The organism is SAR324 cluster bacterium (assembly GCA_015232315.1).
Classification (GTDB): domain Bacteria; phylum SAR324; class SAR324; order SAR324; family NAC60-12; genus JADFZZ01.
Map to the genome: position 1 here is coordinate 1 of JADFZZ010000008.1, position 57,671 is coordinate 57,671.

Below are 57,671 nucleotides of genomic sequence, written 5' to 3' on the forward strand. Positions count from 1 at the left end.
CGTGAAACATCCACTCCTGCCAGAATGCCATAGACTTTCTTGTCCTGGTGTTCAGGAAAAAAACGATGGAACTGTCGCATGTTTTCCAATAACTGATCAATTCCATCATCCCGCAGATGACTTTTGACTTCCACCAGATAAACCGCGTTCACGTCCGTGTTGGCATAGGCCATCACATCAATTTCAAACTCTTCCCCACCTTTGCGAACCTTGACATTCGGAGCGATCACATTGGATTTCGAACAGGCGTGGATGTATTTTTTTAATTCCGCTAAAAATTGGGATGAATTGCCTGCTGAATTACAAACCATTGACGCACTGAGGTCTGCCATGGAAGTATTACAACGATTTTCCGAACAGGAACGCGATTATCTGCTTTATGAAGCGCGACTCGACGCAGTGAGGGATGAACGTGCCCGTAACAAACTCTATGAAACCACTGCCAGACAATTGGCAGAGGCACTCCAGAGAGAGTCTGTGGCTCTTCAACGGGAAGCTCTGGCGCAACAACAAAAAGAACAGCTACTGGAACTCCTCAAAAAAGCGGGCATTGATCCCAATCTATGATCCTCAAAAGCGTCTCTTTGAGCAAGGAGGCACACGTTCGCAAAGGACAGACTTTCTTCATCACAAGCACGCACTTCCCCCTTTTTTTCCTTCAAAGTGGGCGAACCTTGACATTCGGGTGTTACCGGTCATGTAAACTGACCCAGTAGCGGACAATAAAATTGACCCACCTTTACCGTTAACTGTCATCTCGATCTTTTGGTAATTTATTTCGAGCTGTGCAGGTACTTTTTTCAACCACCCGCTATAACGGTGGATAGGTGTTACAGATTAAAATTACTGACGATTTTCCATCCATTTCAATAATTTTTGATACCGTTCTCTTAGAGAGCCAAATAAAGTGTCTCTTTTTTTTTAGAACTCGCTTTTTTCATGATTCGGTTGCGTTCTACCGATTTACGTTGTGAGTCGGGTATTTCAACCTCGACATAGGGAAGTAATTCTAAAGAAGTGAAGGGCTTTTCCTGGTATAAATGAGCATCTAAAGCCAGCAAAAGTGTTGGACCTTCATAGACCAACCGTAGTCCCGTATGTTTGCGACCGTGAATCCTTCTTTCGTGTCCTTTTGGTTTCTTAAACCATCGCTCTAAATCAAGATTATCTCCTGGAATTTCTAAGTCATCACTTCCAACAAACACACCGCTTCCAAAACTTTGCATAATCTGCATCATTTGTTTTGCCAGTGGATCTTTTGCAGATAATTTTTGAAGTTGATGCTGTATGTCAGTAAATTGTTCCACTCGTTGAGTAACCGTTCCGATAGAGGGATTGAGTGTCGTCATCACCTCGTCTACCATTTTTGTATATTTCACGATTTCTGCTTTATCCTGTTCGTAAATGATCAACCCCTGTTGGATGCGTTTTTTGAGACAATCTAATTTAGAAGAGATGGGTGTTTTCCCCAGTTTTAAGTTGGCTTCAAGAGATTGAACCACTTCCTCCAAAGCATGATACATGCGTAAACCCGGTGGATTTAAAGGTCCACCACGACTATCGTTGAGGATCCCACGGACAGAGGCGCAATAGTCAAAAACGATCTCTGCCGCATATTGTTGCTGTTCCTCCGTAAGAACCCCGTCGTTCTGATCTAACTCCGATAAAGTCTCTTTTTCAATCTCACGAAGTCCTCTGACTTTTCTACGCATCTGGACTTTGGAATGGCTATCTTTTTCAAGAACCCCTTTGGCTAAATCACGCATAAAATGATTACTGCAATAACGATGAGCGGTATAAGGGAATTCAATCGCAATTGCTGTCACAAAAGCCTCTTGTTTATCTGAAATCCACGCTTTCACAGGTTTTTGTAGAAAGTGTGCCCATTCTTTTGCACGCTGTATCAATTTTTGAATTTCAGATGTTGAACTGGACAGTAACGGTTCCGCAAACCAAATTCGCTGTTTACGAAGTTCTCTGACCACATAAACTGTTTCATGACCTTTCTCAGGTTGTAATGCATCGATGCTCAGGATCACATCGGAGCACTCTTGATATTCTTCTTTTAAACGGTCCATGTCCTGATGCCTTGCGGCAACCATGAGTTGATATTTCCCAAGATATTTGGAAATGGTATCCATTGAAATATCAATTTGGTGAGTATCCAATAGTTCACATTGAATTTGTGGAACAGACCAATGGCGTTTAAACCTGCCAAATCCCATCCATAACAATAAATCCCATCCAATTCTCCATCTGGGGATGGCGATAGAAATCTCTGATTTAGGACTGATCAGTGTTCTCCGATGGATACATTGCTTATTGGAGCAGCACGATAGCTTACAGATCAGCTTGAGAGCCCCTGTTAACGTCTGAACATGATGAACTCTCTCCTTCCGGATGATTAAAGGACTATTGCAAATGGGGCAGCAATTAACCTCAACTTCCAAAATAACGGGGATGAACTCAATATTGGTTGACCATTTTGCAGGCATTGTTTGACTCCAGTAAAAACTTTCATGGTTTTTCTGGTTAATAATGCCTTCTACTTAAAAAGTCAGATTAATTCATCCCTTCATATTCTTGGTTTAACTGTCATCCACCATTATAGCGGGTAGTTGAATATATTGCCCTTCCTTGTTGAGTTGCTCCGCATATTGCATCATCATCGTCGTTTTTCCAGTCTGTCGGGGAGCGTGCAGGATGAAATATTTCTGATCGTCAATCAATTTCCGGACGTCATCAAACCGGGGCTGAAAATTGACCATATAATGAATATCAGATTTACAAGGGCCAGAGGTGTTGAAGAATTTTCGGGTAGCCATAATCGTTCCTCGCGATGAAGTTTCACAAACAAACAGGACTCTTTCCTTACTTCTAACACAAGACTTCTGCGAGCAACAGTTCCAAATGAGACGGAAGTGTGAACTTTCAAATTGCCAAAAAATTTCAGATGATTCAAAAGATATTCAATAAACCTTTTGCAATTTCTGATGCTGAATCAAAGATTTTTCACGAAAATTCTAAATGAGTCTTTTTCACGCCTTCACACAAAGGAACCCATGAACTTCAAACTCCTCAGGTTTGGTCTCCTGACTATTTTCTGCATGACCACCTGGACTGTCTCTCCCTTGTATGCCCTGACACATCTAGTTCTGGATGGCACCCAAACGCAGATTCCATTGGGACGCCACATGGAATTTGCAGAAGATAAGGCAGGCTCCTGGACGATTGACATGGTGGCCAGTCCTTCCTTTTCCCACCCCTTTATTCCGGGAACCAGCGACTTTCCCAATTTCGGCTTCAGCAACTCCGTTTATTGGGGACGTCTGCAACTCCAGAATCCACTGAGACAGAACATCCCCTGGTACCTGGAACTGGCTCAACCACGGATTGATCATGTCCAGATTTTCATACGTCAACCGGATGGACGATTTTTGATAAAAGCCTCAGGAGATCACATTCCCTTTGCACACAGGGACATCCCTCTTCGAAATTTTGTGTTTGTGCTCTCCCTACCTCCACAAACCCTTCAGGACATCTATATTCGAGTGGAATCAGAAGCCTCCATGCAAATGTTCTTTACCCTCTGGACTCCGGAAACCTTTGTGGCAAAATCCACTGAGGAGCATTTAGTTATCGGACTGTATTTTGGCACCCTGCTGATCATGATCCTCTACAATCTATTTCTGTTTGTCTCCATTCGAAATCGGAGTTATCTGTTTTATGTACTCTTTATTACGGCTATCATATTCTGGCAGTCGAACCATTATGGAGTGGCCTATCAATATCTGTGGCCTCATTTTCCAGCGTGGGCCAACCTCTGTGTCCCTTTGTCAGGACTACTTGTTATATTATGTTTTTTTCTGTTCACTCGTAGCTTTTTGGAAACCTCAACCTTATTGCCTGTCTGGGATAAAATCCTAAGAGTTTTCATAGGAATCTTATTCCTTTTTTTACCTCTCTCCCTGATCCTGCGGTATAGAAATAGTATCCAGTTGGCACACCTTACGGGCTTTTTTGCAGTTTTCATCATTCTGATAGTGGCTGTGGTCGCCTTTTTCAAAGGCAGTCGTTCTGCCCGGTTTTTCCTTCTGGCTTATTTTCTGTTACTGACTACAGCAATTATAAACATTTTAAAACAATTCGGAATAATCCCCATTATGTTCATCACCGAATATGGGGTACAAATCGGTTCAACGCTGGAAGTCCTCCTTCTCTCCCTTGGATTGGCGGATCGGATCAATACGCTGAAAAAAGAAAACTTTCTGGCGCAGGCGAAGGTTGTGGAAACTCAGGCTAAATTGTTGAAAGCCCAGGAGGAAACAGTCTTGGCTCAGAAGCAATCCATTGAGAACCTGCATCAGGTGGATCAGCTCAAGGATGAGTTTCTGGCAAACACCTCGCATGAACTGCGTACCCCCCTCAATGGCATCATTGGAATTGCCGAGTCCCTGATGGATGGGGCCACCGGGAAACTGTCTCGGGATATCCACAGGAATCTCAACCTGATTGTCCAGAGTGGAAAGCGTTTGGCAAACCTGGTCAATGATGTGTTGGATTTTTCCAAAATGAAGCACAATGACCTCCACTTGAACCTGCTCCCGATGGATATTCATAACCTGACCCAGTGGGTGCTGACGCTCTCCAGACCGTTACTAAAGCAAAATGGGGTTGTTCTGCATTCTGAAATTCCAGAAAATCTTCCGTTGGTGGAGGCTGATGAAAACCGCCTGCAGCAAATCCTCCTGAATCTGGTGGGCAATGCCATCAAATTCACGGATCAAGGGGAAATCTGTGTTCGTGCTGAGTCCCGTGAAAATCAGGTCTGGGTGTCAGTATCAGATACAGGAATTGGTATTCCACAGGACAAGCAGGAACGGATCTTTGAAGCATTTGAGCAGGGGGATGGCTCCCAAAACCGTATCCATGAAGGAACCGGATTGGGATTAAGCATTACTAAAAAATTGGTGGAACTCCATGGAGGAAAGATCTTTCTAGAAAGTACGGAGGGAAAGGGGTCCACTTTTTCATTCAATTTAGCGATTTCTGAGAAGCAAACACTTCCGGAAACATCTTTACGACAAGGGCTTCAAGCTCATCAGAAAGAAGCGGTACAAGATATTCAGGAGGCCCTAGAATTCACTGTATCTCCAGAGAATCCGGATCAACAACCCTCCCCAAGCAAAACCATCCTGGTGGTGGATGATGAACCGGTGAATATTCAGGTGGTGCAGAATCATCTTCAAATGAGGAATTACAGGGTGTTGACCGCCTTTGACGGCGCTGAAGCACTGGACGTCCTGGAAAAAAACAAACCTGATTTGATTGTGCTGGATCTGATGATGCCCCGTATGAATGGCTATGAAGTCACTCAACACATCAGAAAGCAATACACTCAGGAGGAGTTGCCGATTGTGATGCTAACCGCGAAAAATCAGGTTCGGGATCTGGTGGAAAGCTATGCGAGCGGAGTCAATGATTACCTCACCAAGCCCTTTCATAAAGAAGAACTGCTGAGTCGCGTAGGCCTCCATATTCAACTCCAGGATGCAATTCATCATTTGGAGGATAAGGTAAAGGAAAGGACCCTGCAATTTCAGAAAGTATCTCAGGAACTGTCCCTGCAGAATCAGGTGATGATGGAGGATTTGAAAACAGCAGCGATTTTACAATCCCGGTTATTTACCATCTACGATCCCCCTGAATTTCTGAAAGTAGCCGTGTGTTATCAACCGCATCACTATGTTTCAGGCGATATGTATAAAATGTATGAGGATGAATTAGGGGGCTTCAACCTGTTTTTGGGCGATAGCACCGGACATGGCGTTGCCGCGGCCCTGACGACCATGATGGCAAATATTCTGCTCAGTCAAAAAGCCAATGTGATTCCGCATTATGTGATGGAGTATCTCAATGATCATCTGACGGAACAGTTACCTGATGACCGCTTTATGACCGGGGTACTGCTACAAATCCGGAAAGAGGGGAAACTCACCTGCCTGAACGCAGGACATCTTCCGGTTATTCTGGTTCCCGCCAGTGGAGACGCCCCCCTGTTGTTATCCCCTAAAAGTTTTATGCTGGGTGTTTTTCATACACCTGAATTCCAGTGTAAGGCATCCAACTATACTCTTCAGCCTGGAGATCTTGGCATTTTCTTCACTGATGGCCTCACGGAACGTAAAAATTCACATAATGATTTGTTTGGCGAGGAACGGTTGATTCAGTTCATGCGGGAAAACCGGGAAATGGAGGTCGAACCCCTGCTGAATAAACTGCTGCAAGAGTTGGATAATTTTGCTGAAGGAGAAGCCCCCAATGATGATGTTTCAGCCATTGTGTTCCGGTATGTAGGGTGAGACATCTCACAACCATTCCCAGTATATTCTTTTACGGTTTTCGATTCAGGCCGTAGCAAGATTTTGCAGGCACAGGTTTTTGAGTGTCTGTCGTGACAGCCCACCTGAATACAACTGGAAGTAAAGTTCCTGGTCCCTGTCCAGATAATTCAGGGCATTCTGATAGGACCTCCGGGCTTCCCGTTCCAGTTTTTGTCTGGAATAAATGCCTGCGAGATGGAAGTGGGCAAGGGAAAAACCCTGATTTAAAAAAATCACGGTTTGATAGGCTTTGATGGCGGTTTCCCATTCCTGTTTCTGTTCGTGGACAAGTCCTTTTAAATAAAGGGCTTCCACTGAAAATTCATCGTTTTCCAATACTTTATTACAGGCCTCCAACGCCCGATTGAACTGGCCGTTACCAGCAAAAATCAATGCCAGGGCCGTCAAGGCTCCGGTATGAACAGGATTCCGGTGCAGAAGCTGTTCAAAAATCATTGAAGCTTCAAGCGTATTCTCCTGTTTTAACCACTCCATGCCTCGTTGATAATCAGCGTCAGGAGTGGTTTGTGACGCTAAAGGAGCCGACTTTCTGTTGGAATCTGTTTGGGGTTCCTCCTGAAACACAGGGAATGGCCTTGAATCATTTGGTGTTGAGGCACGAACCATCTCCGGAAACATGACTCGGGATTGCTCAAAACGGTTTGGTGTGTTTAACGTGTTCAACGTCAGACTGGGCTTATTGTCTGGAACAATGACTGCTTTGCGATAAAAAAAGGTGTCGCTATGTTCCATATTCTCAAAGTCCGTTGAAATATCGCGTAAGCTTTCAGCATGACCCAGAATGAGATACCCTCCGGGATTGAGGATGGAATGGAATTTATTTATGATAAACCGGATCGATTCGAGAGAAAAATAAATCAGCACATTCCGGCAGAAAATCACATCAAAACCACCGATTTTCGAATATAACGTTTCATCCCTCAGGTTTCCTTCCAGCCATGAAATCCGATACTGCAAAGGGTGTTTGATTTCAAAACGTGTATGGCCGATCTGATTGAAATATTTGAGATATTCAATGGGCATTTGTTTGATGGCCCTGGTTTCATATTCCGCTTTTCTGGCACGGTTCAGCGACCCCGGATTGATATCCACTCCTGTGATCTGGCACTTGATGTGCGGAAAATGTTCGGTCATCAATAACGCGATGGAATAGGGTTCTTCTCCGGTGGAGCAGGCGGCAGATAAAAATCGCACCGTTGAACCACTCACCACCAAAGGCGGGAGTATGTGGTTTTTCAAAGCGTTAAAATGCGGCAGTGTCCGGAAAAAATAGGTTTCTCCGATGGTCAATAATTGAACGAGACGATCAAGTTCTTCACCCTTGTCCCGGTATTTTAGAAATTGATAGTATTCGTCCGGATTTCTGAATTTCAACCGATCAATGCTTTGTTTCAACGCATCTTCCAGCAGGTAAGCCCGGGAACGGTCATAATGCATTCCGCAGTGCTGTTCCAACAGTTCGTTGAAATGATTAAAATCAACATCAGTTAAAATCAATTTCATGGAAGATCGCATGAACAGAATGAATGTATAAACAAAACTGGATGGAACACAGGAACTAATCCAAAACTTCAAGAATGACCAGACTCACATCATCCGTGAACTTGCCTGACGGGAAGTGCTTAAGAATTTCCTGACAAATCTTGTCGCCCAGAGCATTTGCCGAATATTCCAGATATTGTTCCAGCAACTGGATCAGCAGAGGTTCAAGATCCAGAAAAGGTGGTTCTTTCATTTCGATGATGCCATCGGTGTAGATAAAAACCTTGTCACCGGGCAATAACTGGATTTCGGTAGTTTGCCAATCTACTGCCGTTTCGGATGGGAAAATACCCAACAACGACCCATTGGCCTTGAGAGTAATCACCTTGCTGGTGGACTGTCTCAAAATAAAAGTATTGGAATGACCTGCGGAGGTGTAACGGAACATCCGCGATTGAACATCATAATGCGCGTAAAAAGCCGTGACAAACTTGTCGGTAGGAAGTTTGCCATGAATGTTGCCATTCACCAGACGAACCACTTCATGGGGTTGTTCAAAGCGTTTGGAGGTGAATTGAAAAGAATCGACCACCATGAAGGAAATCAAGGCGGCAGGAATCCCGTGTCCTGAAACATCTGCCAGCAGAATCGCCAGTTGTTGCGTATATTTCTGCCAGTAAATGTCATAAATATCCCCACCCAGTTCATCATAAGGAATATATCGGGTAAACAACCTGGCCCCCTCAACACCTGGCAAAATCGCGGGCATTCGTGCCTGTTGAACAAGACGTGCCTGGTTGCGTTCCAGTTGCTGTTGTTCATAACGTTCCTGAAGTAGCATGTTTTTCAACGCGATTTCTTCAGTCCGTTCTTTCACTCTCAATTCCAGTTCCTGGTTCATTTGCTTCAGATCCTTGTTCAGTCTGGAATTCTGGCTGAAAAGTTCATAATGCTGTCTGGCCTTCAACAGCATGAGCTTGAGTGCTTCCGGGGCCCAGGGTTTGGCGACATAACCATAAATATGGCCATCATTGACCGCATCAATCAGACTTTTCATGTCAGAATAGCCTGTGAGCAGGATCCCCTGTGCTTCTGGTGCGTATTCATGAATGATCTTTAGCAGTTCATGACCATAGAGGCCCGGCATCCGCTGATCGGAAATGACCAATTGAAATTCATAATTATTGTTGATCAGGACCAGCGCGTCTTCTGCGTTGTGGCAGGTGGTGATGTGATATTCTTTATGCAACAGAAAATCCAGGGAGTTCAGGATTCCGTCTTCATCATCCACAATCAGCAAGTTCAGTTTGTTCTGTTTCATAACCATCTCATTGGTAGCCTGATTGTGCATATGGTTCCTTTTCCCGGTTCACTGGAATAATGGATGTCACCCTGATGTTTTTTAATGATGCCATAAGAAATGGACAAGCCCAGTCCTGTTCCCTCACCCACTTTTTTGGTAGTAAAAAACGGCTCAAACAAATGAGCCAACACTTCCGGTGTCATGCCGATGCCTTCATCTTCAACCTGGATGACAGCCATGTTCTCCTGAGAAAATATTCTGACGATTATTTTGTCGCCCTCTTCCGAAGCCTGGGCCGCATTGCTCAGGATATTCATGAACACCTGATTCAACTGTCCGGGAAAACACAGAATATTTTCAACTTCCTGATATTCTCTGACAATCTGTACCTTGTGTTTGATCTGGGGGTGGATCAGGGTCAGGGTGCTGTCGAGACATTCCTGAAGACTCGCGCTTTTTTCCTCGGCTTCATCCAGTCGGGAAAAATTTCTTAAATCAATCACAATCTGTCTGATGCGTTCCAGGCCATCATGCATATCGGTCTGTAGTTTGGGAATATGACGCTCAATAAAAGCCAGATCCATTTCCTCTTCCAGTTCAAGCACAGGCTTCAGGAGTTCCTCAGGCAAAAAGGCTTTGGACGGCTGATACAGTTTACCAAGCTTCACATATTGCTCCATCGTCTCCCGACTGATTTCCATGTTGTTGATGATGAACGCCAGCGGATTGTTGATTTCATGTGCCACGCCTGCGACAAGTTGTCCGAGTGCAACCATTTTTTCATTCTGTACCAGTTGTGCCTGGGTTTTTTTCAGCTTTTCATTCACTTCCTGCAATTCCATGTTCACTTTGGCCAGGATGTTTCTTTCCGCTTCCATCTGCATTTTCTTCATCCGGAAGATGGCATTGACTTTGGCCGTGAATTCCTTGGGATTATAGGGTTTGAATAGATAATCATCCGCTCCGGCATTCAAACCTTTGATCTTTTCATCAAGGTTGCTTTTGGAGGTGATGATGATCACCGGAATCTGTTGTGTGGCAGGATTGGCCTTGATCCGGCGGCAAACCTCAATGCCGTCCATTTCCGGCATGATCACATCCAGAATCACCAGATCCGGTAAATAACGGTTTACGGATTCAATGGCCTCTCTGCCATTCTCGGCCAGAATGGATTTGTAGCCGACATCATCCAGCAGTTCTGAAAGTTGCATCCGGATGGTAAGACTGTCATCCGCGACCAGCACAATGGATTTCTGGGAAAAATAGGACCGGCCCAGTTTCCCCTGCAAACTGCGTATTCTCAACAGGGTATTGATCTTGGCCAGAAGTTCTTCTTCGTTGAAGGGCTTGGTCAGATAGTCATCCGCTCCGGCATCCAGACCCGTGATTTTGTCTGCCGATTCATTTTTGGCGGTCAACATGATCACCGGAATAAACCGCGACTTTTCATCATCTTTCAGTCTTCGGCAGACCTCGATGCCATCCATACCCGGCATGATGATATCCAGAATGATAAGATCAGGTTGTTCTCTCCTGATCTGTTGCAACGCCTGATGTCCGTCTTCTGCCAGAAGCAACTCAAAGTCATTGTCTTCCAGCAATTCCTTGATCATCATCCGATAGGTCAGACTGTCATCGGCTACCAGTATTTTTAAGCGATCATTCATGGTTTCCTGAATTATTTTTTGTAACCGGACAGTAACAGCAACTCCGATGGAATATCAGCATCGGACAGGATCTGTTTTGCCGCGCCAAGTTTTATCGCTTCCGCGGGCATTCCGAAAATCACACAACTTTCCTCATTTTGCGCCATGGTAAAACCATGGGCGTCATACAGGCTTTTCATGCCGGCGGCTCCATCCCGCCCCATCCCGGTCAGTAGCACAGCAATGGCTTGATCTTTATAAGATTTTGCTACCGATTGAAACAAAACATCCACGGAAGGCCGACAAAAATGAACAGGTTCCGACCTGGTCAGGTTCAAGCGACCGGACTCAATTTCAAGATGATAATCCGCGGGGGCCATATAAACTTTGCCCCGTTCGCCATTGTTGATCGCTTCTCCACCTTTGGCAAATTTTACATCCAGTTCACAGTTCATGCTGAACCATTCCGCAATGGTATGGGCAAAATTCGGACTGATATGCAACACACACAAAATTGGCAAAGGAAAATCCGCAGGAATTTTTTTGAAAATTCCCAGCAATGTCTGAGGACCTCCCGTAGATGCCCCTAGGGCCACAACCTTATAATGGTTGGCTGGTTGCGGAGCGGGAGCCTGCTTTAATATCCGGGTTCCCTTGATATGTCGAATCACAGGGACTCTGCTGATGAGCAGGATTTCCTCAATGAGTTGCCGACTCCATTCTTCGCCGGCAAGGGTGATGTTTCCCGGTTTTTCAAAGACACTGATCGCCCCTGCCGCCAGGGCATCGTAGGTTTTCATCACTTCACCACGGTTGGTGGAGGCCGAGACAATCAGGATGCGGGTGGGGCAGTGAGCCATGATGTATTCCGTGGCGGACAATCCTGTCATTTCAGGCATCATCATGTCCATGGTGATGACATCCGGCCTGAGTTTTTCCGCCAGATGGATGGCTTCTTTTCCATTGACAGCCTCCCCCACGACTTTGAAACGTGGATCGTCTTCCAGTGTTTCTACAATCCATTTTCTAATGGTCAGTGAATCATCCACTACCAGAACATTCAGCATGATTTTGTCTCATTTGCGGTAAAGGGCGACCGGCGGGTCGCCCCTACATTGGGTTTCGTATTAAAATGGTAGGGGCGACCGGCGGGTCGCCCGTACATTGGGTTTCGTATTAAAATGGTAGGGGCGACCGGTGGGTCAATATCGTAAACTTAAGGAATTACCTGTGAGAAAATCCCCCTTTTCAAAGGGGGTTGGGGGATTTAACCCTCAGAATTACATCCCCCTAACCCCCTTAAACCAAGGGGGAATTGGTTCACAGTACCATTCTGGATGCTTAAGTTGATGACATTGCCCGGTGGGTTGCCCTCGATATGCCCCCAAAAAACAATCAACCATCCACTAATTTTTCCAGATCTCTGGAAATATCCACCAGCACCCTGACAGTCTCCAATGTTTGATTGGCACTCATTTCGGTTTGTTTTGCGGCCATTCCCACTTCATTCAACGCGGTTGAAACCTGTTCAATGGAAGAAGTCTGCTGGCGGGTGGTCATTTCAATTTCACGGGCCACCATGGCTGTGGAATTTGCCTGCTGGACAATTCCGTCAATATTTTGTGACACTTCGTTGAACATTTTCAGGCCTTCATCCACCACTTTGGTACCGTCTTCTGTGACCATGATGGTGGTATTGGCGGTTTTTTGAATATCCTGTACGAGTTCCTTGATTTCTCCGGTGGATTCCATCGCGCGTTCGGCCAGTTTACGGACTTCATCGGCCACCACGGCAAACCGTCTTCCGGCATCGCCTGCGCCTGCGGCTTCAATAGCGGCATTGAGAGACAGCAGATTGGTTTGCTCCGACAATTCATCAATGATTTCCAGCACCACGCCGATTCGTTGGGATTTGTTGCCCAGATCAAGCATGTGTTGGGCGATCATCTGTACCTGCTTTTTGATATTCTGCATACCCGCCTGAGAATTATCCACAGCCACCTTTCCTTTTTGTCCACCTTCCAGCGTTTTTTTGGCTTCCGAGGAAACTCTCTGGGTGTTTTCTCCAATCTGTTTGGCGCTGGCTACCAGTTCATGGGATGTGGCGGAAACTTCAGCAATGGATGAATTCTGCTGGGTTGCGGCAGACGCCTGCTGGCGTGCGACATTTTCAAGTTCAGTACCCACTGATTTCATATGTGTGATGGCTTCGCTAATCGGGCGTGTGGTTCCCCGTGTGGTGAAAAGAGCAATGAGAAGGCCCAACACCACAGAACTTCCCACCAGGATACTCATCCAGAGCATGGTTGAATCTCTGGTGTCATTGGCATTGGCTAAAAAGCTCTCCGCCTTGTTAACCGCAAAATCATCAATATATTCGATTTCTTTGTAAACCTCTAAAACTTTTTCTTTGCCTAGTCCATGGATCAAAGCGATGGCTTCAATTCGTTTTCCTTTTTTTCCAAGGTCAAGTGCTTGATGGTAGACCACAACCATATGTTCAAATGATTTTTCCATGCTGTCAATCGACTTCATGTCCCCCAGAAATCGGTCACGAATCATCACCAGATTTTCTTCCACTGATTTTTCTTCAGTTGCCAGATCCCTGATTGCATGATCTATCATTTGGGTGCTGTCTTCCAGAATAAAATCCCGCATGATTCGGCGCATTTCCAGCAGATTGACCTTGAGCCTCAGAATGGTAGTAGAAACTGTGAATGGATGTCGATAAAGTTTTTCGGTAAAATCAGCCAGATACTGGATGCGTGTCAGCATAAACACACTGCTCAGCACAAAAATTATAATCAATACGCCAAACCCCATGGTCAGCCGTTTTCCGATATTCCAATCTTTCATCATGTTTACCTCATTCAATGGTTGTTAATAAATTGCCGCTTCACGGGTCTGTAGAGACGCACTATAGCAGGTCTGTAGAGACGCGCTATAGCACGTCTCTACGATTCTCAGGCAGAAGATTTTTTTGGAAATTTTGCATAATTATTTAATCATACCCCTCTCACGTAATCAGGCTCTGGATCGTATCCAGCAACACGGCCTGATCAAATTCCCCTTTGACGATGTAGGCGTTCGCGCCGGAATCAATCCCTTTGCGTTTCATTTCGGGCGATGCCAGCGATGAAACAATAATCACAGGAACACCACTGTAAGTTTGAGACGCTTTCAATTTTTTTGTGAGTTCAAACCCATTGATACCGGGCATTTCAACATCAACGACCAACAGTTGATAACTGGTTTGTTCCACTTTTTCCAGTGCGTCTTCTCCACTGACAGCCAGATCCACCTTATAGCCCGCAGATTCAAGGATGGTTTTTTCCATCATCCGGGTGGTGAGCGAATCATCCACGATCAGAATCTGGTGGATGACTTTTGCTTCAATCTGTTCGGTGGGTTCTGTGCTTTGAGGACTGACACCATGAGAATTGCGGATCATTTCTGAGGGATCCAGAATCAACACAGGAAAACCATTGCCTAAAATAGTCGCGCCGCTGACATTCGGAATTTTTTTAATATGATTGCCCAGATTTTTTACAATCACTTCCTTGATGCCCAGCAATTTTTCAATGGCAAACGCAACCCGCTCTCCTCTCGAATGAACAACCACCACAGGCCTCTTGCGGTTGGCCGTTTTTCGACCGGGCAAATTCATCAAATGGTTCAGTGGAATCAGTGGAATGACTTGTCCGTCGTAGTTGATGACTTCCTGATTGCCTTCTGTTTCAATATCGTCCAGAGTGATTCTCAAAATTTTTGCTATGGCTGACAGCGGGACCAGCATGTTTTCGCCACCGCTTTCAAGGAACAGACAGGGTAAATTCATGAGACTCCGGGGAAACTGAATGATGAAACGGGCATAGCTTCCGATTTTTGTTTCAATGATCAGATTCCCTTTCAATTGAGCCACCGAACTGGCCACAACATCCATCCCGATTCCACGGCCTGAAACACTGGTCAGAATTTCCGCAGTGGAAAAACCCGGTGCCAGAATCAGATACAGCAAATCTCTGGGCGACATTTCTTCCAGTTGTTTTTTATCCTTCAATTTTCTATGGAGGGCTGTTTGCCGGATTTTTTCATGATCAATTCCGCGTCCATCATCTTCGCATGCAATAGAAAAGCCGCTTCCCTGCCGTTCCAGAGTTAACCGGATTTTGCCTGCGGGTGGTTTTCCCAGGGCAAGACGCTCTTCAGGGGACTCAATGCCATGGTCTATCGCATTGCGGATGATATGGATGAGTGGTGCTTTCATGTCATCGAGAATTTGTTTGTCAACCTCGATTTCTCCACCAAGGACTTCCAGAACAGCTTCTTTTCCCAACTCCCGTCCCAGGGAACGAACCATCAGGCCAAAACCTGAAAACAGACTTTCCGCGGGAAGCATCCGGGCCTTGAAGGCATGATCCTGCAAGCCCTGACTGATGGAGTGTGTCAATTTCAGATCTTGTTTGAACACTTCCGCAAATTCAGATATTTTATCCTGAATCTGTTTTTGAATATTCAGACCTTTGTTCACCTGTGAAACCGCCTCTTTGACGCGTCCGCTTTTACCTATCAGTTGTTGCAACTCCGGTGCTTCCACAAAATTCTGCCATTGTTGTAGCATGGGTGAAGCCTGTCGGGCAAGTTTGTGAATTTCATGAAGCGTGTGGGTTTTGTTTTCCAACCGGATTTTATTGATGATCAGTTCACCGCTCAGATTCATGATGGTGTTCAGTCGTGTCAGATCCACTCGAATCGTCTGTTCTTCCACCGGTGTTTCCGGGGTTTGGGAATGGCTGTTGTCCGTTTGAACAGCAGGTTCTGTCATAGCCGGGGTTTTCAGTTCCTGATTCACTGGTGCCGGGATTATTTCCGCAGGTTGTGGTTCTTGCTGTTTTGCAGGTTCGGGAATCTGATTTTTAAGGGAAAGGTCCCGGTTGAGGCCACTCGAATTGCCCACAACAGCAGATTGTGCTGGTTCTGCGGTCTTGTTTGCCGGCAATGCCGGTTCCAATGCGGCAGGATGTCCGGGATCAAATTTTCTGAGAATGTCACTCACATCCGTTTCCGGATTCTCACCCTTTTCAAGTTTTGTCACAATGAGGTCAATGCCCCGTAGGCCTTCAAAACAAAGCTCAATCTGCGCTGTGGATAAGGGGGTGGTTCTGGCATGATCCAGCAGGGATTCCAGGTGATGTGATATCTCCCCAATCGTGTTCAGTTGAACCAGTCTGGAGGCGCCTTTCAGCGTGTGTGCCGCACGGAAAACCTTGTTCAATACATTGCTGTCTTCCGGGGTGGTTTCCAGTGAAATCAATCCCTGATTCAATGTTCCCAGCAATTCCCGGGCTTCAATCTTGAAGAATCGGTAGATGTCTTTTTGTGCCAATTTCCCTCCGGAAAATCATTCAAAAATTGTTTCAAAAAATTTCCTGCTGTAAATAAGTTGGTGATGAAATCCTGTGATCCGCCACGATGTCATCCCCGTGAAAACGGGGATCCAGGAGTGCGCCGATGGATTCCGTGTCAAGCACGGAATGACACCGCGCGATGGCTTGAATCGGTTGCCGTCACCAGAAAATTTACAGCAACAAAAATTTCCTGACGTCTCGTCTGGAACCGTTCCCTGTAGAGACGGGTTTGAAACCCGTCTCTACCGATGGTGCCCTTCCACGGCTCCTTGGCAAACCACCGGAGGTGGGATAAGGCTGGTTCCCCACCAGAGGTAGGGAACCAGAAAAAATGGTTAAAAATTTATGGTCGAGTACGTACCTGTTCTGTTTATGGATCATCCGGTCTGCGCTTCCTGAGATTCTAATAAATTGGGCAAATTCAACAGAATAACGAGTTCATTATTCCAGAACAGTGTTCCGTCAACCCAATCATTTTTCAGCGTGTGACTGGCCTGGCTTGTTCTCCGGATCGAGTCAACCTCAATATCCAGAATTCCATGGACCATGTCGATGATCAACCCGGTCTGAAAGCGCAGGTTTTTGGTAATGACGATCCGTTTTGAATCCTCATCGTTCAAGGGGGAAACCCTTAAAATGGAATGAATTTTTGAAACCGACACGATTTCACCACTGAGATTGATGATGCCCTCAATGATCACAGGGGCCGTTGGAATTCGGGTCACATGCGGAACCTTGATGATTTCCTGAATGTAATGGAGGTCGATGGCATATTTTTCTCTGCCAAACTGTCCCACCATCATTTTCCGTGTTTCAGAAATGGTCTGTTGAAGGGGTCTGGTCAAATTTTCATCAAAACTGGTTCTCAGTTCATGGAGCGTTTGTTCCAGATCAGCAATATGTTTCATGGCTTGTATCCTTGTTCAATCATGTCTCAGCCGGGAGTTGTTCTGAAGAAACGAGCAACCGCGGAAGTTCGCCGGATTGTATGATCTGCTGGATTTCTTCGGTGTTTATCAATTTTCGCGTATTGAGAATGAGTGTCAATTGTGCTCCGTTTTTGAATACACTTTGTATGTAGGGATTGGACATCACTTCAGGCGGTTTTTCCAAATTCAGTGTTTCCACATTCATGAAGCCTTCAATCCAGTCCACAGTCAAACAGATAACCCCCTTTTCAGCTTTCAGTGCCAGCAACCTTGATGCTCTGGTGCTTGCCTGAACTGGAAACCGAAACAAGCGGCGAGCATTGATCACAGGCGACAAGGTTCCTCTCAAATTGACCAGGCCTTCAAAAAAATCAGCCGAACGTGCTACGGGTGTCACCCGGATGCAACGTGAAATCATCATTAAATCAAGGATGTTGACCCCAAAGCGAAGTTCGCCAATACCGAAAATCAGAATACGCTCAATTGCTGATTCCCTGTTCACATCATTCTCCTGCATATCGCCTCATACTGATCAATCCAAGGGTGACGGGATGTGCCACCGCATGTGTTTCGAAAGAAACGGTGCCTGCGAGTTGTTGGCAAAAATCAAGCCATGTAAAATTTGTGATGAAATCTTTTTCATGATTTTTGAAACAAAAAAATGTTTCTGAAGAGGACCAAAATCGGGACTGCCTCTATTGGAATTACCCAAACCGGGCATTGTTGTCCAGAACAGTTTTTATAATTTCCCTTTACCTCTTATATCCTGAAATGTTATGGACGAATCATGGCCTGTTGACTAAACAAATCAGCAGCAGAAATTCTTTAAATCAGTTTCCAATCCAATGCTCGAAAGGGGGTTATATGCAAACGCCATTGTATTCAGTCACTTCCAAAATAAATAAAGCGGTTTCCCGTTGTCTTGTGTGGGGACTTCTGCTGAGTGGATTGTTGATGCCTTTTCAACTTTTCGCCTTTCCAACTCCCTGTGATTCCTGCAATTTCAAGGTCAACTCCCTGGAAACACCGTTCAAACTCAGTGGCACCTGGTTGTTCACGAGGGATGATCAGCCTGAAAACAAAAATTCCGAACTGGCTATTGAAAACTGGAAAACAGTCAAAACCCCCGGACCCTGGAAGAAGGTTTATAACGATGGCAAAAACTTCACTGTAGGTTGGTATCGCGGGTATTTCGAGTTTGCTCCCGGGCTGATCGGCAAGGAAGTCGTGATGCTGGTTGATACTTACATGGGACGCATGACAGTGTGGCTTGACGAGAATGAAATCTTTCATCGGGGAGAATCCAACGCAACCCAACGCTATTATTCCATTCAGCCTGTACCGCTTCGGTTCAAGGTGACACAAACGCACCATGTGGTGGCCTTGAGGGTTGAAACGATCCTGATGACAGGGGTTTATCAGCTTCCGTTTCAACTCAGGGAATATCGCCAGAATGATCCATTTCTGGCCCTTGCCGCATTATGGGGCGGAGAAGTCAGATTGATCGCGGCCCACGTGATTTTCTTTTTCGGTCTGTTCTTCCTGCTGGTCTATGCCAAAACCCGCTATTTGCTGTATCTGGTAGCCGCCTGTGCCAGTCTCCTGATTTACACTTTTTTCGCGTTTCCCGGCGAAGCGTTTCTCAAGTTTTTCTCTCCGGAAACATTGTTGATCATGCATTACACCGGAATCGGACTGATGGCGTTATCCCATTATTATTTTGCCCAGTTCTTTTTCCGTGCCACACCTCGAATGAACATCGTTCACGCCGTTGTGATCGGAGTGCTGTGTTTGCTGTTTATCTCTCAAACCATGCTGTTTAATCTTAAACTGTTCCAGATCATCCGCAGTATCATGTTGCTTTATTCACTAGCGTTGGCCTTTGGTTTTGCATACATGTACATCATCGCTGTGATCAGAAAGAAAAAATACGCAACCATTTTAATGTTCGGCGAACTTTTTTTTGTGTTCACCTGTGTGCATGATGTGCTGATCGCCCTGGGACTGATTGATTCCATTGCCATGATTTTTACCGGATGTCTGGTCGCGACCATTTCGATGTTGTGGGTTGCGAGTAATCTGTTTGCCGATACCTTTGTGGAAAACAAGGAAATGAACGCGCACCTCGAAGAAATGAATCTTCATCTGGAAGATCTCGTGGATGAGCGCACCAAACAATTGCGACAGAAAACCAATGACATTGTCAACATCATGGAAAACCTGCCTGAAGGGGTGCTGACCGTGACGCCCCAAAGAACCATTCATCATGAGTATTCCGCTTATCTGGAAACAATTCTGGAAAGCAATGAGATCGCGGATAAGGATGTCATGGATGTCGTATTCAAAGGTTCCAATCTGGATTCCAATCAGTGGAGCACCGTGGAAACCCTGTTCAGTTCCTGCATTGGCGAAGACCGGATGAACTTTGAATTCAACCAGCATCTGATGGTGACTGAAATCGAGAAGGAATTTAACGGAACCAGAAAAGTTCTCGAACTCTCCTGGGCGCCCATGTGTGATGAGGTTGGCTCCATTGAAAAAATCATGATCACCATCCGCGATGTCACCACGTTGCGTGAATTACAGAAAGAGGCTTCCAGTCAGAAACGGGAACTGGAGATCATCGGCCAGATTCTTGGAGTGACCCAGGAGAAATTTTTCGAATTCATCCAGAGTTCCAGACAGTTTATTGATGAAAATAAATCTCTGATTGAAAAAACAGCTTCCAAAGATACAGAGGTGATTCAGAAACTCTTCAGAAACATGCATACCATCAAGGGCAATGCCCGAACCTATGGCTTGATTCAGTTGACCAATACGGTTCATGAAACAGAGAATGAATATGACCAGTTGCGGAAAGATCCGGAAAAAGAATGGAATCCGGTTTCAATGTTGGCTCAACTTCAAGACACACAGAACATCATTGAGGAATATGCCCGCGTCAATGAACAGAAACTTGGACGAAAAGGCGCTGGCCGACGAGGAAATGTGGACCGGTTTCTCATGGTCAAACGAGAGCAGATTGCCAAAGCGGTTGAATTGCTGGAACAGGCAGACCCTGCGAATCAGGATCAACTTAAAAATGCTCTGCACCGAATCCACATGACGTTGAAAGTGTTTGGTACCGATAAAATTCAGAATGTGCTTTCCGGAGTCATCGAATCCATACCGTCGCTGGCCAAAGAATTGAACAAGCATGTGCCGGAAATCATCATCAATGATAAAAATATTTTTCTGCACAATCAGGTTTTCGGCGTGTTGCGAAACACATTCATGCACATTTTCAGAAATTCACTGGATCACGGCATTGAAACACCGGAAGACCGCATTGGAAAAGGCAAATCACCTGAAGGCCATATCCGCATCAATGTGAACATGGAAGATAACCGATTGGTCATCCGGTACAAAGATGACGGGCGTGGGCTGGCTCTGCATAAAATCCGTCAAAAAGCACTGGAACGTGAGTTAATCCGGCAGGATAATCTTCCCCAACCCCAGGAAATCGCGAATCTCATTTTTCATTCCGGATTTTCCACCGCTGAAAAAGTGACAGAGGTTTCCGGACGGGGAGTGGGCATGGACGCTGTGAAAAACTTTGTGGAAGAAATTGGCGGAAAACTGGAAATACAATTGACGGATATCAAAGCAGATTCAGACTTTGTCGCTTTCCAGATGATGATCTCCTTGCCGGAAAAATTTGGTGTCAAAGTCAAGGAAAGTTCTATCATTCAACCGGATGTTATTTGAAATAAGGAGTACCATGGATATTAAAAATCAACTCACCAATCAGGTTAAAGCACTGTTAAAGCACACCATCTCCAATTCCAATGATAATGCCTCCTCAGGGATTTCAGCTTTTCTGCGTAAAGGCGGCCTGGGCCTTCTCAACCAGACCATAGGCACCGTCATGCCGTTTGCCTCTCGTAACGGCTTCAAAGTGCTCAAAGTGGAACCGGGTTATGTTCAATGCCAGATTCCCTTAAAGATCAACAAAAACCATTTTGGAACCATGTATGCCGGCGCCCTGTTCACCCTGGCCGAAATGCCGGTGGGGGTGATGGCTCTGCTGGAATTTGACTCAAAATTCTATCCCCTCCTGAAAGAAATGACTGTCCAGTTTGTCAATGTCGCCAAGTCCGCGGCCACCATTGAATACCGATTGAGTGCTGAAGAACGTGCCCGAATTGAAGCGGAAGCCCTGAAAAATGGAAAATGTGAATTCACCATGGACGGCGAATTGAAAGATGCTGAGGGCATCACTGTCGCCATTTCCCGCGGCGTGTATCAGATCCGGACCAGAGGTGAAACGCTGAAAAAAGCTTAATCTTTTGTCATTCCTTTCCTGCATTCAAAATAATTAATGAACTGCAAAAGAATATGTTGTAAAAGCTTAAACATTAACCAACCTCCATTCTCAGGTCTGTAGAGACGTGCGAATCGCGCGTCTCTACGATTGTCATTCAGAAGAGATTTTTTGGAAGGTTTTCTGTTTCAAATGTTCCTAAGGATCCAGACTATGCCGTCACATCAATGGGATGATTCAGAAACAAAAGCTGTGCTGGATGTCGTCAAGTCTTTTGGTGAAAAATACCTCAGGCCGAAAACACTCCATCCTGAAATGGTCATCACTCCAGAGGACCTGAAAAAGATCATTCATCAAGCGTATGAAATTGGAATTCTCGGAGATCCGGATGATCAGGAAAGTCCTGGACTTTGGCGTTATACGAGTGAACCGGGTGGTGTTGCTCTGAGTGTGAGAAGTCTTGAGGTTTTGGGCTGTTTCAATCCCGGGATCGCCTTCACCCTGCATCAGTTGGCACTGGGGGATTATCTTTGCCATCAGGCTGGAATCACCTGTTCTGAACGAGTGATTCCCTTGCTTCATGGAAGTCACGGACTCGGCAGAACGGCCCTTGCCCGATATCTGGCTGAAGTTCCCTTGACTGCTGAAGAAGAACTCCTTCTGAAAGATTTGTCAGGAGATCTGTCAATGCATCCGGTTCTGATCCAGTCCGGCGCAACCTGGAATTATCTGTTATGCCCCCAACTCAATTCAGCCGTTGAATCCATCACATGGTCGCTTGAAGCGTTGGACACACTCACTGTAGATCCCCAACCCCGGCAACATGGTCTGGATGAAACCGCGGTCTGGAAAATCAGTAAAAAAACTCCGGGAAATTCCCCCGACACTGAAAGCAATACCGCCTCTACACGGAGTTTGCTGACAGAAGGTCTGGCATTCAATGCCCTGGCGATGATGTCCATTGCGCTGGGGAGTGTACGGTATGCTTATGAAAAGGCTCTGGATTACAGTATGCAAAGAATTCAGGGTGGCCATCCTGTTTATCAGCATCCGGCAGTCAATCTAATGCTGGGCAATATTCAGGCTACGATTGTCAGTGTTGAAGCCATGTTGCGCTTCAATGATTCACAGCCCGCTTCCATCAAGGATCTTGCCCGGATTTTCGGGATCCGGGCCGTGGCTCATCCTCTGCTTTGTCAGGCCGCTACGGATGCGTTGCAGGTATTTGGCGGTAACGGCTACATGCAGGATTACGGAATGGAGAAAATTCTGAGAGACAACCAGCACCTGAAACTTTTGTTCGGCACCCCGGGTGATCTTAAACTTTTTATTGCGGCAGTTCAGGGGGTACCATGCGTTTGAATGGCTTTGTTGATACGACTCATCCACTATCCTTACGATCCGCCTTCAAAAAACTGGATCCCAAAGTACGTCCCCTCATTGATTATGCACCTGAATCCTTGTGGGAACAGGATACCGCCATGTTGCCACTGCCGCTCAGACAACACCGCAAACAATGCAGAAAATTTGCTGAAACCTGGCTGAAACCCCACGTTCTGGAATTTGATTCCTGTCATGACAAACCGGATGTATGGCCGATTATGAAAACCGCGGCCCGGCATGGATTGTTCACAGATATGCCCGCGCCCATTGGGACGCTCAATATTCTGAAATCGGTTTATCCCCTGCAATGGGTACAGAGCATCAAACTCGAAGAACTGTGTACCGTGTGCGGCGGCCTTGGTCTTTTATTGGGCGCTCATGTTCTGGGAAGCGCGCCGTTGGTTTTGTCAGGCAGTATTTCCGCAATTCGTCAGTTCCTCTGGCCGATGTATCAGCAGAATAAACAGGGAGAACCCGCACTCATGGCATTTGCCATCACAGAACCTGGTGCCGGTTCTGATGCCGAAGATGGTGATGGAGCCTTTCATTACAGACCCGGAACCGTTGCCGGAAAGGTTCAAGGTGGATGGATGATCAATGGCCGGAAAATATTTATTTCCGGTGGAGATAGGGCTTCAGCGGTGTGTGTGTTTGCCGCGCTTGAACATGAAGGCATGGAATCCTGGACCTGTTTTCTGGTGAAAAAAGATACGCCGGGATTTTCCGTGGGTCGGAATGAACTGAAAATGGGACAGCGCGCGTCAACTGCCTCGGAACTGATTTTTGAGGATGTTTTTGTGCCGGATTCGCATGTGATTGGAAAATTGAGAAGCGGCTGGGCCTTGAATCGGGCCGTCCTTAATTTTTCCAGAATTCCGGTGGGAGCGATCGCCCTGGGCATTGCCCGGGGGGCCATGGAAAGCGCGATTCAGTTTGTCTGCACACAAACTCTGGGTGGAAAGCCCTTGATGGAATATCAGGAAGTTCAGTTGAATGTCGCGCAAATGCTGATCGACACCTCAGCCATGCGAGCCATGATCTGGCAGTCCGCTTCAACGTTTACCCCAACTCAGGCTCGTGCCTCGATGACCAAGGTGTTTTGCGGAGACATGGCGGTGAAAGTGTGCGAAGCCGCCATGGAAATCATGGGCAATCACGGGATGCTCCACACCAAACTGGCAGAAAAAGCCTATCGGGATTCACGCTTGACCCAGATTTATGAAGGAACCAACCAGATCAACAGGTTGGCTGTTATCGAAGACCAGATGGAAGAGTTTTGCCGCTATTATCAATCCTGACTTTTGGAGTGCTATGTTCCCTCAATCCAGTTTTTTTGATGTTCCTGTTCAGATGAGACAAACCTCGGCAGGCGAGGTTCCGTTGCCGATTCTGTATTATGACACCTCAGCGGTGTTGCTTTTTTTTGAGACAGACCTGAATCATGTATTGCCCAAAATGGAAGGCACCGGATTGAATGTCTTCAGCACCCGACCGAATAAAACGCTGGTGGGACTGGCATTGTTTGAATACCGGCAAACCGGTGTCGGCGTTTATAATGAAGTGGGACTTGGAGCCCTGGTTTCTCCTGATCAATCGCACAACCTCCTGTCGTTGGCACCGCAACTGCTCAAGGATTCCACCAAACGGGATTTCGGATTTTTCATCATGAATCTGCCAGTCACCACGCCGGAAGCGAATGCCGCTGGAAGAGAAATCTGGGGCTATCCCAAATTTGTAACCGACATTACTTTTTTGCTGGAAAGAAATACTGTGGAATGCCGTGTGGCTGATCCAGTACATGGGGAAATCTGTTATCTGGGAGGAAAATTCTGGCCCGGTGTTTCATTGCCCGGAATGGACATGATCACCTATTCCCATCATGACGGTTCCATCGTGAAAACCATCGTGAATGTCAATGCGTCCTTCACCCATCATCTCAACCGGAATGTGACGTTGAGAGTCGGACACAGCCACCACATTATGGCTCAAAATTTACGGGATCTCGGTTTGGATCAGGCAAAACCGGTTTTGATCCAGGCCACCCACACCTTTCAATCACGGTTGAATGAAGGAATTCCCTTGCGAAAATGGTCCCATAAACCGGTGATTTTTGAGTAATGCGTCCTTACCACAAAGGCTGGAATCCTGATGTTTACCAACAGGCACACAGGGTTCCACGCACATTGTCACATCCCATTTCCGAATTGCTAAACCACACTGTAAACGTAGATGTCCCAGCGCCAAACCTTCCCTGGTCAAGTGCATTGCTACTGGTCCAGCCAATACAATTATTTCCAACGTTTTGGCTGAAATCCGTTCCACTATACCAATCTGCATTGGGTTCGGCTCCTGCCGAATTAAGTGAGACATCAAGTCCCAGCCATAATTGAGGCCAATTCGATCTGATTTGGGTTCCTGTGGGACCTAAAATTGGACTGGCTGTCGGGATGCCATAATTAGCTGGCATATCCCGGATTTCATCATTGGCGTCTACAGAAAGAAAGGCGCGGATATTGGAACAAGCCAGATTGGGGTAGTTTGTGTTTTTGTACGATGTACACCGTGCGTCCGCACCACTTCGTCCCCCCAGATTTCCATTGGATGTCCCACCTGTAAACAAATACACATTACCCGATAGTGTGCCTTTATCTTTTGAAGTATAAACCGCTGAATTATTCAGGGCATCTGTGACCAGGACGTTGAAGTAATACAGTGTTCCCGAAGTTAAACCAGTTATGGCAAGTGTAACCGTATCACCGGTTGTTGTTCCCCTGAGTGTCCCCTTGGTGCTGATTGTACTGACCGTGCTGATGTTATCACTGGTTGAAGAATATACTTTATAAACCAGCGCCGATTGCGCCGTGATGTTGTCTGTGGCTTTGGTCCAACTCAATGTCAGTGAACTGGTGGTAACGTTGGAAATAGTCAGTGTACCGGAATCGCCCGGGACTGGTGCTGTTGTATCTTTGACATCTGTGATGGCAACACTGGTTCCAGTGCTCATTTCCCCTGTTGAGTTTTTGGTAAATACAATCCAGTGCGTTGCCCCCGAGGGAATGGAGGTGTCTGACGCGATCGTATAACTTAAATTACTGCCGGTTGTGGAAAGTGACGCGACTGCACTTTGGCCACTGAGTTTCGCTGAGGAACTGCTTCCCCAATAAAGCACATAATGCGTAATGTTTGTCTCATCACTGGCCTTTGTGATTGCGACAGTTCCCGCGATCTGCCCGGTATCCTGATCGGTATCAGTAAAAGTTATGCTGGAAGCCGCCACAGAAGGCACGGTCGTAGTTGTGGTTGAAGCAGGTGTGGTCGTTGTGGCGGACGTCATCGCGTACAGGTTTTTGTTTCCTGTTTCATCTTTCACAAGGACATTGAGATAGTAAGTCGTCGAAGAAGAAAGACCGGATATTGTTACAGATGTTATGTTTGTGGCGTAATCTCCGGTTGCTGTGCCGGCCTCGATCTGCGACAGCGAATCCAACGTATTGCTGGTGCTGTAAAAAACCTTGTATTGTAAACTTGCGGTAGCCGTCAGGTTATCCGTGGCTTGAATCCATGACAGGGTTATTTCCGTATTCCCGACATTGGAAGTTGTCAAGGTGCTGTCACTGATCGTTGGGGCGGTGACTTCAGGGGTGATTGTCAGATCCAGTGACGTGGAATCCTCAAGGGGTTCTTTTTTTGCTCCGGATAATCCATCAAAAATGCCTGAAAGAGGATTGGAATCGGTAACTTCCTCCATGGATGCGTCAATCCTGATGACATAAGAACCAACCGTAACCGGAAGAAAACTACAGGTTTGCTGATCAGCACAATCTGTGATTGCCACATCATCCACATACCAGGTGAGAAAATCAAACGTGGAATCGGAAGCATCCAGACTGATGGTGGTCCCCAGCACATAAGACGTCTGTTCATCGGAGGTTTTCAGGACAGCTTCCACTGGATCTGCTTTGGGACCGCATCCCGACAGGAACGCAAGGGAACTAAAAAACAGGATCAATGTTTGAAGCAATCGACTGTAGCGAACTGAATTTTTCATATATCCCCATTCATTGTGAATTATTAATTTAGATACAAAAACTCATGGTCTGGGCACTTGGATTAGTCAGATACCAAAAAAAAATTTCGGTTCAAACTGATGACGTTTGATTTTGTGCCGTTAATACTAATTTACTCAACTGTGAGTCAACACAATTTAATCCGCGCAACAAGGTTTCAGTATTGTCACGGGAGGACTGAAGATTCTGGATGATTGTTCCGAAATCTGTCCGGGATAATTGTGCTTTCAGACGAAAATCTTCCAGCAGTGTTTCTGCAAGCTGTTTCACACCTTCATACAAAACCATGTATTTGATGTTTTCCCGATAATTATCCACATCAAAATCCAGACTTTTGAGTGCGTCTTTTTTAAGTTGGATGAGTGCCTCTTTCCAGAAACGCGATTTGACTCCTTCAGCATCGGATTCATCGACTTTTTTTTCTTTGAGATGTAATTTCTGTTGAATCAACGCTTTGCCTAAAAATAGAAAACTCTTCATCTTCTCCTTCGTATGGTAATTGAGCGTTGAGGAAAACATGCTGAGAGAGACATCAGGGAAATGGAGAGGTGGAAGGTCATGCACTTCCTGATTGAGAATGAGTTGTTCATCATTGACATTCAATGCTTTGAAAAACGGTGATGAAATCCTGGAGAGGTGCTCTACATAAGATTGTTGATACTGTTTGAGCTTCACAATCAATGGTGCATTGAAATCCTCCATAATGAACGTCATCAAATGGCGCTGGAGGGTTTTGTACATGATCACCATCTGGGCAATCAGAGTATCGCCTGAATGAGTCAATGATTCAGGCAGTTGGTAATTTTTCACATAATCATAAATCATTCCGGTCAATGACGTATCTTTTGAAAAAAGTTGATCCACATCTTGTGAAATCTGTTGTTTTAATTGTTTGAGCGCACCATCCAGCGATGCTTCAAACGCTTTCAGTACCGTGGCAACATCTTCAGTATGAAGGTCAAGACGGGTTTGTCGTTCACGAGATAGCTGATGATCCCGGTTCAATTCACGGATCAGGGTTTGAACAAAATTCTGAATCCGGGCTGTCATATATTGCCAATGAGCCTGTTCACTCTGGATCAATGCCTGTGATGCTGAATGATGGGCAATATCATTGAAGCATTCCTTGATGTTGTTCCATTGCTCCTGATGAAAGGCCAGCAGTTCAGGAGTGTCACGCCAAATTTTCAAATGGTGCTCCATACGTACAGGTCGTGGTTCCGGAAGCGAAATGATCAGTTGATACAAGGCGGAAATTCCAAACAATCGGGGTATCTCCGTCCATTGTGATAGATCTTTTCTGATCTGAAGCAGAACTCGCTGTGCGTCATTTATGGTTTCATGCTCATTGAAATCCAGATTGGCGACAAACAATGTCTGTTCCAGGAGATTCAACTGCTTCAAGGTTCTCAACAAAATCAGATCCGCCTGCCTGATTCCTGTGCGGGTGCTGATCGCATACACCACAACAGTACTTTGTGCGAGATACTGCTGCACCATGGCAAAATGATTGGGATTGGGAGAATCGCTGCCCTGGCAGTCAGCAATTTCAAAATTCCGGGGGAGGTCAAACGGAATTTGAAGCAACACATCTTTCATGTACACAGCGTTTTCTTCCATGCTGACAAAGGCTTGATGTTCACTCAGACGGGCATTTTCCAAAACGAGTATGTTGGATTCTTTGGGACGGATATGCGTTTTGATGCGGTCATAACCTTTGAGAAATGATTTGAGCAGAATCCATTCCTGACTGAACGATTCGTGATTTTCCGCAAAATCCAGTTGCTGATGATCAAGAAAGGCTTCCAGGATCTCATGATCCGCCTGCTTCTGGAGGTCAAATGAAGTGGGTGGGGGCACTCCGGCGGCCTCGCCGAGAATCATCATGGCATTTTCGAGTTCATCACGAATCACTTCATGCGATTTGAACCAGATGGAAACACGGGATTCAGGAGCAAAACGGACCCGTGTGATGATGGCTGTCAAAATACCGGCCCCTCTCCGCAGAATATCCTGGCCCAGCAACGCATTGACCAGTGTGGATTTTCCGGCCTTGATGGTACCAACCACCGCCATTCTTAATATCTGCTCATTCAAACGGCGCTCAATGGCCAGCAAATTCTTTTCCCAGGCGTCTATTTGTGACGTTTCCTGTCCCAGAAGAACACGGAGTTGCTGAAGGATTTCACGGGTTTCATTGACAGGAATGTTACTCATGGTTTGTTCCTGATTTATTAGTGTCTTACACACAAAGAAGTGTCTTCTCGACCAACGGGTGAGATCTTGAATGTTAGGAAATCAGTCGCTTAAAAAGGTTAAGATCCTTCACAGATGTTCGTGATGACACAACAACACAGTTTCGCGACAACGACTAATTGAGCTTAAAGATGTTTCAGATTCAGTGCCAGCACAGACGGACAAATGGGCGGTGCGATTTTCTGGATGTCGTCTGTTGAAACAGTTCCCTGAGATGAAATCATGGCTTCAACCTGATTGATTGCTTGTTGAATGGTCTCAGCACTGGTGACAGGTCCAGCACAGGACCAACCCCACAAATGTTCAGTACCCAAGGTCGCATCCAATTCATAAAATTCTCTTTCAGAGGGTAAAATCTGTTGTTTATCAGCTTTTATTCTGGAAATAAATTCTGTGGATAAAACATTTTTTTCAACTTCTGTGACAGACTCCGGAAACAGATTATAGGTTTCACTGACACCGTTTGCAGGGCGTGTTGTGTAAAACATGTAATAGTAAGTGTCTTGACTGGCCGTGTAATATACCTGCAATCCATCGTTCAACCTGACCTGGGAACCCTCTGAAATTTTTGCTTTCTGGTTGTCTGTTTTTTTGACCACATACCAATCCGGTTTGGCCGACCATGAGGCCAACGAAGCCTGAATCATCTGGAGCATTCCGGGGTGATCTGGAACATTCTGCTGAAATTTCCACAACAGGGCCGCGCTTTTTCCCGGCTGATCCTTTTGAAAATGCTCCGTCAACTGAAACAAGGATTCCACCTCATCATCAACAATGGATTCGGATGTCATAAATTTGATCCACAACGCCTGTTCGGGACTGTTCCCACGAGTCGCGGCGATCTGTTTCAGATTTTTGGAACCGGAGAGTTCATTCAAAAACACCTTCATGTTCTGGGGTTTTCCAGCACTGTCAGGTTGATAGGTCAGGCTTTTATTGGATCCAATTTTCAACAGGGATCCATTGGCGTTCATAATTTTAATGGAGCCATCTGATCCGGATCGGATTTCACTTCCTGGAATCACCTTGTCCCGTGATTTCAAGGGTTGCCATTCGGCAGTTCCTGTTAATTTGACCTGTGTGTCTCCTTTGGCAATCAGAACCATTCCGTCTTCATTGGCAAATACGCTCTTCACAGGAATGATAAAAGCAAGAAGCAGGATGATGAACAGGATGTGCCAGTGTTTCATGGAATAACCTTTATCTGAGGGTTCTTGAGGTAAGTTGTGGATTCACAACGGAGCTTTGCCACAAATGGTGTCAAACCTCAACGGGAAAACAGGTATTTTAAATGTTGTCAGAAGATCTGGTTTTAGTTTCAAATTAAATATTGAGTTTGTGCCATGTATTTGCTCATTTATCATTCCTGAAAACGACAGGTCATGTATCACGGATTTGTCGTAGCGTGGAAAAATCATCGGCTATTTGATCTGCAAATAAAATCCGGAGTATTTATGATGTTTCAAGGTTTATTGGGAATTATCGCACTCATGGCTCTCTCTTGGGGGATCAGTGAAAACAGAAAATCAGTGAACTGGAAAACAGTGGGGGCTGGACTTATGATCCAGTTGCTACTGGCTGTGATTCTGTTGAAGATTCCTTTAATCAAAGAAGGGTTCATGGGAATCAATCAGGTGGTGCTGGCTTTGGAAAAAGCCATGACTGCCGGAACCTCAATGGTTTTTGGCTATCTGGGGGGCGGTGAGGCCCCGTTTGATATAAAAAATCCCGGAGCCACGTTCATTCTGGCATTTCGTGCGTTGCCACTGGTGCTGGTGGTCAGTGCGCTTTCATCTTTGTTATTTTACTGGAAAATTCTTCCGTATGTCATTCGCGGATTTTCCTGGGGATTGCGCCGAACCATGGGCGTTGGCGGCGCTGTCGGTGTTTCTGCGGCCGCGAATATTTTTGTGGGAATGGTGGAAGCTCCACTGTTCATCAGACCCTATATCCAGCATTTAACCCGCAGTGAACTGTTTGTCGTCATGACCACCGGTATGGCAACAGTCGCGGGAACCGTCATGGCGTTGTATGCGTTTTTATTGGGGAATGTGATTCCAGATGCCTTGGGGCATATTCTGGTGGCCTCCATCATCAGCGCTCCCGCGGCCATTCTTGTTGCTCAATTGATGATTCCTGCCACGACTGCATCGACTGAAGCCGAGTGGACTCCTTCCAGTGATGCGGCAAGCTCCATGGATGCCATCACTAAAGGCACAGAAGATGGACTGAAATTATTTCTGAATATTCTGGCTATGCTGATTGTACTGGTCGCACTGGTTCATCTGGTCAATCAGATTCTGGGTTTGTTGCCGTTGATTCAGGGAGAAGGATTGACCTTGCAGAAAATGCTCGGGTGGGTGATGGCGCCGGTCATGTGGTTGATCGGCATTCCCTGGGATCAGGCCTTCACTGCTGGAAGCCTGATGGGAACAAAAACCATTCTGAATGAATTGATCGCCTATATTGATTTATCCCAATTGCCTGCTGACGCGCTGGATGTTAAAAGTCGGCTGATCATGCTGTATGCCCTGTGTGGCTTCGCAAATTTCGGCAGTTTGGGAATCATGATCGCCGGACTCACCACCATGGCACCTGAGCGACGGAATGAGATTGTATCCCTGGGAATGAAATCCATCTTATCCGGCACCATCGCAACCTGCATGACAGGTGCTGTGGTTGGACTCATTCACTGATCTTCCTGTTCCGTTTTTCGTTAATATTTTATCAAATAAATGACGGAAATATTTTTTGGACGAGTTTCATTGCCCTGTCCTTGCGCCAGCAACGTGTGTTGTGATGCGCCCCCTGCCTTATTTGCCTGACTATCTATGAATATCTGGGAGTTAGATCCAACTCCTCCATTTCCAGTGCCTACCATGAGTATTGAGTTATTATCGGCATCGAATATGGCAAGATTTGGGATTTTTGCCAATTCACTTTGTTTTGTCCCAACATTGTCACCAGTAACGCCATCCCCACGGTTTGTTCTGCTACCAGCATCAGGATCTGAACCAGCACTATTATCTATTCCACGCAGAAAATACCCGCGGTAATCCGGTAAATTGAATGTCGTAGATCCATCTCCAATACCATAGGTTGTACCAATGGCTGAATAAAGCTCCGCATAAGTTGTAATGCTCACAGCACTGCCATCACAAAATAACCAACCGGTTGGTGGTGTTGTGTTATGACCTGGCACTGATGATGGCATGATCAAACCAGGCGGGAGGCTGACATCAACCGTGTACACTTTTTTCATTTTTTTTGTAGACGAACCCAAATCATAGGAACTGTCTGTGACCGGGATAACATCCTTGATTTGCATTGTACCATTCACGTTTGTATCGCCATTCACATCAAGTTTGTATGCTGGTGCGGAGGTTGTCCCTATTCCAACTTTTCCGGATTTAACCTGAATTTGTTTCAGCAGTTCATTCACAGCATTGAACACTGCTGTGAAATTGCTATTCATACTGGATGAACTGATTATATTTCCGGATGTGAACGATGTTTGAGTGATATTGTCTGGTGTGTCTGCATAGGACCATATTGCAAGTGTGAGTGAAGCCACAAAAATCCCAATGACAGTGGAGGGGATATGGAAAAACTTTCTCGTTTTATTTTGTTGTTCCATTTTTAATAATTTTGCATCTAACTGTTCAACCTTACTAATAAGATCTCTGTTATCCATATCATCCCCTTGATAAAATGAGAAAAATTTACGTTAACAAACCAGATTTAAGATGTCCCTTATAGAATCACTCAGAAAGACGCAAGGAAGAATTGTTTGACAAAATCCAGAAAGAAAGATTCCTGATCTTCAAAGGTGAGGTGGGTGAATTTTTCAGGTTGGGATTGAAGCAGTTCTTCCAGTTTTAACAGACCCCATTTGCCATATTCTTCCTTGACCCATTTCTTCAGATAGTAACCCTCGCGCAACGCATGATTCGCATGGTGTTCCTGCGTCAGAAACTGTTGGTGAAGGAATTCCGCCAGTGCTTCGAGACCGATTCGTTTGATAGCACTCGTGCGAAAAATACGGACATCCTCCTGAACGTTTTCAGGCAGAATCCGGGCAAGCTTGAGGCTGGATTTCAGCAGATGGTAGCTTTTTTGAGCGAGTTTTTCCTCATCACATTTGTTGATGATGAAGGTGTCAGGAATTTCCATGATCCCGGCTTTCATGAACTGGATTTGATCGCCAGTGAGAGGTTGGAGAATCAGGCAGGTGTGATCACTGAGTTTCTGGATTTCAATTTCACTTTGCCCGATTCCAACCGTTTCGATGAATATCAGATCAAAAAAATATTTCATCAACCGGATTGCATGAAAAGTCTGGGTGCTCACACCCCCCAGATCCAGATTGGAGGCTTGTGAGCGGAAAAATATTCTTTTCTCATGGGTGGGAAAATTGACGCGTGTTCGATCTCCCAGCAAGGACCCTCCCGAGGTTTGACTGGAAGGGTCCACCGCCACCACAGCGATGGAAAGATCGGGATATTTTTTCAGGAAAGTCAGGCACAACTCACCAATCAGACTCGATTTGCCGGCCCCGGGAGTTCCGGTAAAGCCGATCACAAACGCGTTTTTGCTAAACGCATCCGGACGACTTCTGATCGTCTGAATCAGTTGCTTGCGGTCCTGTCTGTTTTTGGGAGTGCGCCCTTCAAAAATACTGATGAGCCGCCCCAGCGGCCATTTTTCAAGTGCCGCGGCCTGGGTCAGCAAGGACTCCAGTTGGGGTGATATCTCAAGCGGCATCAATGATGATTCCTGTGTCATGCGTTGTCCTACTCCTGAGCCGCGCGATTTTGATGAATCAGGTCAATGATATCACTCATTACCTGCACCAGATCGAAATCCTTGGGTGTGAAGATTTTTTTGACACCTTTTCCGAGAATGGAGGCAAAATCCGATTGCGGGATGATCCCGCCCAACACGACAGGAATCGCGTTTTTCGCGCCAAATTTTTCGAGATCCCCAAAAATCTGGTCAATGATTTCGTTGTGTGAGCCCGACAATAGAGAAATGCCGATGACATCCACGTTTTCTTCAACCGCGGACTGAACAATTTCGGTCGCACTGAGACGGATGCCAAAATAAATCACATCAAAACCGCAATGCCGTGCCGCCACAGCGATCATTTCCGCACCATTGGAATGACCATCCAGACCGGGCTTTCCAACAATGATTTTGGGACGGTGTCCATAAGTATCAGTAAATTTATTCACTTTGGAACGGACTTCTTCCAGTTGTGCTGTTTCAATCTGGAACGATTGTCCTTCCACGCCGGTAGGCGCACGGTATTCTCCAAACACGCTTCTGAGTGTCTCGGACCATTCGCCCGTAGTGACACGCGCTTTGGCGCAGGCAATGGAGGCTTCCATCAAATTGGTTCCGGTTTTGGCTTCTTCAGCCAGACGTTCCAGTGCCGCTTTAACTTTTGCCTCATCCCGTTGTTTTTTGGTAGTTGCCAACGCGTCCAGTGTGTCCTGAGCCGCAGACACGTCCACCTTGAACACACCGCCATCATCTCCTTGCACCAGTGGTGAAGGAATGGCTTCAGTCCATTTGTTGCGACCTACCACGATTTGTTCCCCTTTGTTGATTCGGGCGATTCGATCTGCTTGAGAACCAACAAGTTGTGATTTCATGTAACCGGACTTGATGGCTTCCACACCACCACCCATGGCCAGAATCTTGTCAATTTCCGTGTAAGCCTGTTGTTTTAGATCGGCCACTTTGGATTCAATGACTTTGGAGCCTTCAAAAATGTCAGGAAATTCCAGCAAATCTGTTTCATAGGCCAGAATCTGCTGAAGTCGTAACGACCATTGCTGATCCCAGGGGCGAGGCAAGGACAAGGCTTCGTTCCAGGCGGGGAGTTGAAGGGCACGACAGCGGGCGTCACGACTCAGTGTCACGCCAAGAGCTTCAATCAGAATCCGCCAGGCGTTATTTTCGGGTTGTTCTTCTGAAAGTCCGAGTGAATTGACCTGAACGCCATAACGAAAACGTCGGTAACTGGCGTTTTTTACCTGATAACGTTTCTGGCAGATTTCATCCCACATTTCTGTGAAAGCGCGCATCTTGCACATTTCTTCCACAAACCGCATGCCGGCATTCACAAAAAAGGAGATGCGGCCAACGCAACGTTCAAATTCTTCTTCACTCAGATTTTTTGCTTTGATCGCATCCAGCAGGGTGATGGCATTGATCAAGGCGAACGCAAGTTCCTGAACAGGTGTCGCCCCTGCCTCCTGAAGGTGATAGGAACAGATGTTGGACGGATTGAATTTGGGAACCTTGTTGAGGGAATATTCGTACATATCGACAGTCAACCGCAAGGAGGCTTCAGGCGGAAACACATAGGTTCCCCTTGCCAGAAATTCTTTCATGAGATCATTCTGGGTGGTTCCCTGCAACAGCGAGGGATCAATGCCGCGTTCTTCAGCAAGAGCGATATACAGAGAAAACAACCACATGGCCGTACCATTGATGGTCATGGAGGTGTTCATTTCTTCAATGGGGATCTGGTCAAACAGAATATGGAAATCATCAAGTGTGTTGATCGGCACACCGACCTTGCCAATTTCGGGACGGGCAATGGGGTCTTCAGAGGAGTATCCGCATTGGGTTGCCAGATCAAACGCGATGCTCAATCCGGTCTGTCCCTTTGACAGGTTGCTTCGATACAGTTCGTTGGAGGCCTTGACGTTGGTGTGGCCGGCATAGGTTCTGAAAATCCACGGTTTTTCCTTCGTGGTTTTTCCTTCTTTGTCATATAAAACATGCGCAAGCTTTTCCATGGTGTCACCGGGTAAGCAGTTGATTGAAGACGACTCCGGTAGCATCATTGAACTCCGGAATCATGAAATTTTCGCTGGGCAGATCTGCCCGGAAGGGCGAAAATATGAGTTATTTCAATAAATGGTTCAAGATAAAACAAGGTGAAACACATGGAAATCACAAGAATCAACCCGGGTTACAATTCTGCATAAATTCAATCTGTAATTGCATTCACATTGGATTATGGTAAAGGTAACACAAATCATGTCTAAACAACTGTAACCATAAAAACAGAAACAGGAACATCAGTGATACTCAATCGAACCTACAGAAGGTCTGATACGGCACTTGGTTTACCGCTGACTTTAAGTCTTTTTTTCCACCTGCTATTGTTGAGCTGTGGCCTATTGGTTTGGAGTTCTCCCTCTAGTCCGGTCAGAACATCAATGCCTGTCGGTATCAAATTCGCAAGCCCTGCCATTCCGGAAAAATCAGCCAAAGCTGTTCCGGAACAAATCGAAAAAATTGCCGAATCGGTTGTGGCCCCTGAGGTGACACCTCAATCCATAGATCAGCCCCTCATGGTAATGCCCGTGGACAAACCGGCTCCATCTCCGGTACAGGAACCCATCGCCCCGCTCCCCAGTGTTCAGACAATTCCTGAAACAATCCGTGTGATTCCACCACTAACACCGCCCCTCCCCAGTGAAGCCGCACCGATAACAACAAAAGCTACGGCCAAACAGGCAGAACCGACACCAGAAGTGGGTTCAAAGAGCAAACCTGCCGCCAAAACCGGGGAAATTCCTGAAACGAGAAAAGCGGCACCCAAGCCCTTGTTGTTAACACCGGGTGTGCTTTCGGCATTGCCTGATTCAAGCAATCCGCCACCCACGATTTCATCACTACAAGTCAACACCATTGAGACAACAGTTCCTGACACCAAGCCCGTACAAACGCTGTCAGCGATCAACTCCGGTATGCCACACCAGCCAGTGATTAAAACAGATCCATTTTCCGGTTCCATGCCTCCTCCTGTTGCTGAGAGAAACTCATCTTTTTCGCCTCAGTCACCGGTACCATCGTTGACTTCGCCCATGGTGTCGCCCTTGCAGACAGGAAATGATCAACAACGTCCAGTCACAGATGTCTCAGCCGTTTCAGGATTCAATCCGCACACACCTGAGATAAACGCTGGCTCCGATATGGATGGTAACAATCCGAGAAGCATTCTGAAACAGATCCGGATTGAGCAAATTGAACGACAATATCAACAACAACTGAGTGACAGCATCAAAGTAAAACTCTATGCGCCGCAACGGTTTGACAAGAAGATTTTTGTGCGCTTGACCTTTGAAATTGATAAAACCGGGGACATTCTCAATTTCAGAATCCTGGAAAGCAGTGGGTCTGAAACATTTGACATTACGGTGAAAAATGCTGTAAAGAGTGCCCAGTTTCCTCCACTTCCAGCCGAGTTGGCCGAAGTTTCACCCTATGCAGTCATCATAAGGATCGCTCCATGAAACGTAAAATCGTGTTGTTTGCCAATCTTCTGGTTTTCATTGGATTTCTAATTTCCAGGGATGTTGCTTTTGCCCAATTTGTTTCAAAAAATGAAATAAATATCAGCGGCGTCGCGTTTTCACGCTTTCCTGTCACGTTGGAGGAAGACGGGAATTTTGCTAAAACCCCTCAAGGTGCCGCCTGGAAAAACCTTGTGGAAAAAAACTTGTGCTGGAGCGGTATCTTTACGGTCAAAAACTCTCAAATGACAGACTGCGACGCTCCGGATAAAACCAGTGAACGTAAAATAATGCTGGGGATAACCTCCCCGGCCAGCATGACGTTTGAGTTTTTTGGCGCCAATAAAACATCCGTGTTTCAAAAAGAGCTTCCCCTGTTTGAAAACAAACTCAATGAATCCACTGTGATTGACACGATCAATCAACTCACTGAATTGATCACTGGACATCGCGGAATTCTGGGAACTTCCATCGCGTTCACGCTCAAACAACCGGAACGCAAGAAAATCATCGCCCGGATCAACACTCATGGTCAAAATCTGACGGGATTTTATACACATCCTGAAAGTAGCACCATTCTGCCCAAATGGGCACCTGATGGAAAAGGCATTGTTTATACTCTGATTCAAAAAAATCAGTCCAAAATCATGTATTACAATTTTTCAGACCCACCCATGGCACTGGCTGACGGCAATTCGCTCAATCATGGCGGAAGCTGGTTTCCGAATGGTCGTCAACTGGTGGTTACCCTGAGCAAGAACAGCAATGCTGATTTGTATATGCTGGATATTGGTGATCTTTCATTGAAGCGCTTCACATCGAACAAATCGATTGAAACATCTCCGGCCGTTTCTCCTGATGGCAAATCACTCCTGTTTGTCTCAGACCGTACAGGCAGTGAGCAGATCTTTATCAAAAACCTGATGTCCAATGCGGAATTCCGTATCACCTTCGATGGACCAAAAAATTCAGATCCGGCATGGTCTCCTGATGGAAAGCTGATCGCGTTCACTCGTACCGTGAATAAAACTGACCAGATTTTTCTCATGGACCCCAATGGTGAAAATCTGAGACAACTCACCGATGCGCCTGTCCACTCGGAACACCCCAGTTGGTCTCCTGATGGCAACCAGATTGTATTTGCGTCCCGGTTGGGGAGTGATTTCAAACTCTATATCATGTTTATCAACGGGACCGGGATGAGAAGGTTAACCAGCACTGTCGCGGGATTTAACGAAGAATCACCCAACTGGAATCAACCGACTGACTGATCAATGCGTATTCTGCTGATTTCAAGCCTGATTGTTTTTATGACGATGTCCTGCCAGACTTCCTCGTCCATGGTGCCAGACGGTAATATGCCTGAAAAACAACAGGCGGTCGAGAGTTTGCAACGTCAGATCGCGGAAATGGACCGCCGTATAAAAACACTGGAATCAGGACATCGTCAACTCAGTCAGGATGTCCTTCAGCAAATGGTGCCTAAACTGGAGGCCATTGCACAACACAATCTGAGAATCCAGCAGTTATCCGCTGAAATTCAACGTCTCCAACGCAATATCAGGGATTTGAGAATTGCCCGCGAGGCACAGATCCCTGTTCATTCCGGCGAAACTGGAGAAACAGACCTTAACAAGGCAGAGTCCAGTTATGCTCAGGGAGAGCGACTGTACTTATCGGCACAATATCTGAACGCCATTGAGGTCTTTGAAGAGCTGAGAAAAAAATATCCGGTGCACCCGCTTCAGCAAGTTGCTCTTTACTGGATCGGCAGATCGTATATGGCGCTTTCTGAATTTTCAAAAGCCTCGTTGATTTTATTGGATTTCACCCGCAGTTTTCCCACCCATGCAATGATTCATGAAGCCCGTTGGTATCTGGCACAGTCGCTGGAACAATCAGGTGAAATCAGACTGGCCATGAGTCAGTACAATGAACTTGCCAAATCAGGCAATCCCTTTCAGCAACAAGCCAGAGACCGATTGAACGCCCATGAGAAACAACCCTGATCTTGCATCATTGTTTGACCTGTCGGACGAAGCGATTCGCAGAGAAAAGCAAAAAGCCTCGGACTTGCGACAAACCCAGTGGTGGAAAAACCGACGTGCCTGCAATCAATGTTATTACTGTCAGTTGCCATTTCCCGCGAAAACCCTGACCATGGACCATGTTGTTCCGCTGTCAAGAGGTGGGAAAAGCACAAAAAGCAATCTGGTTCCCTGCTGTAAGGAATGCAACAATCTTAAAAAAAATCTGTTGCCTCTTGAATGGGAACATTATCTGCAACGACTCAGGAACCAGTCGATTCACGATGCATGAAGTTCAACCCGGGTGACGCCCAGCCCTTTTTATGGAAGTCTGGTCATGGTCCATCTGTTCAAACGCCCTATCCTTCGATGGATATTCTTTTTTGTTGTCTTTTCAGGATTACCTTCCATGACCTGGGGTGAAAACTATCTTCCACTTCTGGAAAATGGCCCTGTTTCTTTGACGCTCCAGCATATCAACAAGAAAAATGATAAAATCACCGGGTACAGTCATTTTTATTTTTTGACACTCCAGGAAGGCGGCCTTGAATACTGGCAGGAAGTGCAGGAAAATACCAAACCCGATGGAACAGTGTTTACCCGTAAGCAGACAAGGTTTCGAAAAACAGATGGAAGTCCTGTCTTCTATCACGAAATTGATTTCAGGAAAGATTATGAAATCAGGAATGTTTTTGAAAATAACCAGATCATCAGCAAACTTCGTAGCAAAACCCGGACTGATGAAGTCCGACAACCCTTGACGCCGGATATTGTTCCCTTTGAACATATTGTTTTATTTTTGAGACAAAATCTCCCCAAACTGATGCATGAAAAACACCTGAACGTGACCTTGTACATGCCGGCATTGATCCTGGAACTTGAAGATCAGGGATTGCCCTCTTCATGGAGCAATGTGGGTGTCGTGATCGAAATGGAAAAAAAACTCAAAGTCAGCACCCCCAAAGGCAACATGGACGCCATACAGATTTTGATCCAACCCTCTTCAATTTTGTTGAGAAGTCTCCTTCCTGCCTCTCATGCCCGATTTCGTTTTCTGCTTTCAGAACAATTCCCGCATTACCCCCTTGGTTTTGAAGAAGGAAACACCCGGCATCAATTGACGGATCTTCAACTCAAATGACCCTATGACATGCCTCATGGAACATCCCCTGGTCGGGAAAATTTTCAGATTTCTCATCGGTGGCGGCGTGGTCTGGAGTGGACGTGCAGGCCTCACGGCGGCACTTCATCATTTTCTGGCAGTGGATGCTGTTATCGCCTACCGGTTTGGGTTGGGGGTCAGTTTTGTGATCTATTTTTTTCTGAATGCGCATTTTATTTTCAGAGTCAGGGATCGACTGGTGTGGCGTCTGGTAAAATATACACTGACATCCCTCTCATTTCTGAGCGTTGATGGTCTGCTGATGGGATTTCTGTATCAGAAGTGGGGGTGGCATTACATGCTGGCGTTGTCGTGTTCCACGCTGTCACTGATGATCGTCAAGTTTTGTGTTATGAATTTTTTCGTGTTCCAACCCACAAAATTATCAACTTCCATGAATTCACCTGATTTATGAATATCATTGATTTGCTCAAAGACCTCTGGCAACGAATTCCTACCCAGTTGGTTGTGGTCGCCGGTCTGCTGTTATTTCCCTTCGGGATGCTGTTGCTTGCGGGATTAGTGTGGATGGTTGAGCATGACAGTTTATGGTTCTGGTTCATTCTTTCCGCCATTTGTTCAGGGGCCGCGATTCCTCTTGTCAATCAGATTCAGGTCGAACAACTGGAAAAACTTGAACAAAAAACTTCTCCTGAAAAACGCTGGAATGAGCAGGGACAGAGTGCCTGGAAAAAAGTGGAAGCCATTGCTTTTGATATACAGAACAAGGATGACTATCTGGATAGCTGGGAAAATCTCTGGGATTTGTTAAAACTGGTCATGGATACTGTCGCGCGGGAATTTCATCCTGAAACGGATACACCCGTCATGGAAGTTCCTGTTCCGTATTTGTTGCGTGTCATCGAACTGGTTTCTGCGGATTTGCGTCAGCTTGTTTCCAGCAATATTCCGGGCAGTCATATTCTGACGATCAATGATGTCGTCCGTGGACAAAAACTCGCTTCACTCGGCAAGGAATTTTACAATATCTATCGGATTGTATCTGTGGGAATCGCACCTTATTCCGCATTCATGCGGGAAGTCAGGGATTTTTTCACAGGAAAAGTCATGACCTCATCCACTAGAGAATTCAAGGTCTGGCTGTTGAGAGCCTATATTGAAAAAATCGGTTATTTTTCCATCGAACTTTACAGCGGATATATTGTGCTGGATGACAGGGCCTTCCAGCAGTTCACCACGGAGATGTCAGTCCGTGATATGAAATCCGCTCATCTGCGGCGCGAGAAACTGGAAGAACCCTTGCGAATCCTGATTATGGGTCAGGTCAATTCCGGCAAGTCCAGTCTGGTCAACGCGTTGCTGGGAGAAATGGAAGCTCTGGTGGATGTCCTGCCGCAATCAGAACGAATGACACCGCATGTTCTTGAAAGAAATGGATTGCAACGGGCAATCATCATGGATACCGCCGGTTATGGCAGAGCCGATGATCCGTTTGATCCCATGATCTTTGTGAAGGAACAAATCCATCACACCGATCTGATCCTTCTTGTTTGCGCGGCCAATCAATCCGCACGACAACGGGATAGCCTGCTGATGCAAAACCTGAGAGAATATCTGAATCATTCCGGGAATGAAATTCCACCACCCGTGATTGTTGTCATGACACATATTGACTTGCTCCGGCCATTCCGTGAGTGGAATCCGCCGTATAATGTGGTAGCTCCTGTAAACCAGAAAGAAACCATGATCCGGAGTGCGATGGAGCATGTGGCGGAAACCCTGGAAATTGAACTGAATCGGGTGGTGCCTGTCTGTCTCAAGGCCGAACGCTTGTATAATGTGGAGGATGGTATTATTCCGGCCATTCTGAATGTGCTAGATGAGTCAAAACGGTCCCGATACCTCCGACTGCTCAGGGAATATCAAAATGCCAGATACTGGTCACACATTGTTGAACAAAGCCAGAACGCCGGAAAAATGGTGCTGGAGGGTGGAAAAATTCTGGCTGAAAAAATTTATGCCAGCATTCAGAAACATAAGACTAAGGATGATTGAACCCAATGCCCATAACAGAACTGGAAATAGATCCCCTGCAAAATCCCTCAAAATTCTCTTTGATTCTCAACCCGCGAGGAATCGCTGTGGATGAAGTTCGTCAGGTATTGTTGCGGTTGTATGAGGTGATTCTGCTCAACGAACCGGGCGTGTTGAAACGTCTGGACATAGAGTTTCTGCACGAATACCGGGTTGCGATCCGTAAAACCAGATCCGCCATCACTCAGCTCAAACATATTTTTCCTTCCAAACCCTATAAAAAATTTCGTGATGAATTTGCCTGGTTGGGGGCCATCACCAGTCTTCCACGAGACCTTGATGTCTATGCCATGCAATTTGACAATTATGTTTGCCTGTTGCCTGAAGAATACCGCACAGATCTGTTTCCACTGAAAATTTATATTCAGAAACAGCAGTCCGACGCCTATTCTCAACTTTGGATGGACATGAGATCCAGACGCTATAAGAAACTCAAAGCAGAATGGTTAGTATTTTTGGAACAGGAATGGGGGCAATCCAAAAATCTGCCGATGACAGGCCAGGCGCCTGCGGGAGAGGTTGTGACTCATCGTATTCATGATTTATTTCAACTGGCTGTGAATGAAGGCACCTTACTTCAGGAAAATTCACCGGCGGACGAGTGGCATGAATTGAGGAAAACACTAAAGAAACTGCGGTACCTGATTGAATTTTTCAGTAGTTTCTATGATGAGTCCACAGTGAGTCAACTGGTTAAAATTCTGAAAACCCAGCAACAGCTACTGGGAAATTTTCAGGACTATCAGGTTCAACAGCAATCTCTGAAAGGCTTCGCGGAAGATTTGATGAATTCCGGAAAAGTAAAAGCAACGACCCTGTGTGCCATAGGAATGCTCCTTCAGAATCTGTACAATCAGCAACAACGATTACGTCAAGATTTTCAGACAACGTTCCAACCCTTTGCTAAATTCCAGATAAGCGAACTGAGGTGTTTATCCACTGAAATCCCAATGTCGTCAACGTAGTTTCTTAGAAGTTGAATTCTGCGCAAAATGGCAAAAGAATTTAGACACAGAGTCACAGTGTCACAGAGTATGTTTTAAAAAATTTTCTGTGTCTTTGTGTCTCTGTGGCAAAAATTGGTTCCGGCTATGCCGGGTTAGGAATGTTCAAAAAATAACATGGAAAACTTTCTGGTTACGAACGTCCCGTTCGTAATCGTTCCATGACCCACCTCCGGTGGGTGCGAAGCTATGCTTCGCCTGAGGGATAACGTGCCCCACGGGACGTAGGGCAGAGCAAACTTTTACAACTTATTCTTTTGCCGTTCCTTAAGGAAAAAAACCCGTCACTCTCCCTTGGGGGAGAGGGTAGGTGAGGGGGAAAAGGAGGCGATCATTCCAGGCTTCACCCTCACCCCAACCCTCTCCCTTCCAGGGCGAGGGAGCTTAAGTTGATGACATTGACCTCTCCCCCAAGGGAGAGTGACGGGTTTTTCCTTTAAGTTGACAACATTGGGCGGTCCATTCTGAATGCGATGTCTTCTGAAAAAGACTTTCCGAAGGGGAACTATACGTTGTCCTCATTGTCTATATTTTCATGATAATAAATCCATCCTTTTTCTGTCAGGATTGCATGAACAGGAACATCATGTGTTTCCTGAACCAGATCAGACGTGAGCTGACAAGAAAAGCATATTCCGATTAATAATGCTGGAGTGGCCTTGAGAAAACGATCATAAAACCCTTTTCCATATCCCAGTCTGGCACCATTTTTTTCAGAAAAAGCAAGTCCCGGTATCAACACCCAATCAAAGAGCAATGGATTCATAGGGATTCTTTTTTCCACAGCAGGTTCCGCTATTCCATAGGGCCCTGTCACTACATCCTGCCAGTTTGTTAACAGGGAATGTTCTAAAGTCTGTTTGTCCTGAACACAAGGAACAACAACATTCTTGTTGAGATTCCATAAGGCTTCAACCACAGGGTGTGTGTCGGGTTCTTCAGGCAGGCTTAAAAAAGTGTGTATGGTCTGAATGGCAGGAAGGGTGGGGTCCTCCAGCAAAAACTGGAGAATACGTTCGGAGGCGTCTTTTCTGAATTCATCGGAAAGCTGACTTCGTAGTTGTTTGAAATGTTGGCGCAGGGTCTTTTTATCTTTCTGATGAATTTCGGGCATCATAACAGTTTTACGCCGACTGTGATTTTATAATTCAGGATCCGCAAACACAGCATCCCCTTTCACATAATTATTCTGACGATCTGGAGGAACCAGGCCCCAGGCAGTTTCATCCTCCACTTCCATGATCTCAATTTTTGCCAGGGGTAGAGAAGAATAGGATTCATTGAACTGGGTACTGCCATCTGAAAGGGTTTTCTGCTCCAGGACTCTCTTGAAAATGCTCAGTTTCCGGCCTTTTTTGATGCCGTTGTTTTTTCCAAGACTGACCTTGGCATAGGCTCGATGATTTCGTGTTTCCAGAACAAAACCTCTCAGGGGAAATGCCTGCTGAATTTTGGGTTTTAGCTCCAGCCAGGCTTGTTTTGATTGAGACATGGTGTAACTGAAAGTATCCTTGAAGGCCAGACGCTTCGGACTCACCTGATATATTTCCAGATTCACATAGGTTCCCCAGTTTCCTTCTTCCAACTCCACAAGATTGGGAAGAATATTCACCAATGCCACATATTTTGCCTGAAGCATGGCCCCCATTTCAACAGACACATCCGCAATTTCAGGTTTTTGTGAGCGGTATGTGTCCGAACTCAGTATGTTCTCAATCTGATACTCAGGCACAATACCCAGGGTTGTGTAAGTCTCAATAGAAGCCTGAATAAAACCAAGCGTTAAAGCCTTATGGTAACGTGTCAATTGGGGATGCACCCTGACCGCTGTGAACGCAATATAATTTTTAGGAGGATTCAAATCTTCAGGTGTTGGTGAATTTTCAGCAGATTGCTGATCTTCAGGGTAGAGGAGGGCCTGGTTGAAATTGATGGGAGCCTGGGCACATCCAGTCACAAACGCCATGATGATCAAAAAAGGTATCAAATAATTTTTCATTTGCGGTCCCCCTCATTAAATCGTGTGATATTTTCCGGAAAAGTACAGTAGCGGTTTGCCTTCGTTTTTTTTGAAATCAATAATTTCCCCAACAAAAATAATATGATCGCCGCCTTCATAATGAAAACGTACTTCGCAATCAAAATTTGCCAGAGATTCCATCAGTAAAGGCGCACCTGTCTTTAGAGAAAAACTATTCTCCAAGCCTGTTTCATGTTGTTTGGCAAAATTGTCTGAAACAGACTGCTGATGTTCATTCAGCACACTGATTCCAATTGCCGAAGCCTTGAGAAAAGCATCAAATACCCGTGATTTTTTATCGAGGCTGAATAACAGCAATGGCGGATCCAGCGACACTGAACTGAAGGAATTGATGGTCAATCCCAGTTTTTTCCCGGTTTGAGTCTGGACGGTGACTACCGCAATCCCTGTGGCAAACTGGCCAAATGCCTGACGTAATAATTTGGTATCAAAGTTCATAATGTTTTTTTCCTTCATGAAGCAATTTCAAACACAAGTGTTTGCATTACTCGCACAGTTTCAGTGGTTCGGGAGCAGGTTGAGGCAACGTAGAGACGTTGCCTGTAACGTCTCTACGGGAGGGCAGGTCAGAAACCTGAATTAATAGCGATAGTGATCTGGTTTGAAAGGTCCTTCTACAGGAATATTGAGGTAATCTGACTGTTTTTTCGTCAGTACATCCAGTTTCACACCAAGTTTTTTCAAGTGCAAACGAGCAACCTTCTCATCGAGATGTTTAGGCAGCACATAGACTTTATTTTCCAGATTTTTGTAATTTTCCCAGATTGCAAGCTGAGCCATGACCTGATTACAAAAACTGTTTGACATCACAAACGCTGGATGTCCCGTTGCGCACCCAAGATTCACGAGTCGTCCTTCAGCAAGAACAATCAGGCGTTTTCCGTTGGACCATGTGAACTGATCCACCTGAGGTTTGATGTTCATTTTTTTAATGGAAGGATCTTTTGCGATGGACGCAATATCAATTTCCAGATCGAAGTGGCCAATATTGCAGACAATCGCCTGATCCTTCATCAAATCCAGATGTTTCCGGGTGATCACATCACAGCATCCGGACGCTGTTACAAAAATATCTCCCAGAGACGCTGCTTCATCCATGGTCAGAATCTGATAGCCTTCCATAGCGGCCTGTAGTGCGCAGATGGGGTCAATTTCCGTGATGATCACACGGGCACCTTGTCCCCGAAGAGATTGCGCGCAACCTTTACCAACATCGCCATAACCAACGACTACGGCAACTTTGCCGGCAATCATGACATCCGTAGCCCGTTTGATTCCATCCAGCAAAGATTCCCGACAGCCATACAGGTTGTCAAATTTGCTTTTGGTCACAGAGTCATTGACGTTATAGGCAGGAATTTTCAATTCACCTTTTTCTGTCATTTGATATAACCTGTGAACACCTGTCGTCGTTTCTTCAGAAACACCACGAATGCCTTTGAGCATTTCAGGATATTTTTGATGAACATAAAGTGTCAGGTCACCGCCGTCATCCAGCAACATGTTTGGACTGCTGCCATCAGGCCATCTGATTGTTTGTTCAATACACCACCAGTACTCCTCTTCGGTTTCACCCTTCCATGCGAACACGGGAACTCCCGTTGTGGCAATCGCTGCGGCGGCTTCATCCTGGGTTGAAAAAATATTACAGGAAGACCAGCGAACTTCAGCCCCTAAGGTGGTCAGGGTTTCAATCAATACCGCTGTTTCAACAGTCATGTGCAACGAACCAGCGATTTTTGCGCCTTTAAGCGGCTTGATAGTGCCAAATTCTTCCCTGAGAGCCATCAAACCCGGCATTTCTGTTTCAGCGATTGTGATTTTTTTCCGTCCCAGATCAGCCAGTGCAATGTCAGCGACTTTGTAATCAGACATGTTATTCCTTAATTAATTGTTGTTAATTCAGAGACAATGGAAAAGGATTCTCAGGTTTGGATAGCCCCTTACCTGAAACCCAAATCCACTGGAATTCTCCGGATTCTGTTGGAAGGCGGTTACTTTCTCAGATGATTTAACAATTTTCAAGAACCGAATGATTACTGCTGTCATTCTTGTTCAATTGTTCAGGTGCGCTAACCTGAATGGGGCAGCAAGATGGAAGCGTGAAAAAAGACAGCCCTTCAGTGCCCGCTTATTGCATTGACGGTCAGAGTAAAAATGGTTTATCCTTTCAGGGGAAGACTCGAAAAATTTCATTGTTGAGCCGATGAAATAATTCGGCGAAGGATGAACGCTCCAACCGAACCGATAAGGTCTGCCGGAGATTGTGATAATACCAGTGTTGTTGGTCATAAGGTCGATTGAACACATCCCAGAATGAATTGCCCTGAAACTCCTGCTCCTCGGCAAGTGAGAGCATGTTATCAAGTTTATCAGCGCAAATAATGCATAGAGATTCGAGGGGGAGAGTGGCGATGGCTTCAAGGGTATGGCGTTTCCGGTCTTCCCAGGAAAGCGTTTTATCCGGTTCGGAAACCTCACGAACCATTTGCGCGACAGGGACGCCAAAGCGTTGTTCGATCTCGCTCAGAGTGAACGGGGTATCTTCCACCACATCATGCAGAATGCCGGCTACAACAACATCTTCCGGCAACTGATAACGAATCAGCCAGTGCCCGACTCTCAACGGGTGCAGAATATAAGGCGAGGGCAGGGTTTTTCGAAATTGCCCCCGATGGGCTCGGGTGGCAAATTCAACAGCGTCAAACAGTTTTTCTGAAGTCATTGTTTTTCTCACAAGGAATTATGCCCGTTTCATGGTCCATAGCCCTGTTCAGGTTCAATACAGTAGTCAGGGAATATCTTGCCGCATGGCTGAGTCTCATGCTTTTTTTAACAGCACAGCGACTGATTTTTTTTATGGGTAACTTTCCTTATGATCTGTTTGAAAAAGTAACACCAGTTGAAATTTTCGGGAGCCTGATAATGGGGATGCGCATGGACTCCATGGTGGTGACCATCCTCACCATGCCCTTATTGCTGGCGCTGATTCCATTTATTCCCTTGCCGCTGTTTCCGCGGTTATCCTGGCAGAAATTGATTCACCGCTATACCGTGTTTGGCAGTATTGTTCTGCTGAGCCTGTTTCTTACGGAATATTCGTCATGGCAAATCAATCAGCAACGTTTCGGGAAGACTTTTCTCGAATCATGGTCTGATCCTGTTTATCAGCACTATCTATTTGATTTGCTGACAGGCCGCATTACTTTTTGGGTAATCCTCTTCTCTGTTGTGGCCGGATGCCTGCTTTCAATATTCTTGCAAAGAATTATTTCAGGAAAGCTCCCGGTTCTCGAGCATATCGAATTTTTTCAAAGACCTCGAGGAATTATCCTGTGGCTTCTGCTATGGTTGCTTGCGCTGAGAGGCACCACGGGAATTCCCTTGCCCATACAGTATGAACTGGAAATGCTTTCACCCAATCCATATCTGGCAAATATGCAGACCAATTCCGGATTCAATCTTTACATGAGCTGGAAAGAAACATTTGAAAAAACGAATAAACAGATTGAAAAAGTGAAACAGGACACTCTCCCCAGAAAACTGCAATCGCTCCAACTTTATGTGGGAACAAACCCGCATCGGATCATTGAAACCAAAGGGCAATCCATCGGGGTTCGCTACAACACACTGCCGTTAAGAACAGCTCTGCTCAAAGCACTTCCGAAGCATGTCTTCATGATCACCCTGCCGAATACCCAGGAATGGATGTGGAACTCTGAAAAATTCAATGGATTTCCACAACTATCACAGGTTCGTGGATCGTCCAATGTGCTCAGTTTTTCTTCTTTTTTTCCCAATGACAGGGACAGTCTTTACAACATTCTTACCATGATCCACGGCATTCCATTGCCCGAATATTATCCCTTATCCCGATTGAATGAATATGCGGATTGGCAGAATTATCAAACATTGCCGCTTCTGATGAAACAACGTGGCTATCTCACACGTTTTGTCTATGGGGGTGCCCTGCATCATCAAATTCTGGACGCCTTTGCCAGAAATACAGGTTTTGATGAAGTGCTCACAATGTCACCTCAGGATCATTCTGCTTCTAACGGGGTTGAACCCGGTCTGCCCCTGATGGAATCGTTATCCGATACGATCAAAAGCAACGACATGCCCTCCTTTAATTTGATTATTCCTGATATAAATTTTTCCCGACAACGCCTCAAGTCTTCGGTCAACGTCAACAGAACACCGGATTTTCCCTATCCGGAAAGCTGGTATCAGACAATGGATCAACAGTTGAGTCAGTGGTATCACCAAATGAATGCGCTCAGACAAGACACCATGTTTGTGTTTATTTCTGATGGAGGTAGCCCGCTTCAATGGACGCCTGAACATCGGGAAACCTATGCCTCCATGAAAATACCGTTCTGGATTCAGACATCGCTCTTAAGATATGGTTCCCGTACTTTTGAGTTTTCCGGAACAAATCTGGATATTTTACCAACACTGGTATCGCTGCTGTTTGATCAGGAAACAACCATTTCAAGTTGGGGTTATTCGCTCCTGGAACGTCCTGATCGTATCAATATTTTCAGCCGTATGTTGTCTTGCGTCAATCAGATGTGTGTTGTTCAGAAACAGCCCTTTTCACTGTCAGGCAAGGATACTCTGACACTATGCCTGACACCTGTATGTCAGGATCAGGCCAAGGTACTTCAGCATCAAACCAGAAGTTTATTCAACTCAGGGCTTTTTCTGCTTCATGCCCCTTGATTTGACTGAGAAATTCAGACAAACATAAAACATATCTCAGCAAATTTTCGAGCTGTGCAAGTACTTTTTTAGCCACGAAGTACACGAAGAACACAAAGTAAAAAAGGGAATATGTACCGGAAAACTTGAAAATCAGGGTTTCACCGAGGACTTCATTTATATAAAAAACCTTTTTTTCGTGTTCTTGGCGTTCTTGGTGGCTCATTTTCAAACCACCTGCACAGGTGGCAAATTTTTGAAACCAGCAATCACACATAAAATTCATTCTACTAAAAATTATGGTTACTGAATCATCACTGGAACACTTGGGATTCCGTGTTTTATCTGTCTTGTGGGAAGGCCAGTTCACCACCGTTTTTCATGCGAGAGATGAACGTGAAGGCTCCTCCGGACAAACTGTGGTCATTAAAATCGCGGAACTCTCTTACAATGATTCCTATGGTTCAGACATCATCAGACATGAAGCGGAAATGCTTTCCAATTTTAAGCATGACGCCATTGTCACCCCCATTGAATTTCTGGAAAAATCACCGTATGTCGCTTTGATTTTTGATTATTTTCGTGGGAAATCACTCCGTGAGGCACTTTCAAAACTGGGGCGGTATGACGATGTTGACGCTTTTTATCAGGTTGCGACTCAACTCCTGAAGGGACTGTCTCAGGCTCATCATCAACAATTCCTGCATCTTGATATCAAACCTGAAAATATTCTGTTTGAAGATGAAAATTATTCACGGGCCCGTCTTGCGGATTGGGGCATCGCGACCCCCTATCAGGAAAACATGGTGTCAGGCGCAGGCTTCACCATGGAATATGCTTCGCCAGAGCAAACGGGTTTCCTGAAACGATCGCTGGATTACACAACGGATATCTATTCGCTGGGTGTCACTTTCTATGAAATGCTGGTCGGCAACAACCCCTTCAAAATGGAAAGTGATCTCGGCACAATCCATCGCCATGTTTCCTACACGCCGCCATCGCTGTTGGAAGTCAGGGGAAATATTCCGCCGATGCTCGATCTCCTGATTTTTAAAATGCTGGAAAAAGAAACAACCCGGCGATATCAATCCTGTGACGCTATTTTGCATGACCTGTCCAAACTCAGAAAAAATCCTGAAGAGACCTTTGAATTGGGTGAATTGGATCAGGCCCGCATTCTCAAATATCCTTCACAACTGGCAGGTCGTCAGTTGCTTATGGAAAAACTCCTTTCCCTTTTTTCCACAAATGCGCCCAGTCCCAGACTGATCGCCTTTGCCGGAGAATCAGGTATGGGGAAAAGCTCTGTTACAGAGTGGCTTGCACAGCAGATTAATAAAAATTCCGGATTTATTCTCAAAATTGAATTTCCGGAAAATGAAAGACTGGCACCATTTTACGGTTTTCTTCAAATCGCTGAAAAATGGCTGGAGCATGCACTGGAGAAGGGACCCGAATATCTTGAAAACATGGCTCAACGTTTGAAAATGAACCTCGGACCCGATCTGGGCGTTCTTATTCAGGCATATCCCGCATTTCAGAAAATGTTCACTGGCCCTGTTTCCCCGATTGTCACGTTGCCACCAGAGCAGGAACGATTCAGGGTTCTCAAGGTCTGGAATCTTTTTTTGAGTTCGCTGTCCACCCGGGAAGCGCAAATTGTGCTATGGTTTGAAAATCTGAATCTGGCCGACGTGTCCACGTTGGAGACCCTGTTTGATGTGCTTCAGAGCCATGATTCGCCAATCCTTGAACGGCCCTGCATCCTGGCAACCCTTGGCTCACAGTTGCCGACTCCTGAGGTTTTGGCATCATGGTGGCCACAGTATGTTGACAGTCCGGACTCACACATCATGGTTCAGATGCTCGAACCGCTGGATAACAAGGTGATCTCACAAATCATTGAAGATGCCGCTGTTTTTAGTCCGTCTGATTTGCAGGCACTCAAGGAAAAACTCATACCGCTGTCGAGGGGCAATCCTCTGTTCATCAAAATTTTGCTGGAACGGATGCTGAAGGAACGAATTCTTTCCTTCGATCTGGCCACGCAGTCCTGGACATTGAATAGTGACAAATTGCGGCATTTCTCTGTTCCTGAAAATCTTCTGGGTACCCTGGTATCCCACCTTGAAGAACTGGAAATGAAAGACCGCGACATTCTTGGCATGTGCGCCCTGTGGCGGATCCCCTTTACTGCTGAAGATATTGCTGAGGTTTTTCTGCTTGATGTGAGTGAGGTCCTCCATGCTATTTCTGAAGGTCAGTACTATCAAATTCTGGCGTCAGAACAACATCTGTTTCAGTTCGCGCACCAAAATGTACGCCAGTCCTTGATTCAATCATTGCCAGAGCCCAAGACACGTCAATGGAATATGCTGATTGTTCGTCACTGCTGGAGTCAACCGGATAATATGGATCCCTACCTGATCATTCATTATCTGGAAAAAGCGGATACGTCACAACTGCCCGGTGACAAAGTGATTCAAAGTTATCTGCATGCCGGTGACAAAGCTTCGGGCATGTATGCCAACGCGGAAGCCCTCCGTTTTTATCAAACCGCCTGGACGCTGTTGCAGGAAGGCTCGACAGCAGAAAACGATCCCGCCATTGTTAAATCATTGTTGCTGAATATGGCGGAAATGGAAGTGCGCCTCAAATTGCCTGAAAACGCACAGATTCATTATGAAGAATTACTGAAAACATCTACTGATTCCATGGAACAGGCCAGTTGGTTTGCCAGACTTTCCTTTGGCTACCTGATTGCCAACAATGCGGCGACCGCCGCTGAATTTGCCAAAAAAGCCATCCGGAGTTACGGGGTATTTTTCCCTTCTCCCAAATGGATTATTCCAGCACTGATTGTGGAAGTACTCCGTTTTATCGTGGTGAATGTTTTTTTACCACGGTCTCTCCGGCTCAAAATGAAAAAGAAACGCCGGGAACATCTGCTGAAAGTCTGTGACAATTCCAGTGATTTCATCATGCCAATCTATTTTGTGGACGTCATTCAGTGTGTTTATTTTATCATAAAGCTGATGAATCTGGCGGCCTTTTTACCGGATGGAAAAGAACGAGCCAAAGCGTTGGGGTATTCCGTCTCCATTCTGAGTGCGATGGGGTTGTTGGAAAAAGGTCTCAAGTTGGTGGATTGGTGTGCGGAATTCATGCGGTCTGCCGATGAAACCAGCAATTATCTACTTTACAGGAGCATGCTCAGCACCTCTTGTCTCATTCCGGGCGGTATGGACCAGGAAAGTGAAATCCGGTTGTCCCAGGCCTTTGAATATTATCGGCAATATCAATTGCCGGATATGAGCAATTGCGCGGCTCTATGGTTTACCAGCCGCGTGAGGCAAGCACGATTTCTCGAGCATCAGGACATTCTTGAACAATGCATGACGGTTCTGAAAAAAGGGGATCAGGATGAGGGGAAGGATCAAATCATCAACACCATTACCAGTCTGAAACTCAAATGTCAGACCATGCTGGAGCCGGTGCCTCCGGAAAAGGTGGTTGAACAGGTGGCGGCAATTCCAAAACCAGATCCGGCCAATGCCATTGACTGTGCGGCGTTTTACAGCATGGCAGGGTTTATTCTGTCCTGCCAGAGTCAGCATCTGGAAGCACTGAAGTATTATGATGAATGGTATAAGGTCGAATTTCTGAAACACAATGAACTGTCCGTGCGCATGTATTTTGTGTTTATTTATGGAATCAGTCTGTGTCGTGTTCTTGAGCAAGATGATCTGGAAAATTCACAACGCAAAAATTTAAGGAAACGCCTTAAAAAAGTATATGCACTCTGTAAAAAAATGGGGAAACTTTATCCCGGATTTCATCCCCTGTGGCTTACATTTCAAGGGGTACATTGGGGCTTAAAAGGCAATCTGAAAAAAGCCGACACGTTGTTTTTAGAGTCCATTGAAGAGTCCGCTACCAAAGATTTCAGGTTTTATGAAATTTTCAGTAAAGCCCAATGGGGGGAAACGCACTGGAAATTCAAGACCGCCATTGCCAGACGATTACTGCTGGAATGCGTTCAACGTGCCGATGAACTCAAGCTGACAGGGTATGCCACCGTCATTCGAGCCATTCTTGGTGGTAAATGGCGGTCGCCTCAGGGACATGGCGAGGAACGCCGTGAATATTCACGCACCACTTTCAAAACCAAACATGCCACTCATGCGACAAGTCAGTTGGGAAGCACGTCTTCTTCAGAAATCACGCTCTATCTCAAACTGAATGAAGTTCTGGAAATGACCCAGAAATTGAGCAAAATGACCAATTCCAAAGACTTGATTCATGAATTTCTTCAGGCTACCTGTCGATTGAGCGGAGCCACCATTGCCTATATTTTCAGAAACACAAGCGATAACGCGCTTGAACTGGAAGCTTTTCAGGGGGTTGAAATCAGCGAGTTGCCTGACAATTTGATGGAACTGCCCTACATGCATTCCAACATCCTGAATAATGCCCGCTTCAAGGAAACCCTGTGTGTCTGGGAACGTGAAACACGTACCAGAGAAAAATTTCAGGGATCTCTCCTGGCAACGCCCGTCAGTTATCAGAGCAATGTGCTGGGCTATCTGTATCTGGTTCACCCCACTCTCGAAAATATCTTCGATCGTGATATTCAGGGCGTTGTCGCATCGCTGGCGTCTTCTGCCGCGGTCGCACTGGAAAATTCAATGCTGGTCGAAGATCTGGAGCAGAGGGTGGCTGAACGAACACATGCGCTGGAGCAGATCAATCATGTCATGGAAGAAGAACTCCAGACCGCAGGCGTCATGCAGCAAGGTCTGATTCCTGACAAATGCCCTGAAATCGCGGGTGCTCATTTTGTTCATCTATGGACGCCGTGCCATCAAACCGGGGGTGACTGGATGGATTATCTGGTTGATCGCGCAGGACGACTGGTCATTGTTCAGGCTGATGTGACTGGGCATGGCGTTGGAGCCGCACTGGTCACTTCAGCATTTGCCGCCGCATTTCAGAATTTTCAGGAAAAATGGTTTTCTACCCATGCGGATCTGTTTGAGCCCTCTGATATTCTAACCGAGCTGAATTCAACCTGTTATCATGTGGGCCGTGGAGTCCGCCTGGCAACAGCCGCGGCGCTGTGCATTGATCTGAAACACTATGAACTGACCATTTCCCGTGCGTCACATAATCATCCAATGTTGCTCAGACCCTCCATGCCCAAAGGGTACAAAATGTTATTGACCGCCTCTGGACTGACACTGGGCAAGGAAGCAGAAGCCCAATACACGACAGAACGCATCGAACTGGAACCCGGAGATCGTCTTCTGGTTTATACCGATGGACTGCATGAGTCCACCAATGCGAGAGGCCGGGAATATGGAATAAAAAAAGTTGGACAGTTCCTGTCAGAATGCCATACTTCACGCAACGTTCATCAGGCTTTACAGGCACTGGTAGAGGATGTGGATCAATATCGTCAGGATGTTCCTTATGGGGATGATGTCACCCTGATTTTGGGCGAAATTGAATAAGGTATAAAAACACATTAAGGTGAAATCATTTGACTTCTAACCCTCCTTCCTCTCAAGCGTTCAATGCCCCGAATATCAAGGATTCCCAGCAACCAGAAACATTACCCTGTGCTTCGGCTACCCGGATTTATTGGCAGGACGCACCCATGAACAGGTTGAAGGCTTTCCTCCAGATTTATCGGTTTGGCTTATTTGTCGCAATCTTCCTATGCTTGCATGCCTCCTTGGGTTTTGCTCAGACGCCCCCTCAAACCGCCTCCAGGGACTCCCGAAAACTAGAGGAAACATTTGAATTCCCTCAGTTCAAGATCCGCACAAGTTCTTATTACCACAATCAGGATGGAGATTCCTTTGTGTATCAGAACGCGAAAATCGAATGGGAAGATATGGTGCTGGAAGGCGATGAAGTTCGGGTTAACCGAAAACAGGGAATGATCATCGCCACAGGCTTTGTGCACTTTACCGACAATGATGTCATTGCCACAGTGGACCGCTTTGAAATGGATCTCAAGACCCGTGAAGTGCTGATGTACAATGCGGTGGTCTATGATTTTAAAAACAGTGCTTACCTCACCGCTGAAAAAATCCGCAGAATCGATCGTAATTATTTTCAGGCCCTGAATTGTGGCATCACGACTTGTGATCCGGAGTCACCGGTCTGGAGAGTCACCAGTTCAGAAATTAATTATTACATGGAAAATTTTTCAGCGGCCTCCGGCGCCAAACTTTATATCCGTGATGTTCCAGTATTCTATTTCCCTTATGTATTTTGGCCGACAGTCACAAAACGCCAGAGTGGAATGCTGTCCCCGGGCTACAGTCTGATCTCCAGCAGTGACAAAGCTTACAAACTCGGGTATGTGGTGGATATGCCCTATTTCTGGGCCATCGACCAGGATCAGGATCTGACCACCACTTTTCAATGGATTGAACTTCGTGGAAAAGGTCTGCAACTGGAATACAACTATGCCTTTCGGGAGAATATGTTTGGCATGCTGCGTTATCGCAGAATTGATGAAGACCGGCTGAGTGTGGACGAAGACAGGCGCTTGACGCTGGATCTCCCACGCTTCAAGTATGAATTTTTTCATAACCAAACGGTGATCGACAACTCCACGCGGATGATTATTTCCACAACAGGATACAGTGACGGGCAGTATAAACGGGAATATGACCGCACAGACTCGTCCTTACGTGCCCGTGATACGACCTTATCTCTTACCCGGCAATATGAACAGGGAAATGCCTCGCTGGTGTTTAATCCTTATTCCCTGTTTGAGGCAGAATCCTGGGAAAACAGAAAGCTTCAGGATTCAGCTCTGCAACAATTGCCTCAATTTACCTTCAATGTGAGTGGCAATCCCTGGGATGAGCTGTCCCTGACACTTGAAACATCGGGCAGCACTACCCGTTATTACAGAGAAATCGGCAGGGGCGGTGTGCGTACAATTGCCACTCCGAAAATCAGGTATCAATTTCCGTTTTTTGAATATTTCAAAGCGAACCTGGGATATGGCAAGCGGTTTTCTTTTTATGATGTCGATCATCCACAGTCCTCATTTGCCATTGATATTGAAGTGCTGGACGCGGAAATCAATACAGCGCTGGAGCGTATATTTGAAGTGGATGAAGGCAATTACAGCCGTTTCAAACACATCATAACGCC

Annotated in this window: 41 protein-coding genes (1 of these 41 running past the window's edge); 19 read left to right on the forward strand and 22 right to left on the reverse strand. The window is 45.9% G+C overall.

The genetic code is table 11. The features are described from left to right. On the reverse strand, positions 1–332 hold a 332-nt coding region (locus tag HQM11_08005), incomplete at its 3' end, for a hypothetical protein (protein ID MBF0350961.1). On the opposite strand from HQM11_08005, the gene HQM11_08010 reads away from it, so the two are divergent. Next, a complete protein-coding gene (locus tag HQM11_08010) occupies positions 331–567 on the forward strand; it encodes a hypothetical protein (GenBank protein ID MBF0350962.1) in 237 nt (78 codons plus the stop codon). The two genes, HQM11_08005 and HQM11_08010, sit on opposite strands and share 2 nt — an antisense overlap. A gap of 323 nt (positions 568–890) precedes the next feature. Here HQM11_08010 and HQM11_08015 read toward each other — a convergent pair whose 3' ends face one another. Both HQM11_08015 and HQM11_08020 read right to left on the reverse strand, forming a co-directional pair. Beyond that, positions 891–2,495 (reverse strand): hypothetical protein, encoded by a 1,605-nt coding sequence (locus tag HQM11_08015; protein MBF0350963.1) that lies wholly within the window; start codon positions 2,493–2,495, stop codon positions 891–893. Positions 2,496–2,588: 93 nt separating this feature from the next. Next, a complete protein-coding gene (locus tag HQM11_08020; GenBank protein MBF0350964.1) occupies positions 2,589–2,825 on the reverse strand; it encodes a hypothetical protein in 237 nt (78 codons plus the stop codon). Positions 2,826–3,062: 237 nt separating this feature from the next. Between HQM11_08020 and HQM11_08025 the strand changes: the two genes are divergently transcribed. Continuing rightward, a complete protein-coding gene (locus tag HQM11_08025) occupies positions 3,063–6,362 on the forward strand; it encodes a SpoIIE family protein phosphatase (GenBank protein MBF0350965.1) in 3,300 nt (1,099 codons plus the stop codon). A 45-nt stretch (positions 6,363–6,407) separates the two neighbouring features. Here the strand turns inward: HQM11_08025 and HQM11_08030 are convergent, their stop codons facing one another. The 8 genes from HQM11_08030 to HQM11_08065 all read right to left on the reverse strand — a co-directional run bounded on the left by HQM11_08030 (position 6,408) and on the right by HQM11_08065 (position 17,689). Then, positions 6,408–7,907 (reverse strand): tetratricopeptide repeat protein, encoded by a 1,500-nt coding sequence (locus tag HQM11_08030; GenBank protein ID MBF0350966.1) that lies wholly within the window; start codon positions 7,905–7,907, stop codon positions 6,408–6,410. Between the two features lie 55 nt (positions 7,908–7,962). Next, positions 7,963–9,207, reverse strand: coding sequence for a SpoIIE family protein phosphatase (locus tag HQM11_08035; GenBank protein ID MBF0350967.1), 1,245 nt, complete (start codon positions 9,205–9,207; stop codon positions 7,963–7,965). After that, complete coding sequence (locus tag HQM11_08040) at positions 9,204–10,856, reverse strand: response regulator (GenBank protein MBF0350968.1); 1,653 nt, start codon at positions 10,854–10,856, stop codon at positions 9,204–9,206. The genes HQM11_08035 and HQM11_08040 overlap by 4 nt, the downstream gene beginning before the upstream one ends. A gap of 11 nt (positions 10,857–10,867) precedes the next feature. Beyond that, complete coding sequence (cheB, locus tag HQM11_08045; protein ID MBF0350969.1) at positions 10,868–11,902, reverse strand: chemotaxis-specific protein-glutamate methyltransferase CheB; 1,035 nt, start codon at positions 11,900–11,902, stop codon at positions 10,868–10,870. 328 nt (positions 11,903–12,230) lie between these two features. Next, a complete protein-coding gene (locus HQM11_08050) occupies positions 12,231–13,694 on the reverse strand; it encodes a methyl-accepting chemotaxis protein (protein ID MBF0350970.1) in 1,464 nt (487 codons plus the stop codon). 157 nt (positions 13,695–13,851) lie between these two features. Continuing rightward, positions 13,852–16,221 (reverse strand): hybrid sensor histidine kinase/response regulator, encoded by a 2,370-nt coding sequence (locus tag HQM11_08055; GenBank protein ID MBF0350971.1) that lies wholly within the window; start codon positions 16,219–16,221, stop codon positions 13,852–13,854. Between the two features lie 399 nt (positions 16,222–16,620). Beyond that, positions 16,621–17,151 carry a chemotaxis protein CheW gene (locus HQM11_08060; protein ID MBF0350972.1) on the reverse strand — a complete coding sequence of 177 codons (531 nt, stop codon included), beginning with the start codon at positions 17,149–17,151 and terminating at the stop codon, positions 16,621–16,623. 19 nt (positions 17,152–17,170) lie between these two features. Beyond that, positions 17,171–17,689 carry a chemotaxis protein CheW gene (locus tag HQM11_08065; GenBank protein MBF0350973.1) on the reverse strand — a complete coding sequence of 173 codons (519 nt, stop codon included), beginning with the start codon at positions 17,687–17,689 and terminating at the stop codon, positions 17,171–17,173. A 347-nt stretch (positions 17,690–18,036) separates the two neighbouring features. Between HQM11_08065 and HQM11_08070 the strand changes: the two genes are divergently transcribed. The 5 genes from HQM11_08070 to HQM11_08090 all read left to right on the forward strand — a co-directional run bounded on the left by HQM11_08070 (position 18,037) and on the right by HQM11_08090 (position 24,976). After that, positions 18,037–20,919 (forward strand): Hpt domain-containing protein, encoded by a 2,883-nt coding sequence (locus HQM11_08070; GenBank protein ID MBF0350974.1) that lies wholly within the window; start codon positions 18,037–18,039, stop codon positions 20,917–20,919. 13 nt (positions 20,920–20,932) lie between these two features. Continuing rightward, positions 20,933–21,496, forward strand: a complete 564-nt coding sequence (locus HQM11_08075; GenBank protein MBF0350975.1) for a PaaI family thioesterase — start codon at positions 20,933–20,935, stop codon at positions 21,494–21,496. Between the two features lie 192 nt (positions 21,497–21,688). After that, positions 21,689–22,837 carry a hypothetical protein gene (locus HQM11_08080; protein ID MBF0350976.1) on the forward strand — a complete coding sequence of 383 codons (1,149 nt, stop codon included), beginning with the start codon at positions 21,689–21,691 and terminating at the stop codon, positions 22,835–22,837. Continuing rightward, a complete protein-coding gene (locus HQM11_08085) occupies positions 22,828–24,156 on the forward strand; it encodes an acyl-CoA dehydrogenase (protein ID MBF0350977.1) in 1,329 nt (442 codons plus the stop codon). Before HQM11_08080 ends, HQM11_08085 begins: the two co-directional genes overlap by 10 nt. A 13-nt stretch (positions 24,157–24,169) precedes the next feature. After that, complete coding sequence (locus HQM11_08090; protein ID MBF0350978.1) at positions 24,170–24,976, forward strand: acetoacetate decarboxylase family protein; 807 nt, start codon at positions 24,170–24,172, stop codon at positions 24,974–24,976. 34 nt (positions 24,977–25,010) lie between these two features. Here HQM11_08090 and HQM11_08095 read toward each other — a convergent pair whose 3' ends face one another. From HQM11_08095 to HQM11_08105, 3 genes are all read right to left on the reverse strand, one after another. Then, positions 25,011–26,906 carry a hypothetical protein gene (locus HQM11_08095; GenBank protein ID MBF0350979.1) on the reverse strand — a complete coding sequence of 632 codons (1,896 nt, stop codon included), beginning with the start codon at positions 26,904–26,906 and terminating at the stop codon, positions 25,011–25,013. A gap of 91 nt (positions 26,907–26,997) precedes the next feature. After that, a complete protein-coding gene (locus HQM11_08100) occupies positions 26,998–29,142 on the reverse strand; it encodes a dynamin family protein (GenBank protein MBF0350980.1) in 2,145 nt (714 codons plus the stop codon). A gap of 164 nt (positions 29,143–29,306) precedes the next feature. Then, the gene (locus tag HQM11_08105; protein MBF0350981.1) at positions 29,307–30,371 is read right to left on the reverse strand and encodes a hypothetical protein; all 1,065 of its coding nucleotides are present in this window, start codon (positions 30,369–30,371) and stop codon (positions 29,307–29,309) included. 264 nt (positions 30,372–30,635) lie between these two features. On the opposite strand from HQM11_08105, the gene HQM11_08110 reads away from it, so the two are divergent. Then, on the forward strand, positions 30,636–31,877 hold the full coding sequence (locus tag HQM11_08110; protein ID MBF0350982.1) for a nucleoside:proton symporter: 1,242 nt from the start codon (positions 30,636–30,638) through the stop codon (positions 31,875–31,877). A 20-nt stretch (positions 31,878–31,897) separates the two neighbouring features. Here HQM11_08110 and HQM11_08115 read toward each other — a convergent pair whose 3' ends face one another. From HQM11_08115 to HQM11_08125, 3 genes are all read right to left on the reverse strand, one after another. Beyond that, positions 31,898–32,875: a tail fiber protein gene (locus HQM11_08115; GenBank protein ID MBF0350983.1), complete on the reverse strand. Its 978-nt coding sequence runs from the start codon at positions 32,873–32,875 to the stop codon at positions 31,898–31,900. Positions 32,876–32,946: 71 nt separating this feature from the next. Further along, positions 32,947–33,945 carry a protein kinase gene (locus HQM11_08120; protein MBF0350984.1) on the reverse strand — a complete coding sequence of 333 codons (999 nt, stop codon included), beginning with the start codon at positions 33,943–33,945 and terminating at the stop codon, positions 32,947–32,949. Between the two features lie 29 nt (positions 33,946–33,974). Continuing rightward, positions 33,975–35,993 carry a protein meaA gene (locus tag HQM11_08125; GenBank protein ID MBF0350985.1) on the reverse strand — a complete coding sequence of 673 codons (2,019 nt, stop codon included), beginning with the start codon at positions 35,991–35,993 and terminating at the stop codon, positions 33,975–33,977. Between the two features lie 426 nt (positions 35,994–36,419). Between HQM11_08125 and HQM11_08130 the strand changes: the two genes are divergently transcribed. The 8 genes from HQM11_08130 (at position 36,420) to HQM11_08165 (ending at position 43,708) form a co-directional block, all read left to right on the forward strand. Beyond that, positions 36,420–37,499, forward strand: coding sequence for a TonB family protein (locus HQM11_08130; protein MBF0350986.1), 1,080 nt, complete (start codon positions 36,420–36,422; stop codon positions 37,497–37,499). Beyond that, a complete protein-coding gene (locus HQM11_08135) occupies positions 37,496–38,770 on the forward strand; it encodes a PD40 domain-containing protein (GenBank protein ID MBF0350987.1) in 1,275 nt (424 codons plus the stop codon). Before HQM11_08130 ends, HQM11_08135 begins: the two co-directional genes overlap by 4 nt. 3 nt (positions 38,771–38,773) lie before the next feature. Then, positions 38,774–39,508: a tetratricopeptide repeat protein gene (locus HQM11_08140; GenBank protein MBF0350988.1), complete on the forward strand. Its 735-nt coding sequence runs from the start codon at positions 38,774–38,776 to the stop codon at positions 39,506–39,508. Beyond that, positions 39,492–39,818 carry an HNH endonuclease gene (locus HQM11_08145; GenBank protein MBF0350989.1) on the forward strand — a complete coding sequence of 109 codons (327 nt, stop codon included), beginning with the start codon at positions 39,492–39,494 and terminating at the stop codon, positions 39,816–39,818. The genes HQM11_08140 and HQM11_08145 overlap by 17 nt, the downstream gene beginning before the upstream one ends. Before the next feature lie 117 nt (positions 39,819–39,935). Then, complete coding sequence (locus tag HQM11_08150; protein ID MBF0350990.1) at positions 39,936–40,667, forward strand: hypothetical protein; 732 nt, start codon at positions 39,936–39,938, stop codon at positions 40,665–40,667. A 16-nt stretch (positions 40,668–40,683) separates the two neighbouring features. After that, positions 40,684–41,103 carry a GtrA family protein gene (locus tag HQM11_08155; protein MBF0350991.1) on the forward strand — a complete coding sequence of 140 codons (420 nt, stop codon included), beginning with the start codon at positions 40,684–40,686 and terminating at the stop codon, positions 41,101–41,103. Next, positions 41,100–42,704 (forward strand): 50S ribosome-binding GTPase, encoded by a 1,605-nt coding sequence (locus tag HQM11_08160; GenBank protein MBF0350992.1) that lies wholly within the window; start codon positions 41,100–41,102, stop codon positions 42,702–42,704. The genes HQM11_08155 and HQM11_08160 overlap by 4 nt, the downstream gene beginning before the upstream one ends. Before the next feature lie 5 nt (positions 42,705–42,709). Beyond that, on the forward strand, positions 42,710–43,708 hold the full coding sequence (locus HQM11_08165; GenBank protein MBF0350993.1) for a CHAD domain-containing protein: 999 nt from the start codon (positions 42,710–42,712) through the stop codon (positions 43,706–43,708). 544 nt (positions 43,709–44,252) lie between these two features. Here HQM11_08165 and HQM11_08170 read toward each other — a convergent pair. The 5 genes from HQM11_08170 to HQM11_08190 form a co-directional block, all read right to left on the reverse strand. Next, a complete protein-coding gene (locus HQM11_08170; protein MBF0350994.1) occupies positions 44,253–44,864 on the reverse strand; it encodes a 5-formyltetrahydrofolate cyclo-ligase in 612 nt (203 codons plus the stop codon). A 24-nt stretch (positions 44,865–44,888) separates the two neighbouring features. After that, complete coding sequence (locus HQM11_08175) at positions 44,889–45,746, reverse strand: hypothetical protein (GenBank protein MBF0350995.1); 858 nt, start codon at positions 45,744–45,746, stop codon at positions 44,889–44,891. A gap of 15 nt (positions 45,747–45,761) precedes the next feature. After that, a complete protein-coding gene (locus HQM11_08180) occupies positions 45,762–46,226 on the reverse strand; it encodes a flavin reductase family protein (GenBank protein ID MBF0350996.1) in 465 nt (154 codons plus the stop codon). Positions 46,227–46,367: 141 nt separating this feature from the next. Continuing rightward, on the reverse strand, positions 46,368–47,663 hold the full coding sequence (locus tag HQM11_08185; GenBank protein MBF0350997.1) for an adenosylhomocysteinase: 1,296 nt from the start codon (positions 47,661–47,663) through the stop codon (positions 46,368–46,370). A gap of 295 nt (positions 47,664–47,958) precedes the next feature. Continuing rightward, positions 47,959–48,513, reverse strand: coding sequence for an HD domain-containing protein (locus HQM11_08190; GenBank protein MBF0350998.1), 555 nt, complete (start codon positions 48,511–48,513; stop codon positions 47,959–47,961). A gap of 20 nt (positions 48,514–48,533) precedes the next feature. Here HQM11_08190 and HQM11_08195 point away from each other — a divergent pair, with 20 nt between their 5' ends. The 3 genes from HQM11_08195 to HQM11_08205 all read left to right on the forward strand — a co-directional run. Continuing rightward, positions 48,534–50,513, forward strand: a complete 1,980-nt coding sequence (locus HQM11_08195; GenBank protein MBF0350999.1) for a hypothetical protein — start codon at positions 48,534–48,536, stop codon at positions 50,511–50,513. A 278-nt stretch (positions 50,514–50,791) separates the two neighbouring features. Beyond that, the gene (locus tag HQM11_08200; GenBank protein MBF0351000.1) at positions 50,792–56,005 is read left to right on the forward strand and encodes a SpoIIE family protein phosphatase; all 5,214 of its coding nucleotides are present in this window, start codon (positions 50,792–50,794) and stop codon (positions 56,003–56,005) included. A gap of 29 nt (positions 56,006–56,034) precedes the next feature. Continuing rightward, on the forward strand, positions 56,035–57,671 hold the 5' portion of the coding sequence (locus HQM11_08205) for an LPS-assembly protein LptD (protein MBF0351001.1). It continues 1,054 nt past the right edge of the window; only the first 1,637 of its 2,691 coding nucleotides appear in the window; the start codon lies at positions 56,035–56,037; the stop codon falls past the right edge of the window.

Bases quoted from the DNA above. Each gene is read 5' to 3' on its own strand.
- HQM11_08010 (MBF0350962.1), top strand. From the start codon at position 331: ATGGAAGTATTACAACGATTTTCCGAACAGGAACGCGATTATCTGCTT.
- HQM11_08015 (MBF0350963.1), bottom strand. From the start codon at position 2,495: ATGCCTGCAAAATGGTCAACCAATATTGAGTTCATCCCCGTTATTTTG.
- HQM11_08020 (MBF0350964.1), bottom strand. From the start codon at position 2,825: ATGGCTACCCGAAAATTCTTCAACACCTCTGGCCCTTGTAAATCTGAT.
- HQM11_08025 (MBF0350965.1), top strand. From the start codon at position 3,063: ATGAACTTCAAACTCCTCAGGTTTGGTCTCCTGACTATTTTCTGCATG.
- HQM11_08030 (MBF0350966.1), bottom strand. From the start codon at position 7,907: ATGAAATTGATTTTAACTGATGTTGATTTTAATCATTTCAACGAACTG.
- HQM11_08035 (MBF0350967.1), bottom strand. From the start codon at position 9,207: ATGAAACAGAACAAACTGAACTTGCTGATTGTGGATGATGAAGACGGA.
- HQM11_08040 (MBF0350968.1), bottom strand. From the start codon at position 10,856: ATGAATGATCGCTTAAAAATACTGGTAGCCGATGACAGTCTGACCTAT.
- cheB (MBF0350969.1), bottom strand. From the start codon at position 11,902: ATGCTGAATGTTCTGGTAGTGGATGATTCACTGACCATTAGAAAATGG.
- HQM11_08050 (MBF0350970.1), bottom strand. From the start codon at position 13,694: ATGATGAAAGATTGGAATATCGGAAAACGGCTGACCATGGGGTTTGGC.
- HQM11_08060 (MBF0350972.1), bottom strand. From the start codon at position 17,151: ATGAAACATATTGCTGATCTGGAACAAACGCTCCATGAACTGAGAACC.
- HQM11_08065 (MBF0350973.1), bottom strand. From the start codon at position 17,689: ATGCAGGAGAATGATGTGAACAGGGAATCAGCAATTGAGCGTATTCTG.
- HQM11_08070 (MBF0350974.1), top strand. From the start codon at position 18,037: ATGCAAACGCCATTGTATTCAGTCACTTCCAAAATAAATAAAGCGGTT.
- HQM11_08075 (MBF0350975.1), top strand. From the start codon at position 20,933: ATGGATATTAAAAATCAACTCACCAATCAGGTTAAAGCACTGTTAAAG.
- HQM11_08080 (MBF0350976.1), top strand. From the start codon at position 21,689: ATGCCGTCACATCAATGGGATGATTCAGAAACAAAAGCTGTGCTGGAT.
- HQM11_08085 (MBF0350977.1), top strand. From the start codon at position 22,828: ATGCGTTTGAATGGCTTTGTTGATACGACTCATCCACTATCCTTACGA.
- HQM11_08090 (MBF0350978.1), top strand. From the start codon at position 24,170: ATGTTCCCTCAATCCAGTTTTTTTGATGTTCCTGTTCAGATGAGACAA.
- HQM11_08095 (MBF0350979.1), bottom strand. From the start codon at position 26,906: ATGAAAAATTCAGTTCGCTACAGTCGATTGCTTCAAACATTGATCCTG.
- HQM11_08100 (MBF0350980.1), bottom strand. From the start codon at position 29,142: ATGAGTAACATTCCTGTCAATGAAACCCGTGAAATCCTTCAGCAACTC.
- HQM11_08105 (MBF0350981.1), bottom strand. From the start codon at position 30,371: ATGAAACACTGGCACATCCTGTTCATCATCCTGCTTCTTGCTTTTATC.
- HQM11_08110 (MBF0350982.1), top strand. From the start codon at position 30,636: ATGATGTTTCAAGGTTTATTGGGAATTATCGCACTCATGGCTCTCTCT.
- HQM11_08115 (MBF0350983.1), bottom strand. From the start codon at position 32,875: ATGGATAACAGAGATCTTATTAGTAAGGTTGAACAGTTAGATGCAAAA.
- HQM11_08120 (MBF0350984.1), bottom strand. From the start codon at position 33,945: ATGCCGCTTGAGATATCACCCCAACTGGAGTCCTTGCTGACCCAGGCC.
- HQM11_08125 (MBF0350985.1), bottom strand. From the start codon at position 35,993: ATGGAAAAGCTTGCGCATGTTTTATATGACAAAGAAGGAAAAACCACG.
- HQM11_08130 (MBF0350986.1), top strand. From the start codon at position 36,420: ATGCCTGTCGGTATCAAATTCGCAAGCCCTGCCATTCCGGAAAAATCA.
- HQM11_08135 (MBF0350987.1), top strand. From the start codon at position 37,496: ATGAAACGTAAAATCGTGTTGTTTGCCAATCTTCTGGTTTTCATTGGA.
- HQM11_08140 (MBF0350988.1), top strand. From the start codon at position 38,774: ATGCGTATTCTGCTGATTTCAAGCCTGATTGTTTTTATGACGATGTCC.
- HQM11_08145 (MBF0350989.1), top strand. From the start codon at position 39,492: ATGAGAAACAACCCTGATCTTGCATCATTGTTTGACCTGTCGGACGAA.
- HQM11_08150 (MBF0350990.1), top strand. From the start codon at position 39,936: ATGACCTGGGGTGAAAACTATCTTCCACTTCTGGAAAATGGCCCTGTT.
- HQM11_08155 (MBF0350991.1), top strand. From the start codon at position 40,684: ATGGAACATCCCCTGGTCGGGAAAATTTTCAGATTTCTCATCGGTGGC.
- HQM11_08160 (MBF0350992.1), top strand. From the start codon at position 41,100: ATGAATATCATTGATTTGCTCAAAGACCTCTGGCAACGAATTCCTACC.
- HQM11_08165 (MBF0350993.1), top strand. From the start codon at position 42,710: ATGCCCATAACAGAACTGGAAATAGATCCCCTGCAAAATCCCTCAAAA.
- HQM11_08170 (MBF0350994.1), bottom strand. From the start codon at position 44,864: ATGATGCCCGAAATTCATCAGAAAGATAAAAAGACCCTGCGCCAACAT.
- HQM11_08175 (MBF0350995.1), bottom strand. From the start codon at position 45,746: ATGAAAAATTATTTGATACCTTTTTTGATCATCATGGCGTTTGTGACT.
- HQM11_08180 (MBF0350996.1), bottom strand. From the start codon at position 46,226: ATGAACTTTGATACCAAATTATTACGTCAGGCATTTGGCCAGTTTGCC.
- HQM11_08185 (MBF0350997.1), bottom strand. From the start codon at position 47,663: ATGTCTGATTACAAAGTCGCTGACATTGCACTGGCTGATCTGGGACGG.
- HQM11_08190 (MBF0350998.1), bottom strand. From the start codon at position 48,513: ATGACTTCAGAAAAACTGTTTGACGCTGTTGAATTTGCCACCCGAGCC.
- HQM11_08195 (MBF0350999.1), top strand. From the start codon at position 48,534: ATGCCCGTTTCATGGTCCATAGCCCTGTTCAGGTTCAATACAGTAGTC.
- HQM11_08200 (MBF0351000.1), top strand. From the start codon at position 50,792: ATGGTTACTGAATCATCACTGGAACACTTGGGATTCCGTGTTTTATCT.